Genomic DNA, 57,671 nt, shown 5'->3' with positions numbered 1-57,671 from the left:
CGCGCGCTGGTTTGTTAACGGGGCGCGCGCAAGCCAGATTTGGCATGGAAAATAATGTTTCCTATATGCCAGATGACCCTTATATGGGCTTGCCGTTAACCGAGATCACATTTGCCAAACGGCTAAAAAACGTTGGTTATCAAACGGCAATCATCGGGAAGTGGCATTTAGGTGGCGCACCAAAGTATCAACCCATGCAGCGCGGTTTTGACTATTTTTACGGCTTTCTAGATGGTGGACATTACTACATGCCGGGCGAAGTTGAAATCGGTGGCGAAGGTTATTCACTGCCCATAATGCGTAACTCAGGTGTGGCAGAATTTGATGAATATTTAACGACCGCACTAAGTAATGACGCGGCTAATTATATCAAGCAAAGTGGTGAAAGCCCTTTTTTGTTATATCTAGCCTATAACGCCCCGCACGCACCATTACAAGCTCCGCAAAAATATATTGATAAATATGCGCATATTAAAGACAAAAATCGTCGCATATATGCTGCCATGGTTGATGCGATGGATGAGGGCATTGGCCGGGTTATTACTGCCTTAAAAAAACAAAATAAACTGGATAATACCTTAATATTCTTTTTATCTGATAACGGCGGTGTTTATCCTGAATCTTGGTTGCCAACCTTTGACTGGGCTGACAATACACCGTTTCGACGCGGTAAAGTTGCCTTGTTAGAAGGTGGCATTCATGTACCTTTTATTGCCCATTGGCCGAAGAAAATTGACGCTGGCATTAAGTTTGATGGATTGGTGTCATCACTCGATATTGCGGCTACTGCAGTTGCTTTGGCAAACGCCGACAGCTCGGACGGCAAATTAGAAGGGGTAAATTTATTACCTTTTATTCAAAATGAAAAAAGCGGCAGTCCACATTCCGCCTTATTTTGGCGCTTAGAAGAAGCCGACAACCTTTGGGCGGTGCGAACGCCAAAATATAAGTATATGCAGCAATCGTTACCTAATGTAGGCAGAAGCTTTTTTGATATGACAAAAGATCCTTACGAAGCGACCAATTTAGTTGATAAACATCCTGAAAAACAAGCTGAGTTAGCTAAGTTATGGAACCTGTGGAATCAAAAAAATATCAATAGTATTCATTTGCAAAAACATGACTATGATGCAGCGAAAAACAAGTTTTTTGATGACTTATATCAGCAGCAGTTAAAAAAAGCACAAGAGCGAGGCAGTTATGAAATTAAATAGTCTACTTATTTTACTCTTTGTTGCTTTACCTTTTTCAAGCATAGGTAAAGAACAGCAACCCAACATTATATTGTTGTTTTCAGATGACGCCGGTTATGGCGATTTTAGTTTTCAACGTAGCATTAAGAATAAACAAGTTAACTTTAACACCCCAAATTTAGACCGACTAGCAAGCCAAGGTGCCAAGTTTGAACAAGCGTATGTTTCAGCTGCTGTTTGTGGGCCTTCTCGAGCGGGTTTGATCACCGGAAAATATCAGCAAAAATTTGGTTTTGAAGAAAATAACGTGCCCGGGTACATGAGTAAATCGGGATTAGATTATGAAGAAATGGGCTTGCCACTTGATCAAGTCACCATGGCCGAACGCTTGAAAAATCTCGGTTATAAAACCGCTATTTTTGGTAAATGGCATTTAGGCGAGGCAGATAGATTTCACCCGTTAAAACGTGGCTTTGATGAATTTGTCGGTTTTCGTAACGGAGCACGTAGCTATTTTGAGTACGACAAAAAGGAATTAAAGGCTATTGATAGAGGCCGAAAACTGGAATATGGTTTTGGTCATTATCAAGAAACACCTAAATACATGACCGACTTTTTAGCAGCTCAAGCGAACGATTTTATTGCAAGAAACCAAGATCGTCCGTTTTTTGCTTTTGTGTCGTTTAACGCAGTGCATACCCCTATGGAAGCGCATCCAGACGATTTACTTAAAGTTAAGGGGTTGTCTGGGAAACGTCGTACCCTAGCAGCGATGACATTATCGCTTGATAGAGCTGTTGGCAAGATCATCGATAACTTAGAGAAGCTTGGTCTTGATGATAATACCTTAATTGTATTTACCAACGATAATGGCGGTCCTTCAGATTCCAACTTATCAGATAATTTTCCGTTAAGTGGTACTAAAGCGAATCATTTAGAAGGCGGTATTCGTGTACCATTTATTGCCCGCTGGCCGGGAAAAATTAAAGCCAATAGCCGCTATGAAAAACCGATCAGTACCCTAGATTTGCTACCTACATTTGTTTATGCCGCAGGTGGAACACTAACACCAACAGATGGTGTAGATGGCGTGAATTTAATGCCATTTTTAACCGGAGAAGAATCAGGAGCTCCGCATGAATACTTATTTTGGAAAAAAGAAGTACGCGCAGCAATTAGAGCAGGAGATTGGAAGTTATTACGTTACCCAGATAGACCCGCTGAGTTATATAACATTGCCAATGACCAACAAGAATTACATAATTTAGCCTATCAATACCCAGGCAAAGTGCGCAAACTTTACAAAAAGATTTTTGAATGGGAACTAACATTAGAAAGACCGCTTTGGCAGTTAAAACGTGAATATGAAGGTAAAGCTATGGTGCGCATGGACACATATCGCCCACCAGTTACTCATAAACATTAAAATGCTATTTTGCGCTTGAATTGTTATAGACTTATTGAAGTGATTTTGTTGTTATAGAGCTTTAATAAATCGAGATGTTTTAATGACTTATTTGTTAGTCATTAAAACATCTTCATGATAATGCGTTCAAGGTTTAAGCAAATGCGGCATGATGAAAACTTCAATTAGTGCGTTAACTGCATCGCCAACAAAACAACTCAATACCTTAAAATACACCCGTCAAGGCACGTATTGTGCTGTTCAAGACACAGTCATTGTTGAAGAGCCTTTGCTTGTTAGCATGACGTTTTTTGATAATGCTTCAAAGCAATGGTTAACACGCGACCTTACTGTGATGATGCGCACCCCAGGTGATGATCAACTATTGGTGATGGGCTTATTGTTTAGTGAAAATATTATCACTAGCCAACATCATGTATGTTCGATTCGCTACTACGACCAAGACTCTTCTCACCAAAATAATCAAAATAAGCCACATAACTCGTATAACCAAAGTAGCCCAAACACCAATAATCATATTGAAATAAAGCTTATTGCCGATGTTGATGTTAACTGGCAGGCAATACAGCGCACATTTGCCAGCCAATCAAGTTGTGGTATTTGCGGCAAAAGCTCGCTGCAAGCCCTTGCACTAGCCTCTAATCGTGCTATTGATGAAAGTAATGCATGGTTATCGTGTCTTGATATTATTGAATTTTCCAAACAGTTAAGTGCGCGTCAGCAGCTGTTTAACCTCACCGGTAGTGTGCACGGTGCTGGCTTAATTGCTAATAAAAAATGGCAGGGCGTTTTTGAAGATGTTGGGCGTCATAATGCCGTAGATAAAGTGATTGGCAAGCTAATGCAAACAGACAGTTTTGCCAAACAGTCTATTCTTGTATTAAGCGGACGGGTCAGCTTTGAGCTCATGCAAAAAGCCATCATGGCGGGCATTGCTGTTGTTATTGCCATCGGCGCTCCGTCGAGTTTAGCGATTACTGCAGCGCGTCAGTTTAATGTTACTTTGGTCGGCTTTACTAAAGCTGAGCAGTTTAATGTTTATAGCGCGCATCAACGTATTTGTCATAAGACGTAAAAGAGAAAATAAAAGAGAAAGAAAAAGAGAGAGTTAAGTAGCAAGCAGGCTTAACAATCGAGCAAAACAAATATAAAACAAGCATAAAACAAATACAGAACAAGCCAAGAGCAAACTAGGTAGCTTATGTCAGTAAAAAAATATCAGGGTCACGCAGGTGGGTGGGGCGCACTTAAAAGCACTGCTAGCCATTTAATTAAAAGCAAAAATATTGCTAAAAATATTAAAAATTTACTGAAAACTAACCAAGAACATGGCTTTGATTGCCCGGGCTGTGCTTGGGGTGAAAAAGACGAACCCGGTCGTTTTAGGTTTTGTGAAAATGGTGCCAAAGCCGTCAACTGGGAAGCAACGTCTTTACGAGTTGGAGCAGATTTTTTTGCCAGACATACCGTAAGTGCTTTACGCAAACAAACGGGTTATTTTCTTGAATCACAAGGGCGATTGGCCGAACCTTTGGTTTATGACCGAGCAAGCGATCGCTACCGAGCCATTACTTGGCAAGATGCCTTTGAGCTAATTGCCAAGCAATTAAATCGTTTAGAAAACCCCAATCAAGCGGAATTTTATACCTCGGGTCGTGCCAGCAACGAGGCGGCATTTTTATATCAGCTTTTTGTGCGAAAGTTCGGCACCAATAATTTTCCTGATTGTTCCAATATGTGTCATGAAGCCAGCGGCATTGCCTTAAAGCAAGCAATTGGCATTGGTAAAGGCACCGTTAAAATTGATGACTTTGAACATGCAGATGCAATATTTGTCTTTGGTCAAAACCCCGGCACTAATCACCCGAGAATGCTTGACTCACTTAGCCATGCCGCTCGGCGAGGTGCCAGCATTGTCACTTTTAATACCTTGAAAGAGCGTGGTCTGGAGCGTTTTGCTGATCCTCAATCTGCTAAAGATATGCTGACCGGCAGTGCGACTAAGATCACTCAGCAGTATTTTACCCCCAATTTAGGTGGTGATATGGCGTGTGTGCGCGGCATGGTTAAAGTGTTACTTGCGCGTCATCAACAAGCGGTGAAAGAAAACAGTGCCGTATTTGATCTTGATTTTATTGAACAACATACCCAAGGTTTAGACACATATTTGGCAAAGGTTGACGCCACATCTTGGCAGCAAATTGAGCAGCAATCAGGTTTGTCAAAAGCCCAAATTAGCCAAGCAGCAAGTCTTTACCAGCAAGCAAAAAAGGTGATTGTAACTTGGGCAATGGGCATTACTCAGCATAAACATTCGGTTGCCACTATTGAAGAAATCACAAATCTGCAATTGTTATTTGGTCAAATTGGCAAAAAAGGGGCGGGGTTGTGCCCAGTGCGCGGTCACTCAAATGTTCAAGGTGATCGAACCATGGGCATTAATGAGAAACCTAGCGCTGAATTTCTTGATGCGTTAGCTCATACTTTTTCATTCGAGCCACCAAGGGCACATGGTCATAATACCGTCGAAGCGATTGAAGCCATGCTTGCCGGAAAAAGTCAGGTATTTATTGCCTTAGGCGGTAATTTTGTCTCAGCAACGCCAGATACACATATCACTAAACAAGCACTTTCACGGTGTAAATTAACGGTAAATATTGCCACTAAATTAAATATGAGCCACCTTTATCCGGGTGAGCAATCATTAATTTTGCCTTGTTTAGGGCGCACTGATATTGATATGCAAGCGTCTAAAGCGCAATTTGTCACCGTGGAAGACTCTTTTTCTATGGTGCATAAATCACAAGGTGTGGTTGACTCTAATACCGACAATATGCGCTCAGAGCCTGCTATTATTGCAGGCATGGCGCAGGCGACATTAGGTAAATCGCCCGTTGATTGGTTAGCCTTGTCGAGCAATTACAACTTAATTCGAGAATATATCGCTAAAACCTTGCCTGAATTTTCTAACATGAACGAGCGGGTAAATCAGCGCGGTGGTTTTTATTTGGGTAACAGTGCGGCAAATTATCAATGGCACACCACAACTGAGAAGGCCAATTTCTCTCGCCACGATCTTCCACAAGATATCGTGCCAGCATCGATTAGAGCCTTGTCTGATAATCGTATTTTTGTCATGCAAACGTTGCGATCTCATGATCAATACAATACCACCGTCTATGGTTATGAAGACAGGTATCGCGGCATAAGTGGTGAGCGCGATATTATTTTGATGAACGCGCAAGATATTAAAGATTTAGGTTTTTTCGCGCAGCAGCGGGTAGATGTTACTAGTTTATGGCCAGATAAGGTCGAACGTAAAATTGTGGGTTTTAAATTAGTACCTTATGACATTCCTCAAGGCAATGTCGCTGCTTATTTTCCCGAAGCAAATCCGCTAGTGGCATTAACCAATAAAGGCGATTTAAGTGATACGCCAGCGTCTAAATCAATCGCGGTTGTTATTAGTGCGCAACAACAAGCGCAGCGAATTATTTAACGTTTTAACTGACTAAGCTTAATCGATTGCCCCAATGCCCTTGATGTTGGTTTAAACATTGCTCTTCAGTGTCGTATAAAATATGTGCCTTGATATTGCTGAGCTTAATATCAAGGCATTTAAATTGAGCGTTAATCGCAGATTGAATTGTCTCTTTAGCAGACGAGTGCAGATAATTTTTAAGGCTTTCATCACTATCAAACACACAAACAATTTTTAAGCTTTTTGGAAAGTTATTGTAATTAACAAGGTGAGTTAACCAGTTAAAACCGTTGATGTCTTTTAAAGCGCTTTCACACACTTGGGTTAATGCTTTTGTCAGTTGATTATCTAATTTTTTATCTGATTTTCGCATAATTCTCACTTGATAAGGTTGTTACTGTTGGGCTTTATAACCTGAACTTGGCAAAAAAACTACCCAAACCCTCGATAAAATGGCGATGAAGAGACAAGTGACGATAATGATAAATCCTAATAATGCTCTTAAAAAGTCACTGCCTTCGTTGTGATGAGATTCATTGTCGGCATGATAGGCATCAAGGCAATGATTTGGACCATCAAACGGACTAAAGGCAAAGTTAATGATGCGCTCCATTAGTTGCCACCACATTCTTATCGACGTATCACCGACATTGGCAAAATAGCCTGTGCGGGCTGAAATGGTAACATCGGGGTTTCCACCACATAGCGCATTGCCGAGCTGGTCTATTGCAACCAAAACATTTTTTAAATAACTCATCGTTTTTTACTACTGTATTTATCCAATATCGCCAATATTACATCATTTACAACAACTTAATAGAGTGGTTGTAAATGATTTTTATTAACTACCTAGTTAATGGATTTAGGCAAGAACTAAGGTGAAACTGCTTAGCCAGGCTAATTGAAACCCATAGGAAACTCGCTGATGAATGCCTGGGTTGCTTTGCTGTTTTACTGCTTTAGCCATCGCATATAAATAGTAAATGGCAGCGACAATACAAATGAATGAGAAGAGGCGAAAATGCAAAGGAATGGTTGCTGACGCTGAAGTAAATACAATTAAAGTAGGCGCAACAATGAGCGAAAGTAACATAATAAACCCTGCCCACGAGTGCACTTTACAATCGAAAGTTGGCTTCTTGGTGTAGGGATCTAAGTCCATAGGGAAATAACCTGCAACCCAAGTACCTATGCCATGAATAATGATAAAATAGCCAGACAGATTAACAAGCATTGATGTGTTTGTTAATTGAGCCACATACCAACCAAAACAGCAAAATAAAAAACCTAACGGGTAATTATTGATAACTGGCGACAGTTTTTCGGTGGGACTACCTTTAGCGCCAAGTTCGCTGCAAAATTGTTTGCTATGACTGTAGCCAGTGTAAAATATACTGGCGATATAAACACCAACAACAATCCATATTGATGCAAGTAAGCCAGTATAAACAGCCAAACCTTCAAACATCGTTTTTGTCCTTCATTTAATTCACTACGAATTTGAATAATCTACAGCAAAGTACTTTTATTTCAAGTGATTAGGGGATGTTAAAACTCAAGGCGAGTTGATTATGATAACAATAACAACACGCTAATCAGTTGCCGAGCAATATCTGTGAGACTCGGTGAACAATCAACGTATTGTCAAAGCAAAGTGTGACTTCTGTGTGACTACTTTTTGCTAGCTTTTTCTTCTATCGCATTTTCTATCGCATTTTCTATCGTATTAAAGAACAGCAATGTTTTTGATAGGTTGTTGTGCCAATACGGCCACTCGTGACCGCCACTTAAGGCTTCAAATTGAAAGTCGATGTCAATTGCCGTCATTTCATTACATAAGGCAAGATTACTCTGATAAAGCGAGTCGCTTTCTCCGCAATCTAACCTTAACGGTGGTAGGGCATCTTTATGTTTTGCTAACCAATAGATAATATTGCTTTCGTTTGCATCTTCACAGCAGTAATCGCTGATCGGATTCTCAATAAATTGTTGTAAGTCAGCTAATGAGGTTACTGATGAATGAGCGGATATGCCGCAAAAGCGTTCCGGATATTTTGCGCCTAAACGCAACGCGCCATAGCCGCCCATCGATAAACCTGTTAGGTAAATATTGCTTTGCGTACTGACACATTCAATGTTTTCAACCACGGTGTTAATAACATCCTCAACTATCCATTTTTCATAGTCGCCATGTTCTAACAAGGGTAAATAACCAGATCCGTCCCACAAGCCACCATCAGAAGGCATTACTAATACAAATTCGTTTAAGCCTTGTTGGCGCAACTTTTCATAAACCAGATGCGCGCCGCCTAACTCCATCCAGACATTATTTGAACCATATACACCATGCAATAACACAATGATCGGCAACTCTTGAGCAGTTGTTGCTTGATGATAAATGCTAACATCTTGTCGACCGCCAATATGACTGCTGTGCAAGGTTAGGGTGGTGGTATTTTCTCGGCTGTAATTTGGCGCTGACTTTTCAACACGTAAAATTGTCATATCAGTTACTCGGTTTCATCAATGATCACCACACCTTTGGCGATCCGCCCGTTCAGCATATCGTCAAAGCCTTGTTGTAACGTCGCTAAGGTATAGGTTTTAGTGACTAATTCTTCTAGTTTCATTTGGTTATTGTTATAAAGGCTGAGAATTTTATTGAAATCGCGTTCAGGGTTACACATGCCATATAGCGGGTTAATGTAAATTTTGTCCCATTCAAATAATTCACAGTCAAAGTCAATACGCTGCTCAATGCCGCTCACTTGCACCGCTGTGCCGGCATTTCTAATTAAGGCCAAAGGCGCTGAGCCAAGGGCTGGAATTGCGGTACATTCAAAGGCGTAGTCGGCGCCGCGACCTTGAGTTAAGGCTTTTACTTCATTGGCAACGTTTTTAAAATCACTATCGGCTTTTGTGGCAATTACGCCGTGAGTTGCGCCAAAACTTTTAGCTTGCGCTAAACGTTGTTCGTTTATATCAATTGCAATAATTTTTGCCGCACCTGACTGTTTCGCGGCTTGAATTGCATTTAAGCCAACACCGCCACAACCAATAATACAAACGCTACTGCCAACATCAACTTTAGCGGCATTAACCACAGAGCCCCATCCGGTCATTACCCCGCAACCAACAATTGCTGCGGCAGCAAATGAAATGTCGCTGTTAATTTTCACCACGGCTTGGCTTTTGACCACAGCATATTCAGACATGGTACCTAAATGAAAAGAACGCTCAATAGGTGTGTGGTTATGTTGGCTACTTTCAATATGGGCATGGCCCTCTAATTCACAGCCACATACGGGCGAATTTTTTTCGCAAATGTGTAAATTACCTTCATTGCATTGAAAGCACTCACCGCAAGGAATGGCCCAATTAAAAATAACTTTATCGCCAATGGCTAGGTGGCTAACATTTTCGCCTATAGCGTCGATAATACCGGCACCTTCATGACCGACAATGAAGTCTTTATTCCAGTGTTGAATAGAATCCCAATCGGTATGGCATATACCTGCTGCTTTTATTTTTACCCGTACTTCGTTTGCTTGAGGCTCACCAACGTCGATAGTGGTTAAATAAAATTCACCCTTGCCATTTGAAATGACCGCATTTGTTTTTTTCATAAGTTGCTCAATAGAGATTTAGTTAGCTTAATTCAATCATGAGCTTGAGCATACTTCCATCATAATTAAATGATTAAATGTTAAATATATGCTTATTTTTGCTTTCCTACTAGACATTGTTGCTTATTAATATCATTATCGTGACGTGTAACAAAGTGTAGGTTAGTTATGAGAGATGTATATTGTGAGCCTTTTCGTATTGAAAGAGGCTATCAGTTTGAGATCCACCAAGTCAGTTATCAGAAAAATGAACCCTATAGTTGCTTTATGCATTTTCATGAAGTGCACGAGTTTATTATTTTTGATGAAATTGACGGCAATTATTTTTATAACTTAGGGCAAACACAGCTGCAAAGTAACGATATTGTCTTTACGCCAGCGTTAGAAGCGCATGATTTTGAATTAAGCACTAAAGCAAAGTCGTGGCATATTGTGCAAATATTACCGGAATTTTTTGAATCGGTCGGGCTGGTTTGCTGCGAGAATTTTTTCAAACAAGGCATGCATTTACGTATTCCGCCTGAAGAAAAAGAAAATATTAATCAGCTGGTTAAATGGTTGCTAGCCAGTTACGAGCAAAACCCGAATAGCCAAAAGAGTTTAACGCTGTTAAAGCTGTTGGTCTTGTGGATTTCAGAACATAGCAAACCCGTGCAAAAAGCTGAGGTTAGCGGTGTTAATCACGCGGCTGGTTACGATAAACTGTTGCCGGTAATTAACTATTTTCGCCAAAATGAAGAAGTGGATCTGTCGATGATTGATGCGGCAAGTCTGTGTCATATGTCGCCATCGCATTTTTCTCGCCAGTTTAAGCGTGTTTTTCGGGTTAGTTTTTCAGAATACTTGTTAAGGCATAAACTTTATCAAGCGGCGCGCTTATTAAGCCGAGGCAAAGTCTCGATCACCGATATTAGCTATAATTTAAATTTTTCTAGCCCGTCGCATTTTATCTCTCAGTTTAAAAAGCAATTTGACAGCACACCTTTGCAATATCAAAAGGCACTTTTTAATAAAACAGACACGGTAGCTTAGTAGGTAACTCTTTTATAGTAAAAAGGGCAACGATACGTTTAATTATCATTGCCCTTTTTTACTGCAATATTTTGGTAAAGCGCTTATTTGTTAGCTGTTAATTACCCTATCTAGACTTAAGGCAATATCACTATTTGCCAATGCACTTTTATCAATTTTACTGCGTTGCTTTAATAGCTTAGTGGCGAGCACGTAGGCTTTTGCATGGTTAACGGTATCAACTGATAACAGCTGTTCGCCATTAAAATACCAAGCCGAAAACTTCATAGCATCGTCGTTTTCTTTACGTATGATAACCTGATCAAATCCGGTATTTAAGCCGACCATTTGCAATTTAACGTTGAATTGATCTGACCAAAACCAAGGTATCGCATCGTAACTAACTTCTTTTTCACAAATACTTGCGGCAGCAACTTTTGCCTGATCAACAGCATTTTGTACCGACTCTAAACGCAGCCAACGATTGTAATATTGGTTATGATGAAAAGCACAATCACCAATGGCGTAAATATTATCGATGCTGGTTTGGCATTGATGATTCACTTCAATGCCATTTTGTAGTGTTAATCCTGCTTGTTCAGCCAGCGCTTGATTTACTTTGACGCCAACACCAACGATGACAATATCTGCTGTGTATTGGCTATTATCGTCACAATCCACAATAATTTCGTTATTGGCTGAGCGCATTGCACAAACCGATTGCCCCGTTTTAACGAGGATGCCGTTGTTGGTGTGTAATTGCTGAAAAAACTCAGACATATCGGCAGATGTTACTCGAGCGAGCAAACGTTGTTCTCGCTCTAATACTGTTACCTGACCGCCTAGCTTTTTAATCGACGCTGCCGTTTCTAAGCCAATGTAGCCACCACCAATAATGACAACCCGTTTTTTCTCGGTTTGATGAAAGGCTGCTTTAATCAAATCAATATCTTTGCTGGTACGCAAGGTAAATACCTTGCTAGTGTCTTCAATGCCTGATATTGGTGGTATAAAAGCACTGGCACCTGTGGCTAAAATTAGCTTGTGGTACTGCAACAACACATTATTTTCCAGTTGAATGGTTTGTGCTTTTTGGTCGAGTTTGGTCACTTTAGTGCCAAGCAATAGCCTAATATTGGCTTTCTCATAACTTGCTTGCGGTTTAAGAATGGCAAGCTTACCGTCGTTAGCCTCGGTTAAATAAGCTTTCGACAGTGGCGGTCTGTGGTAGGGCAGAGCAGGGTCGGCATCAATTAAAATAATGTCACCTTGCCAACCTTCTTTTCTTAGTGAAAACGCAGCATTTACCCCACCATGACTGGCACCAACAATAATGCAGGTTGGTGTCTCTTGTATCGCATTTTGTATCGAGTTGAGTTCCAAGCTTTGTTCTGACACTTTTTCTGATCCTGTTTTAGCGTTAGTTGCCGACATATCGCAAAAATACCTTAACTACTAACAACGTGTAGTGTAATGCCATCTAATTGTTCAGAAATATCGATTTGACAACATAAGCGACTGTATTCATTTGCATTATCGTCTAATTCCAACATGTCTTTTTCGATTTCGCTAGCGGCGCCAACTTGTGCCATTTGCTCAGGTTTTACTTGTACATGACAAGTGGCGCATGAACATACACCGCCGCAATCGCCGTCAATGCCACTAATGCTATTTTCAACGGCAAGTTCCATTACTGAACCTGAATCAGCCTCTAAGGTAACTTGCTCTTCATCTGCGGTGATAAAAGTAATTTTAGCCATAATGATTCCTTGTTATATCGTTATTATTTGCACGTTGAGTGAAAGCTTACGTTTAATTTGTGGTAGCCGACTTTACGTTGAAATTGTTGTAAGTCTTCAATGTTTTCTTCGCTATCGTTAATCGTAATCGATTGTACTTTTTGGGCTAATTGCGTCACTAAGCAATTGAGCAATTGTCTGGCATGCGTTGCACCTAAACAATTATGGTGACTGAAGCCAAAACCTACGTGAGGATTTACTTTTCTATCAAGTACCACTTCATCGGGTTTGTCAAAAACCTTAGCGTCACGATTAGCTGATGCCCAACACAGTGATACTTTACTGTCAGCTTTTATCGCATGCTCGCACACTGAACTGTCTTCGGTACTAATACGTCCCATATGCGTTAGCGGTGAAAAGTAACGGACAAACTCTTCAACCGCTTTGCCGCTGATCTCAGGTTCAGCTTTTAAACGAGCTAAGGCCTCTGGGTGCTCAGATAAGTAAGCTAATGTATTAGTAACGGCATTAATTATCGTATCTCGACCGCCCGCAAAAGTAAGGATCATTACCCCTTTTACTTCTTCTTTGGTGAGTTTTTTACCGTTGACTTCAGATGCTAGCAATACTGAGTACAAATCATCGCTTGGTGTAGCAATGGCGCGTTCAATTTGCTCATCGATATAGTGGTATAAAATATTGGCTTTATCTGCATCTAATGCGGTTTCTTCACTTCTAAAAACATGTGTGCCCCAATTAATCCACGTTTGCGCTTCTTCATAAGGGGTATTTAACAGCAAGGTGAGTGCTCGTGATTGCAGTTTTAAGGCAAACTCTTCAACTACTTCAATGCTTTGTAAGCTAAGTGCTTCATCGATAAGTTCGGCAATTATGTGATTAAGCTTTGCTTGATAGTCACTTTCTAATGGGCGTTTAAACCAAGGTTCAACTACAGCGCGATAATCTTTATGTTCAGGCGGGTCGAGTTCAAACGGAATTTGCCTTGTAGTGCGAATATTTACCTCAGACGGAATAACGATGCGCCCCGGGGTTGCACCCGATTGATAGGTTTTCCAATTATGTGCGCATTTTCTTACATCTTTTAAACCAAGCACCATGGTTACAGCTTCGTCTTGATCATTTATTTTCGCGATGCCGCTATCTTCTCTTGCGTTTTTAAATGGGTCGTCAAACTTGCATTTATCCATAATTTGCTACTTATTATTTTTAATCAATAACAGCATTTTATTGCACATATTTGGATTTGAATACGAATATATAAGAATAAAATATCAAATATATGCCTTAATCTTTTTGTCGGATATTTGAGTAGCACAGCTAAAATGACCTTTTTTAGTTATGCGTTTTTTGCTCTTAACTCAGTAGATATAAGGGGTGATTGTCAACAATAAACAGTTAAATGTGTTGATCATTTAATCATTATGTGTAATCTATAGTAAATAATGTGTAATTTGGAAAAGTAAAAAATGCAGCAATCGTGTGCACAAATATTAACCTTTACTTCGTCTTTGTCGGTAAACGCGAGCGACAGTGTTTATCACCAAATATTGTCAGATATTGCTAAAGGCCGTTTAAAAAGTGGTGATCGTTTGGTAACCACTGAATTGGCAAAGCGCTTTAATACCAGCATTAACCCTGTACGTGAAGCGTTGAAACAATTAGCTGGCGAGGGGTTTGTATCATTTCAAAAAAACAGTGGCGCCAGTGTCGCGACCTTCGAATATGCGGCGATGCGTAATACCTTTGAGTTACTGGCTTTGTTAGAGCCTTATTTTATCAACGAGTTTATTGAAACTGTCAGCGATGAAAAAATTGCACAATTGCAAGATGTACTCGAGCAAATGCAAGCGTTAGCGAGTAACGAGTACGCTAAATATCGCGAGTTAGATACGCTTTTTCACGGCATCATGTATCAAGATCATTACAATCAAGAAGCGCTTAGTGTTTGGCGGAAAAACAAGTTATTGCTACAAGCTTTTCATGCGGCCTTACCTATCTCACCTTCGCGTATTAAAGAAGCGGGTGTTGAACATCAAGCCTTATTAAGCGCCTTAGCAAAGGGCGAGGTTGAACAAGCTAAGTCATTACTGCGAGATCATATTAACCACAGTGAAAACGAGTGGGCGATGCAGTTGCTTAAAAGTAGTAATAGAAGTGCGGGTCGCCTGTGAAAATCACTAATATAAAAACCTACGCGTTTTGGCTGGGGTTTCGCAATGTGTGTTTGGTGAAAGTAGAAACTGACCAAGGCATTTGTGGGTGGGGCGAGTCAGGGCTTTCTGGGCGTGAACGTGCGGTTGTTGGCGCAATTGATCACTTTCGAGAGTTTCTACTTGGTCAGTCTGCGTTAAACCCTAATGCTTTATGGCAAGAAATGTATCGCAGTCAGTATTTTGAAGGAGGCAGGGTACTTGCCGCAGCAATTGCCGCTATTGATATTGCTTTGCACGATGTGATTGGCAAGTATTTCAACCTGCCGGTTTATCAATTATTGGGTGGTAAACAGCGCGATAAAATTCCAGTGTTCGCCACGTCAACATTGCCTTATTCGCAGGAATTAATAGACCACCTCGTTACATTGAAAGCGCAAGGCTGGCAGGCGATTCGTACCACGACCGGCGAGCATGGTAATGCAGAAACTGCCACGGAATTTTGTCCACGAAAATCAATTGCACAAGCGGCGCATTGGCTAACCAAAGCGCGAGAAGCCCTAGGTGAAGAGATCGTTTTGGGAGTTGACTATCACCATAGATTAACGCCTGCAGAAACGGTGTCTTTTTGTCAAAAAATGCCTAGTAATACCTTAGATTTTTTGGAAGAGCCGATTCGCGCTGAATCACCTGCGAGTTATCAACAGTTACAAGCGATGATAAATACACCATTAGCGATAGGTGAAGAATTTACCAGCAAGTGGGACTTTGCGCCTTTTGTTGAACAAAGCATTACGCAATTTGCCCGAGTTGATATTTGCAACGCAGGCGGTTTTACCGAGTCGATGAAAATTGCTGCCATGTGTGAAAGCAAATACATCGACATGATGCCGCATAACCCGTTAAGCCCAATTTGCACCGCCGCTTCTATTCATTATTGCGCAGCGATCAGCAACCTTGCCTGGTTAGAGTGGCCGCCCTATGACGGCGATTTTGAACAAGTGGATGAAGTATTTAGTCATCGCCCCAAGCTTAATGGCGCTTATCTTGATGTCGCTAACCGTGCGGGTTTAGGTATTGAAGTGAACGAGCAAGCAGTGCAAAAGCTCAGCTTCGATTTTTGGGAGCCACCACGTTTGGTGCGCGCTGACGGCAGCTATCAAAATTGGTAAAAATGATGAATAAAACTAAAAAACAAAAATTTTCGGTGCTCGGATTAATCTTTATTTCGGTAGTGATTAATTATATGGACCGCACCAATATCTCGGTTGCCGCAGCAGCAATGTCTGATGATTTATCCCTTTCTTCCGTGCAAATGGGGCTGATATTTTCAGCGTTTGCTTGGACATATTCCGCCATGCAAATACCCGGCGGAATATTAGTTGATAACGTTAGAGTGCGTATTTTATACCCTATTATTTTAGTTGCTTGGTCGCTCGCCACCATAGTGCAGGGCTTAGTGAGTAGTATTGCCGCGCTCATTGGTTGTCGTATGGCGATTGGTTTTTTTGAAGCGCCGTCTTATCCGGCCAACAATAAAATTGTGACGCAATGGTTTGACGAAAAAGAGCGCGCCAGTGCTATTGCGGTCTATACCTCAGGGCAGTTTATTGGTTTAGCGTTTTTAATGCCGGTATTAGCGGTGATCCAAGAATGGTTTGGCTGGCGCGGGTTATTTATTGTTTCTGGCTTAATTGGCATTGTTTGGGCAGGTATTTGGTATGCCTTTTATCGCGATCCAGATACGAACACTGAAGAAGAAGTAGCACAGCAAGTGGAAAAAGCCCAACTAGTGGAAAAAACCAGGGTGCAAGCAACTAAAAGCACGTCGCAAACCGTTAGCTGGCAAAAGCTTAAACTTGCCTTTAGTCATAAAAAGTTATGGGGCATTTACATTGGTCAATTTTGCCTTGGTGGCACGATGATCTTTTTCTTAACCTGGTTTCCTACCTACCTTGCCAAACATCGCGGTTTAAGTGAGCTAACCACAGGGTTTGTTGCCTCTATTCCGTTTTTATCAGCATTTTTTGGCGTATTACTGTCGGGCTTTATTTCTGACTGGTTGGTACGCAAAGGCTATTCCAATGAGTTTTCACGCAAAGCACCGATTATGGTCGGCTTGTTTTTATCAAGTGCCATTATTGGCGCGAACTATGTAGAAAGCACCGCTATGGTGACGTTATTTTTATCAATAACCTTTTTTGGTAACGGCTTAGCGTCGATTAACTGGGTCTTTGTTTCCTTAATTGCACCCAAAGAAATGGTTGGTTTAGTGGGTGGTTGTTTCAATTTTATTGGCGGCTTAGCGGCGGTGTCTGTGCCGTTAGCGATAGGTTTTCTCGCACAAGATGGCGACTTTAGCGCTGCGCTAACCATGATTGCGGCATTAGCGGTAATAGGGCTGATGTCATATATCTTTTTAGTGGGCAAGGTCGAGCAAATAAAAATGCCAAGCTCTGCGCCACTTATTGAAAATTTATCAAGGTAAACCTTATGAAAACACAACGTTTAACGCGTTTATTAGCTGAAAAGCTAATTGTCATTATTCGAGTTGAAAACCCCGAAGATATTCTTGCCATCGTGCAGTGTTTGCATGATGCCGGCGTTAATGCCGTAGAAGTTACCAGTAATACGCCTAACTACGATGTTTATTTACCAAAAATAAAACAGGTGTTTCCACAGATGATGATAGGCGCAGGCACTATTACTCATGGGCATTTGGCACAACAAGCCATTGCTGCTGGCGCTGAGTTTTTAGTTACGCCCAATGCCAAGGCTGACGTGGTGAAGGTTGCTCATCAACATGATGTGCCAGTAGTAATGGGCGCGTATACACCGACCGATATTGTTGATGCCGTCGATTATGGCGCTGATATTGTCAAACTTTTCCCTGCCCAACCCATTGGCCCTGAGTACTTAGCCGCGCTAGCAAAAGGGCCTTTTTTAGACGTGCCCTTTTTTCCAGTAGGTGGCATCGATGAAGACAATGCCTTGGCTTATTTTCATGCAGGCGCAAAAGGCATAGGTGTTGGCGGCAGTTTAGCGCAACCGGTTTATAGCGATGAACAAAAGCAAGCATTAACTCAACGCGTTGCTTGTTTGGTTAAGCAAATTGCAAAGATAAACACGCATTAGAGAAAAACTTTTAAACAGTAAACAAGGGGATAAAGTGAAAATACGGTATCAAGCGTTAAGCGTTATTACATTAACAACGGGCTTGATGGCTTGTGGTAATGGCGAACAATTAACGCAAGCGCATCAAGTAACCAATACAGTTTTGTACTCGTTCGAGCATAGCTCTGGGCTAAGTTCTGGGAAAAGTAGCGAGTTAATCAATCAACAAAGCATTCAAGAAAACCCTCAGCCAAATAAGCTAGTGCTAAATAATGCGCGCAGTGAATTTGTGCAGCACAACAATAGTCGCGCTCTAAAAATACACTTTGATAGTGGCAAACATCATAACGCCAGTGTTGAATTTCAAGCAGATACATACTGGGATTGGAGCGACCACGGCGACTTTGGTGTTGCCCTTGATATTGCCAACCCACTTAATTCATCTGCTCATGTTTATGTCTCGGTTAAAGATCAACATGGCGCCGCTCATAATCGCAGTTTTGCCATAGCCAAAAACTCAGCTGATGCTTATGTTATTGAATTAAAAGGGCAGGATTTAACCACTGAAACAGGTATTCGAAGCAATCCACCTAGCTGGCAAGATGACTACATTCCTGTGATTTGGCGTTATGGCGTAAAAAATATCGACTTATCAAAAGTTAAAAGCATTGCATTTAAAATAACCGGTGTTGGTGAAGATAAAGCACTAACCTTTGACAATATCCGTTTAGTTCAACCTAAAAAAGTGAATCAAGACTATCTGGTTGGCTTGGTTGATAAATTTGGTCAAAGCACAAGCATAGACTTCGTTAATAAAGTATCAAACAACGCTGAGCTGATTGCTATTTCAAACAAAGAGCAAGCGCAATTAAGCGAGCAAGTTTTGGCGGGGCGCAGTAAATTTAATGGCTGGGCAGATGGTCCACAGCTTAAAGCGACTGGCTATTACCGCGTTGAAAAGTACCAAGGAAAATGGAGCTTGGTCGATCCGCAGGGGTATTTGTTTTTCTCAAATGGCATTGCCAATGTTCGCATGGCAAATACATCAACTATTACCGGTTATGATTTTGACCCAAGCACGATAGTGCAGCGCCAACCGGGTGATTTAACACCTGAAGATTCAGTTGGACTTAACCAAGCGCCTGAAAAAGCATGGCCAACACGTTTCGAAAGTTCAGATTTAAGAGCCAATATGTTCACTTGGTTGCCAAAATACGGTGAAGCGATGGCTGAGCATTTTGGCTATCGACGTGAAATTCACACCGGCGTGATCCCTCGCGGTGAAACCTACAGTTTTTATCAAGCCAATTTGGCACGTAAATATCAAACCAATGACCTTGAGGAAATTAATCAACAATGGCGCGATACCACCATAAAACGTATGCAATCTTGGGGTTTTACTTCATTTGGTAACTGGATTGACCCGAGTTATTATCAACTTGATAAATATCCTTATTTCGCCAACGGTTGGATCATTGGTAACTTCAAAACGGTGAGCAGTGGCAATGATTATTGGTCGCCACTACCAGATCCGTTTGATCCTGAATTTGCGCTACGTGCAGACGCTACCGTGCAACAAATCGCCTTAGAGGTAAATAAGAGTCCGTGGTGTATTGGCGTATTTATCGACAATGAAAAAAGCTGGGGTCAAATGGGCAGCGTAGAAACACAATATGGTGTTGTACTAAGTGCCTTAGCACTTAACGCAAAAACAAGCCCAACCAAAGCGCATTTTAGTCAATTATTAAAAGCTAAATATGCTGATATAGCAGCGCTTAATCGTGCGTGGCAAAGCCAGTATGCGTCATGGCAAGTGGTTGACGAAGGCATTAAATTAACTGAATTTAACCAAGCGATGGTGAGTGATTTTTCCACTTTTTTGTATGAATTTGGTCGCCAGTATTTCTCCGTGGTTAAAAATTCAATGCGTGAATATATGCCTAATCATTTGTATATGGGCGTGCGTTTTGCGGACTGGGGCATGACGCCAGAATTAAGGCAAGCTGCAGCAGAAACTGCTGATGTGGTTAGTTATAACTATTACAAAGAAGTGATTAACGATGATTTTTGGCAGTTTTTAGCCGATCTTGATCGCCCAAGCATCATTGGTGAATTTCATAACGGAGCACTTGACTCAGGCTTACTGAATCCCGGATTAATTCACGCAGCAAGCCAAGAAGATCGTGGTAAAAAATATGCAGAATACGTTAATAGCGCTATCGATAACCCGTATTTTGTTGGCACTCACTGGTTTCAATACATCGACTCGCCGCTAACTGGTCGCGCTCTTGACGGTGAAAACTACAATGTTGGCTTTGTTTCGGTAACCGATATTCCGTATCAGCCGTTAGTCGATGCCGCAACAAAAGTGAATAAAAACATTTATCAACGCAGGTACGGCAAACATGACTAAGCTATACACGGCCAAGCTATGGAACCTAATATGCATTTTACCTCTGTTAATTGGTTTTGCCGCTAATGCCAAACCTCAGCAGCAATGGCCAATTAACGAGGGAATTTTTACTGTTTATCACCCTAAAGCGTATAGCTTAGTTAATGTAAACGCTAAGCTTGAGGTGCTAGCGACTGGCTTTGAATGGCTAGAAGGACCCGTTTGGGTTGAGCCGGGGCAATATCTGTTGTTTTCTGATATCCCCAATGACAAGGTTTATCGTTGGCAACAAAGCTCAGGCGTTCAGCCTTACCTAACAACTAGCGGCTTTTCCAACGGCTTAAAAGTGCAAAAGCAGCAATTGTTGTTAATGCAATCGCGTCGTCGTGTGGTTGCTAAAATGGTGAGCTCGCTTGATAAACCAAAAGCTGAATTTGAAATTTTAGCTAGCCATTATCAAGGGAAAAAACTTAACAGCCCAAACGATGCTGCATTGCATTCAACCGCGGGTTTATTTTTTACCGATCCGCCTTACGGCTTGCCTAAGCAAATGCAAGACCCCGAAAAAGAATTAGCTTTTCAAGGGGTTTATCAATTATTACCAACAGGTGAGTTGCGATTAATTGATAAAAGCTTGAATTTTCCTAATGGTATTGCCTTATCGCCAGATGAAAAGTGGCTTTATGTTGCCGTATCTGATCACGCAAAACCTGCGTGGTATCGATATCAGCTCGATGAAAGCGGTAAAGTTATTGATAAAAGCTTGTTTTATCAGCCGCCCGTTACTGCTGCAAAAATTGGCGTACCCGATGGTTTGAAAGTGCACAGCTCAGGGGCAGTATTTGCCACAGGAGCGGGTGGAGTGTGGATTTTCGATCAAGATAAAACCTTATTAGCCAAAATAAATATGCCGGGGTTTACCGCAAATTTAGCCTTTGATGGCAATGAAAATACTTTGTTTTTTACCGCAGACAATGAACTAAGAAAGCTGAATTTATCTCATTAGTTCATAGGTTTAGTCGCAATGTATTTTAAAACCATAGATTTTTAAACCAAACAAAAACAGTAATTGATGAGAAAAGGGGAGGTATCACGTAAAGTTTTTTTACAAAATAAATTGTTAACAATTAATTGTTTTCGTGCAACTATGGTTATTATGGTGCTTTAACGTACGATTTAAGTACCTAGGTTTTAATATTGTAGGCTGTATTCAATATTAACGAGCCAACGTTGAACAGAAAATAAAACGTAGAAATAAAGGGTAACAACATGAACCAAAGCAAGTTCAAAAAAAATTCTCTGTATGCAGCAATACTATTAGCAACAAGTGCAGGGGCTCAGGCTCAACAAGAAGCAAGTCAAGCAGGAAATAACGCTGACAATGTTGAAGTGATCGAAGTAAGGGGCATTCGAAGCGCGTTAACGAAATCTGCGCAAACTAAACGATTATCAGATGGTGTTGTTGACGCAATCACAGCTGAAGACATTGGTAAATTGCCAGATACTAATTTAGCGGAATCGCTACAACGTATTACTGGTGTGTCAATCGATCGTGCCAACAATGAAGGTAATAAAGTTACTGTACGTGGTTTTGGCCCCGACTTTAACTTAGTGACCTTAAATGGTCGTCAAATGCCAAATTCGTCAGGTTTGCAATCTGAAGGTGTTTCTCGCAGTTTCAACTTTAGAGAAATTGCTGCAGAAAGTGTCTCGGGCGTAAATGTTTATAAAACAGGGCGTGCGAATGTCACCTCTGGCGGTATTGGCGCAACGATTGATATTCAAACCGCTAAGCCATTTGATTATGACGGCTTTAAAGCATTTGCCTCAGCTAAGGGTATTTACGACTCGAGCGTTGAGAAAGGCGACAGCATTACGCCTGAAGTTTCAGGCATGATCAGCAATACCTTTTTAGACGGTACATTAGGGGTGCTAGTGTCAGCGTCGCATTCAAAACGCGACAGTCACCGCGATGTTGTTGGTACAGATGGTTGGGTAAGAAACCGTAATGCCGACAATGTTGATAAAAGCGCCATTGATACCACAAAAAATCCAACACAAGCTATTTGGGCACCGTGGACTGCCCGTGTAGAACATTACGACACCGAGCGTGAACGTCAAAATGCGATGGCTGTTATTCAATTTCAACCGATTGAGTCGGTAACTGCGACCTTAGATTACACCATGTCGCGTCTTGAAGAAGTCAGTCAAACCAACCGCTCAGCATTTTGGTTTGATAGTCCAGAAGGTGATGCAGACGTAAATGGTACCTTGTGGAACCCGCGTAATCCAAATGATGAATTAAATTTTTGGGCGTGGGAATACTACGAAGAAAAAGAAAATGACTCAATTGGCTTAAATGTTGAGTGGCAAGCAACTGATGCGTTGTCATTTGAATTTGACGTGCACAGCTCATCGTCTCATTCAAACCCAAATGGCACCACCGCTGAAACGCTTGCCAACCTTAAAAATCCATCAGGCTCAGTAGCACTTATTGGTGCCGACTTTGTTGGTGACATTCCATCTATCATTGTTGACGACAGTTCACTGCCAGGTGGCGGGTACGTGAAAGAAAATATTGTGTCTGACTTATACCAACAACGTGGTTATGAGATGGAAAATGATATTAAGCAATATCATATTTCCGGTAGCTGGGAAAACATGGGCAGCGATACCACGCTTAGTCGTATTAATTTTGGTGTGATGCGCACCGAATATCAAATTGATACTTATTTGAGTGAAGTCTTCTCGTTTGTCGATGTGCCGCTTGATGACCTCGACCTTACATTTATCCCATTAGGGGATACCGCGGACGAATTTTCGGGGGCAAATCTATTATTCCCAGAAATACCGCAATATAGCGTGCATCAGTTTATCGATATTGTAGAGGCTAACGGTGTTTATACTGAACCGTCAATTAAAACCAATGGTATTGAAGAAGATACAACCTCACTTTATTTATCGTTTGACTTTGATACTGAGTTTAACGACATGCCAGTTCGCGTAAATGCTGGTGTGCGGTATGAATCAACTGACGTACGTGCCTATTCGGTACAACAAGGCGTACTTGCAATGAATTATCGTCATTCGCAAGAGCTTAGAGCCGTTGAAGACGGTGTTTTTGCTGAGCAAGACTTAACCGGTGAATATTCACGCGTATTGCCGAATTTTGACTTTAGCATGAATGTGACTGATGAAGTTGTTACCCGTTTTTCATATAGCCGTACGTTGTCGCGCGCGAGTATTAGCGCAATGTTCCCTTCAACCACATTAAATGCGCGCCCTGGTGGTCCATTTAATGCGACACAAGGTAATCCAAACTTATTACCAATCACCTCAGATAACTTTGATTTTTCACTTGAGTGGTATTTGGAAGATGGTAGTTATGCGTCAGTGGGGTACTTTAAAAAGTTTGTTGAAAACTTTATTGGTGCAGGTACTGAAAACCGTGAAATTAACGACGTAAATGGTTTACCGCTGCGTGACCCAAGTGTTGACCCGCGTCCAGGTTGTCCTGATTCCTCAGATGTACCTAATCCTGCTTGTTTAAGTCAACCGGGTGATCCTATTATTACTTGGGAAGTTGCTACACCAGATAACCTGCAAAATCGTGAAGTTGATGGTTGGGAACTAAACTTACAGTACATGTTTGGTGATACTGGTTTCGGCACTATCGTCAACTATACCTTAGTTGACAGTGATGAGTCGTTTGACCCATATAACTTTGATCAAACCATTGCGTTAACGGGGTTAAGTGACTCAGGTAACTTAGTTGGTTTTTATGAGCAAGACGAGTTACAAGTGCGTTTAGCGTATAACTGGCGCGATGAGTTTTTACTGAGTTTAGGTAATGAACCTACATTTACCGAAGCTTATGGTCAACTTGATATGAGCGTAAGTTACGACTTAAGTGATGCGTTAACGGTAACCTTTGATGGTTTAAATTTAACCAATGAAACCGCTCGCCGTTTTGGTCGTTTTGAAGAGCAATTACTTTCTGCAGAGCAATATGGACCACGTTATAACATTGGTGTGAGTTATCAATTCTAACTTAACCTAATGTTTAAAAAAGTAAGGCTGCCGTAACGGCAGCCTTTTGTAGTTTATATCAAGATAGTCAATTCTTGCCTAATAACTGCAGGTCTATTAAATGCGAGGAGAAGCAAATGCAAAACGCGATTAAAGATATTGTTATTGTTGGTGGTGGCTCAGCAGGGTGGATTAGCGCAGCAACTATTGCCGCAAAGCTCAAGAAAACGCATCAGCACGGATTTAAAGTGACATTGGTCGAATCAGCCAATGTACCGACCATAGGTGTAGGCGAAGGCACTTGGCCGACAATGCGCCGCACCTTAAAAAATATTGGCGTAAGTGAAACCGACTTTATTAAAGCGTGCCATGTCTCATTTAAACAAGGGGCAAAATTTGCCAAATGGACCACTGGCGAAGAAAATGACAGTTATTACCACCCACTTGTTTTACCCGAAGATTTTGACAATACCAACTTAGCGCCGCACTGGTTGGCCTTACAAAAGTTACATCAAGATATTCCCGATTTTGCCAACAGTGTTTGTCCACAAGCGAGTTTGTGTGACCAAGGACTTGCCCCTAAAAAGATCACCACGCCTGAATACAGTAGCGATGCCAATTACGCTTACCATTTAGATGCCGGAAAATTTGCCGAATTTTTAAAACAACATTGCCTAAACAAGTTAAATGTTAACCATATTGTTGCCGATGTAGAAGCGATACAAAGTGCAGAAAATAACGATATAAGTGCCTTGACGACTCAATGTGGACAAACCATCACCGGTGATTTTTTTATCGATTGCACCGGCAGCAAAAGCTTACTTATTGGTGAGCATTACCAAATTCCGTTTGTTTCTTGTAAAGAGGTTTTGTTTGTTGATAGAGCGCTGGCGGTACAAGTGCCATATGCCGATGAAAACAGCCCAATTGCCTCTCATACAATTTCTACCGCGCAATCAGCGGGTTGGATTTGGGACATTGGCTTGTCGTCTAGACGTGGTGTTGGCCATGTTTATGCCAGTAACTATATTAGTGATGAACAAGCCAAACAAGAGCTACTTAATTACTTAGCGCCAAGCGTCGAAAACCTTGATGCACTGACATTTCGAACCATCAATATTAACCCCGGTCATCGTGAAAAATTTTGGCAAAATAACTGTGTCGCTATTGGCATGGCAGCGGGGTTTTTAGAGCCACTTGAAGCGTCAGCGTTACTGTTAATTGAAATCGCCGCTTCGTTTATTGCCGAGCAATTACCTGCCGATCGCGGTGCGATGGATGTTATTGCCGCACGTTATAATCAAACATTTTTATATCGCTGGCAGAGCATTATCGACTTTTTGAAACTGCACTACATGTTAACTAAGCGTGAAGACAGTGCCTTTTGGCGTGACAATAAAGACCCAAGCACCATACCGAGTAGTTTAAAAGCGCAACTTGAATTGTGGCAATACCAAACGCCATGGCATGGTGACTTTAGTTACGCACAGGAAGTATTTCCTGCGGCAAGTTTCCAATATGTGCTTTATGGTATGGGCTTTAAAACCAAGGCTCATCCTTTAGGGTTATCTGAACTTAGTCAACAACATGCACTAGCGTTAATGAAAAATAACGCTATTAAAACTCAGCAATTGTCGGCACAACTGCCAAGTAACCGCAGTTTAATCAATGCCATTAAAGCCCAAGGCCTTCATAAAATATAAATCTTAGGAGCTGTTCGTGAACACGATTATTTTAGATAAAAAAAAGCATTCGCACCTTAACGTTATTGCCGAGCACGGTAAAGATCCAAGTGAATATGTCAATAGCGTGCCGGTGATCGCCGATGAACTTGCCTCGCTGGCGATAGAGTTTCCGGTATGCTTAATCAAAAATGAGACCAACTCAAATTTTGCTATGCACGCATTGCTCGGGTTTGAAAAGGCTGAGAACTTATTTATTGCTAACGAGCAATGGCGCTCGCGTTACATTCCTGTGCATTTTAGGCGCCAACCTTTTATGGTTGGCTTAACAAAAACCAATGAACAAGACGCTAGCTCAGAAACTCCTAACTCAGAAACACCTCGCCCTGAAAATGCAGTACTTACCCTTGATATTGATAGTCCTCGCGTCAGTGAAACGCACGGCGAGCCTCTATTTGAAGCCGATGGTTCAATGACGCCTTATTTAAAATCAATGAGCCAATTAGTGTTTTCATTAGTGCCTGCGATGCAAAGAAATGAAGCCTTTATACAAGCACTAATTGATGCTGAACTTATTGAAGCCGTAAGCATTAATGTGAATCTAGGCAACGAGAAGCAGCAAAAAATTGAAGGTATCTATACTGTTAATAAAGAAAAATTAGCAGCGCTTTCGGGACAGCTATTAGAAGATTTTCACCAAAAAGGCTACTTACAAGCCTGCTATTTATTGCAAGCTTCGATGGGGAATATTCAAAAACTTATTCACTATAAGCAGACAAATAGTCTCTGAAAATTATCGTGTTAGCGATTTTAACACCCGTGCTGTATTGTACTTTTTAAGCACACCGATATTGCGCTTGTGTGGCAGGAAAATATTATGACAAAAAAAGTGATCGTAATTACCGGTGCTGCTGGCGGTGTGGGTAGCATGTTAGCCTTAGGTTTAGCAAAAAAAAGTTATCACATTGTTTGTTTAGGGCGCTCGGCTAGGGCGTTAGCTGAGCTTGTTGATAACATTAATTCCACGATAAAAGCTTGCCGAACTTCGTATTATGTTGTTGATATGATGGACACTGGTGCCGTCGAGAATGTTTGCCAAGCTATTAACGAAACATATCCAAAAGTGGATGTTTGGATAAACAATGTTGGCGTCAATAATCATAATGCTATCGGTCCAACATGGGAGCTCGACGCTAAAAACTGGTGGAATGAAGTCTCATTAAATTTATTTACGTGTTATCAAGGCACTGCTGCGGCAATTAGATTAATGAAACAAAACAATAGTGGTTACGTGCTTAATTTAGGCGGTGGTGGCGTTCACCAGCCTAAGCCGTTCGCCTCTGCATACGGCTCGGCAAAAACAGCAATTGTTAAGTTTACGGAAACTGTAAATGCCGAATTGGTTCAAGAGCAACTCAACATTAAGGCTTTTTCGTTCAATCCCGGATTTATCAAAAACTCTCGTACAGAGAAGCTTGTTGAATCAGATGTTGCTCGCCAGTATATGGCATATTTAGAAAAAATATTAAAGCATGGCAAAATGTCAGATGTGCAAGATTCTGTTGAGCTAATTGACACGTTAATTTGTGGTAAAGCCGATGCATTGGCAGGCAAATATTTTTTCTCGGATGATAAAAATATTCATCAAGCGATACAACAAAGTGATGATTATGTTCAGCAGCACCGTAGCTTATTGAGAGTTAAGAGTTAAGAGTTAAGAGTTAAGAGTTAAGAGTTAAATAAGCGGCTAATTTAACTTCCCATTAAGCAATTTTTTAGAACGAAATTGAGTGAACTTGTGACTACTGGTTTTGTTAAACTTTAATTGTTATTAAAAAATCAACCTGAGTGATCAGTTTAATATTTTTGCATTTTTGTACATTAAAATGCGGCAAGTTAGTTTCATCGTAACATTTGGTAATCTATCGTAAAGTTCGTGCAAATTTGTGTGTGTTATTCTACTCTAATGATAATTATTATCATTTAAAAAGAAGTTGAAATGACAATGCGCTTAATAACAATAACTTGCCTTATATTTTCCTTATTTGTTAACAGCTTATCCGCCAATGAAGTGAAGAGTAAATTCACAACTGTAGATGTTTATCATGCAGAGGTTAGTGATACTAAGCAAATCTTATCACTAACGGGAACAGTCGAAGCCAAGCAACATGCCGATTTAGCGGTATTGCAACAAGGGCTAGTTGCCCAGTATTTTGTAGAAGCAGGCGATACTGTCAGCCAAGGCCAAAAGCTCTTAACGTTAGATACTAAGCTTGCCGAGCTGAGTTTAGCGCAAGTTAAAGCGCAAAAAGCAGCAGCAGAAGCTGAAAAAGCAGAAGCGCAGCGTTTGTATAGTGAAGTTATCACCTTATCAAAAAAACAACTAGTTGCCGAAACCTTACTGGGTGAGCGATTATCCGCGCTGGCAATTGCCGATGCAGAGCTTGGCCGAGTTAATGCAGAACTTGCCGAGAAAAAAGAAATGCTGGCGCGTCATACCTTATACGCCCCTTTTGCTGGAGTTATCGCACAGCGTCATATTGATTTAGGTGAATGGGTTACTCAACAAACCCCGGTGTTTACCTTAGTTGAACAACAAAATATGCGATTAAACATTGCCATTCCGCAAGAGTATTTTGCTCAGCTTAATGGTCAACAAAACGTAACAGTAAAAGTGACCCCCGACTTTGCTGGTGCAACGGCAATCGAGGCGAGATTAAATCGTTTAGTAGGCGTTGCCAATAACAGTAGTCGCACAATTATCGGGCTAGTTGAGCTGCCAGAAAATGCCCCGTTAGTCTCGGGTATGTCTGCCCGTGCCGATTTACGTTTACCTGCATCGAGTCAACCTTTATTGTGGCTGCCAAAATCTGCCTTAAAGCAACACCCCGACGGCGGTACGAGCGTTTTTATTGTTGAAAATAATCAAGCGAAACGAAAATTAGTGAAGGTGGTAAACCGACAAGGTAATCTCGTTTCAGTTTCAGGCGCTGATGCCAACAAGCCATTTGTTATTTCAGGTATTGAGCTTTTACAACATGGTGATGCTGTTAAAGTGAACTTGGTGAAAGGGCAACTTAAATGATCACAGCAGCTGTAAAAAGAGGGACTTTAGTTGCGGTTGTGGTACTTATTACCACGATTTTAGGCTTAGTCGCCGCACTAAATATTCCAGTACAAATGATCCCCGACCTTGAAGTACGTACCATTACCGTGCAAACCGGTTGGCCGGGCGCAACGCCACAAGATGTTGAAAAAGAAATATTAATCGAACAAGAACGTTACCTTAGAAGCTTACCTAATTTGCAGCGTATGGTCTCGTATGCGCGTATGGGCTCGGCAAGTATTGAGTTAGAGTTTCCTTTTGGTGTCGATCCAAACGATGCCTTAATTCGTGTTAATAACGCGTTAAGTCAAGTACCTGCTTATCCAGAAAATGTCGATCAACCGCGTCTATTTTCGAGCTCTTTTTCCGGCAATGCGTTTATGTATTTTGTGCTTAAACCACAAAAAGGCAATCCGTTAGATCTTGATGTCGATTTGCTTAGAGACTTTGCGGATGACTTTATTCGCCCGCGTATGGAAAGTGTGCCAGGTGTGTCTGAAGTTGGGATCCGCGGCGGGGCAGAGCGCCAAATTCAAATTAAAGTTGACGCAGCGCGCTTAGCCCAGCGTGGTATTAGTTTGCCGCAATTAAGAACGGCTATTCGAAATCGCAATAAAGATACCTCAGCCGGCGATATTGAAAGTGGTAAAAGTCGGTATTTACTGCGTGTTGTTGGCCGCTTTGAACAAATTAACGAGCTAGAAAATTTAATCGTTAGCCGTAAAAATAACGCTAATATTTTGCTAAAAGACGTTGCTAAGGTGAGCTTAGATCATTTCGAAACCCGTGCTTTATCGTTTAACAGCGGCGAACGAACCATCAGTTTATCAGTGCGCCGTGAAAGTGGTTCAAATGTCTTAGCGATAAAAGAGCAAATGCTACCCGTTGTGGAAGACATTAATAAGCAGCTATTAGTGCAAAATGGCTTAGAGCTGAAACTGACCAGTGATGACGTTAAATATGTCGCCAGCTCGTTGAAAAATGTTTGGACCAATTTAGGTTTAGGTGCCTTGCTGGCAACCTTAGTGATGTATTTTTTCTTACGCTCAGGCAAAGCGACCTTAGTGGGTGTATTAGGCATTCCACTTTGTACCATTGCGGCCTTTTTAGCGTTAATGATTTTTGGCCGCACTATTAATGTGATTTCATTAGCGGGCGTTGCTTTTGCTATAGGTATGACAGTTGATAACACTATTGTCGTGCTTGAAGCTATTGTGCAAGCCAAACGCCAAGGTGTGAGCAAAGTTCAAGCGGCGATAAAAGGCGTTAAGGAAGTTTGGCCTGCTGTGTTGGCATCAACCGCTACTACCGTATTGGTATTTGCACCAATTTTATTTGTTCAACAAGAAGCAGGACAGCTTTATTCTGATATCGCAATTGCAATTTCAGGCGCCATTATTGCCTCGATGTTAGTGGCAATATTTGTTGTGCCAGTTGCCCTATCTCACATCGGAAAAAAAGAAGACTTACAACAAGGTAAACGTTTTGTCTTATCAGATAAATGGTTAAATTTGGCGAAATTTTTTACGCGCTCAGTTGCACGTGCCCGTATTGCTGTCGCTAGTTTTGTTGTGGTGATTTTATCTGCTGCTTATGTGTTAATGCCAGCGGCAGAATATTTACCTGAAGGGGAAGAGCCGAAAGCCTTTTCAATGATGATTGCACCGCCAAGTTATAACTTGTCTGAAATGAAAAAAATTGGCGTGGAATTACGGACCTATTTTGATGAGTTTGTGTTGGCCGACAGTCAAGCCTTTGAGCAAGGTGAAACGAATATGCCGCCGTTAGAATATTATTCGATGACGGTATCTGTCGGTCGTATTTGGTTTTTAAGTGCACCAGTTGATCCTGAAAATATTAACCAAATGATGACGGCAATTACAGAAAAGTTTAGAAGCTATGAAAACATGCGCGCATTTTCGTCACGTGGCTCTATTATTTCTAGCAATGACGGTGGTACGCGTGCTGTTGCGGTTGATATTGCCGGTAGCGATATTATCGAACTTTACCAAGCGGCTAACGCGGTTTATCAACAGGCAGAAAAGGTGTTTGATAACCCGCAAATAAACTCTGAACCTAGTTCATTAACACTTGACCAGCCATTGGTTGAAATTAAACCGCGCTGGCAGCGTTTAGCTGAGCTTGGCATTAATAACAATGACTTTGGTTATGCTATCGCGGCAATGAGTGATGGTGCATATGTCGACGAGTTTATTCTAAACGACGATAAAATTGATATTTTCATGTTTAGCGGCGCAGGCAATGAACAAAATTTAGATGAATTAGCGGTTACCCCAATGGTGACGCCACAGGGTAATATTTTACCGTTAAATGCCCTTGCTGATTTAGTGGCCAGTCAAAACAGTAATGCGGTGCGTCGTGTTGATGGCAATCGAACAGTAACTGTTTATATTATTCCGCCACGCGAAGTTGCGTTAGAAACAGCTGAACAATTAGTTCGAGAAGAACTGCTACCCTCGCTTTGGCGGGAAGGTAAAATTGCACAGGGCATAAAAGTGAGTACCAGTGGCGCAGCCGATCAACTTGAAGCGACACAAGCCTCATTATCGGATAACTTTATTATTGCCCTAGTGCTAAGTTACTTATTGCTTGTTGCCATTTTTACCCATTGGCGTTATCCGCTATTTATTTTAGCAACAGTGCCGTTAGGTATGGCGGGTGGTTTACTTGGCCTTATTGGTGTAAATGCTGTTAATAGTGGCTTAACAGCGCTAGGTTTTTCAGCTTACCATCAACCGTTTGACATGATCACTATGCTCGGCTTTTTGATTTTATTAGGTACTGTGGTTAACAATCCAATTTTAATCGTTGATCAAACGCGCCGATTTGTTATCGAGCAAGGACTAAAAGTACAAGATGCGGTTATACAAGCGGTTGCCAAACGATTAAAACCTATTTTAATGTCGACAGCGACTACCGTTTTTGGTTTAGCGCCATTAGTACTTATTCCGGGGGAAGGCACTGAACTTTATCGCGGCGTTGGCGTAATTGTTTTATCAGGAATTATCGTGTCAACCTTGTTATCGTTAACCTTTTTACCTGCGTTACTTGTTGCGGTGATCAAAGATAAAGAATAGCAGCAAGCGATAAGCTAGAAGCTAAAAGCGGCAAGACAAAAGCTGGAAATTGAAAGATAGAAAGCTTTTTACTTGCCGCTTGAAACTTGAAACTTGAAACTTGAAACTTGAAACTTGAAACTTGAAACTTCTAGCTTTTAAAAACTGTCTGCTTGAATGAAGCGAGGTGGTGCAATTTCGTTGTAGGTGCTCGGTTTATCGATTTGAGTTGCGGTTAAGTTTTGTCTTATCGCAGGATTTAGTAAGGCATCAAATTGCGCTACATTTTGTTCATTGGGGTTAAGCCAAGCATCTAAACACGCATGATTTTGCGGTAACATTAGTGGGCTCGCTTTACTGTGCATTTGCGCCAGTTTTTCATGGGCAGGTAAAGTAATAATGCTGCAACCTGTGGTTATTTCACCTGTATGTGGGCACTGATAGTTTTTATATAAACCGCCAAAAGAAAGTGCGCCATCAGTCGCGCTAAAGTCAAAATAGTGTTTAGCTACTTTTTTGCTACCTTGATAACCAAATTCAGTCTCACCAAAGCCTTTGGCGACAATAATACAACGTGACTGTCGATAGGGCACATAACCGGCTGTTCTTGGCACATTGAGCTTGTCATAGCGGGTATTAAAGCTAGTGTACCTTGAGGGTTTAAAACCATTGCCGCTTGGCTCAAGCAATAACCACCATAGGGCTTCTTTCATGTAACGTTGCCCGTGGCTTTCATAAATAATTTGCACAGGACTTGCTGCGCGCACAAACCTGTTCGGCTTTATTGGCGTAATATTGAGGTCAACGCCTAGTTCGTTAACTAAGTTAACAACAAATTTATCGTCGGTTACATTAAGTCTGCCACACATGCTTATGCCTTTTAATATTTATTAACGTTACAAACTAACAATAAGTCGAGCGCTTAGTTACTTAGCATTATTGCCTGTTATTTTAACGGTGTAAATAATTCAGCTATGGATTGGGCGGAGGTGTTTCGCGTAACTGTGCTGGAAATGCATCTGGGCTTAAATGCTGTTTGGTTAGAAAATAAATAGCTGTTAATTTATGGCATTAAATTAACAGCATTAAAAGATAAAAGCCGCTCTATGCTTATTATGCATCAGCGGCTAAAAATGGTCGTGCAAGCTAATATGGTTAGTTGTTGATTAATTGAATGGCGGCATGTGCCAAACGCTTGCCAAATATTTGGTAGCCTGCAACGCTATAATGTAAGTCATTTTTAATCGGCTTACCTTTGTGATTAACACCGTCATTTAAATCATCGGTATTAACCCATGCAGCACTAGCAAGATTGTTGGCAAGATTTTGCTGAACCTGACGCATCTTAGTCCAATGCTTATATTTTACATTTTGCATATCAAAGTCGCTTAATCGACCAATGACCACATGAATGTCGTCAACATTTAGGTCTTGCTTTAATTGTTTGAGCACACCTTTAAAACTGTCTGCGTAAATATTGGCGTTTTGCTCGCGAGCATCTCGCTCACCTTGTACCCAAATAAAACTCACGCTAGCGATGTTCTCTTTTTCAATTGCCGCATTTACCTTTGTCATTAATCGATTGTATAAGTCGCCATTTTGTTCTGCTTGATAATGCTTAGGTACGTTATTGGCTTGAGGTTGCCAATTTTTATACCAACGCCTGATCGGTTGTGCGCCTTTTGCGTCTTTAACAACAATGGTTTTATCAGCGCCGAAGTGCTTATTGACTATCGGGGTAAAATATTGATTAACATTAAGGCCAACCATATTAGATTGACCTGAAAGAATAAATAAATGTTTACCTTGCTCAGCATTTTTCTTAGCTAAGGTGTCGCTAGAATAACTTGTAAAAAGCAGGCTAGCGACGATAAGTAAAAATAAATTTTTCATTGTTAAGTCAAACTAAGGTTGTGCTGAAATTTCAATGGCGCCCATATCTGGCTTGCCAATGATCTTATTACCTAAAATGTCATGAGTAACCTTCAGGCCAACGTTTAAGCCGACTTTATCTTTAGGTAATGTCTTAATTTCGACACCCTTATCTTCGACAAGCGCTTTATTTTGAGGCGTATAATCGGCAAGTTTTACACCACCTGGGTTTACAAAATCAGCATTACCAAATAGTGGGGCACTGTCTTGTACTTTTATTGTTGCCGGCCAATTGCTTTCTTTTAAAAATAAGTTGTTTTCAAACACCATATTTTTAACTTTACTCTTACCTTTTTTCGCTGGGTTGTATTGGTCGCCTAATACTTCTTTGCTGTCGCCCATTATATGGAAAATATTATTAGTGATCAGCGCACCTTTGGTCATTCTATCAATAGCCACTTTCGCGACAATCTCGCTACTTACATACATAGTGTTATTGTAAAAATAGCTATTAAAAGGGCCTTTTCTTGGTTTTTTATCGCCTTGATAACCACTTAGCCAGAATAACTTGCCTTCTTGAAAGGCATTGTTTTCACCTTTAACGCGATAGCCGTCATTAATACTAATATTGTAGCGATAGGCGTTATTGTAATTATTACCTAATATTTCACAAAATCCGCCGGCATTATTAGCACTTAAGTTATATTGCACAACAATATTGTCGCAGTTGTAGTCAATGTGAAAGCCGGCTGAATCACCCGGACCGTTAGCATTGGTAAACTGGTTATGTTCAATTAAAATATTTGAACTGCTCCATGTCCACATGCCACTGCCGCGTCCCCATTTTCTCGAATCGTCGTTGCTACCCGAGCTGTCAACTTTGTTGTTACTAAATAGGCCATTGCTCATATTGCTCACTTGTATACCTGGGCCGCCAACGTTAAATACGATATTTTTGTTTACGTAAACGTTTTGTGTTTTACCGGTAAATTTAATCCCTGTGTGTGAAACATCGGTAATTTGTGAATTTGTCACTGATAGATTAGCCAATTGACTTTTATTTCTGCTGATAAAGCGAATGCCCCAACCATAGCTTTGTGTACCATTGGCAGACTTGACTTCTTTTTTAGAGCGACTTACGCCGGCTTTATTGTAATAGACATCTTTAATAAGCAGGTTGTTTAAATGAATATCGCTGTAGGTTTCATTGCCGCGGCTTTCTACATAAACACCAATGCGCATTGGTGAAAACTTTTTCTTTCCTTTCCACTTTTGTGATTTTTTGACTTCTTCTTTTACCCAGTCAGGTATGCCGCCAGCGTTAGCTGAAATACTCAAATTTTTAACATTGACAAAGCTGCTGTCGAGTAAGTGAATACCATAAAGCTGACCGGCTGCATTTATGTGTGCACGTTTAGTGTTACTTGCGTTATCAGGTGCATAACTTGTGATTGTTATTGGTTTATCTTTTGTGCCTTTAAGCTTTTTATAGTTTAACGAACCCAAAAATGTTTGTCCTTGAGCGAGCAACAAATTATCACCCGCAACCAATTTTTGTTTTTTCGCTTTTGCTAAGCTTTTCCAAGGTTTATTCATTGACAGACCGTCGTTATCGTCGCTGCCTAATGTTGGATGAACGTAATAATCTGCAGAAAACACTGCGCTTGATGTCAACGCTAGCGCAAGAGCTAGGCTGGTTTTTGTTGCAGTAAAAATGGGTTTAGATAAAAAAGTAGTAATCATTGTAATACTCGATCTGAGGTTATTATTGACTATTCAGGTTCAGGATAGTTTTCAAGTCATTTAAGCTTAGTTGTCTATTATAAAACGGCGATTAATTTATAATCGTATTTATAAGATAATAAATATCGCTTACCGCTTAAGCTAAGTCAAGCGCTTTACTTTTCTTTACTTGCACAAAGGTTTAAAGGTGCCATTTAACTAAAAAGTTGGCATTATTTTCGGTAATACCGTCGATACCAAACTTGTTGTGCCAATAGGTGTATTCAATACCTAAGTAAAGTGTACTTTTACTGATATTGAAATGTTGGCCAATATCGTATTTTAATTGCGAAGTGATGTTGTATTGTGAATCGCGTTCGCTGTTACTGTCGACGATATCTGTAAAACCATCATAAACGATATTATTTGTTAGCTGAAAAGCCCAAACAATGGTGACTTGGTTATTGTCGTCAATTAAGTCGTTATTTCTGCGGTAAAGCGTAACATTCACATATTTAGCTTTAGGCACATTCAAACGTACGCCAACACCGTACAAAACATTGTTAAAATTATTGAAAGGATTTGAGCCAAACTCTAACTGCGGTGAGACATAGAATTTATTTACCCAACTATTTTCAAACTCAGCTAGGTCAATATTCGCTGAAATTTCACCATAGGTTTCATTACCACCTAAATTATGATCATGTAAGCGGTCAACAAAAGTAAAAGTGCTGCCCCAGGTATGGCCGCTAGCATGCTCTAGTGTCATTACTGATTTTTCATCATCACCCACTTCGTAGTTACTGCCATATAAATAACTAATACTGGCATCACTCCATAATTGCTTGGCAAGCGCATTGTTACAAAATAGCCAAAAAGTGATTGTGATAAGTGTAAGTCTAACCATCTTAGTTTCCTTATTTGTTTACTAATGGTTGAGTAAGTAAACACGTTTTTTTATTTGATAACGATACAGTTTCTGATGAATCTACTACGCTTAAATGGCTAAGCCACCTAGTCAAAATATAGAAGTAAATAATTGAAAGGTAAAATTTATTCATTGTTAATGAAATAACAAATGCTGATGTAAACCGTTACAGATTAAACAATTATTCATTGGGCTAAGCTCCCATAGTTAGCACCATTAGCGCAGTGTTTTTAATGAGATGTTTTATAGCGATTATTATTTTAGTGACTAAATAAAATTTGCATCTCGTGGTCTGACCAGTTAATCTGTGGTGACTATAAAAAAATTAACTACACTCATTTGTAGATACAAATTATACGGAGTTCACTTATGCTAAGTTATAAAGCGCCTTTGATGGATATTAAGTTTTTATTTGAAGATGTATTTGATTATTACGGACATTATCAAAAAAATCCTGACTTTGAAGAAGCGACCCCAGACTTAGTCGATGCTATTTTTCAAGAATGCGCCAAATTCAGTGAAAATGAGCTTTTACCACTTAACCAAAGTGGCGACCAAGAAGGCTGTACTTTTGACAATGGCAAAGTAACCACACCTAAAGGCTTTAAAGAAGCGTATGATCAATATGTTGCTGGTGGTTGGCAAAGTTTATCGCATCCTGTTGATTATGGCGGGCAGGGCTTACCACCGTCGATGGGCATGGCAAAACAAGAAATGATGGCAACAGCTAACTGGTCTTGGGCGATGTACCCTGGTCTTAGCCATGGTGCGATGAACACTGTGCATACTCATGGCAGTAAAGAACAAAAAGAATTGTATTTAACTCGTCTAACCGAAGGTACATGGACAGGCACCATGTGTTTAACCGAGCCTCAGTGCGGTACAGATTTAGGGCAGGTGAAAACTAAAGCGGTGCCAAATGGTGACGGCACTTATAATGTTACTGGTACAAAAATATTTATTTCTGCAGGTGAGCACGATCTTACCGAAAACATTATTCACATTGTATTAGCTCGCTTGCCCGACGCACCTGCGGGGACTCGTGGTATTTCGTTGTTTATCGTGCCTAAAGTTCAAGTTGACCAACAAGGTAACTTAGGTGAAAGCAATAATGTGACGTGTGGTTCCATTGAACATAAAATGGGCATTAAAGCGTCGGCAACGGCGGTTCTTAATTTTGATAATTCAAAAGGTGTATTAATAGGGCCAGAAAATAAAGGCCTAGAATGTATGTTTACCTTTATGAATACCGCGCGCGTTGGTACCGCATTACAAGGTTTGTGTGCCTCTGAGTTGGCTTACCAAAACTCACTTGCCTATGCTAAAGAGCGCTTATCTATGCGTTCTTTAACGGGTAAGAAAAATCCAGAGTTAGTGGCAGATCCAATTATTGTTCATCCTGATGTTCGCAAAATGCTAATGACTCAAAAAGCCATTGCCGAAGGCGGGCGCGCGATGATTTATTATACCTCGCAACTTGTCGATATTGTCGAACAAGGCCAAACCGAAGAAGAGCGTAAAATTGCCGATGACCGTTTAGGTTTTATCACGCCAATTTTAAAAGCCTTTATGACTGAGCTGGGCTGTGAAAGTGCAAGCCATGGTATGCAAATTTTTGGTGGTCATGGTTATATTCAAGAATGGGGCATGGAACAAATTGTTCGTGATGTTCGTATTTCTACTTTGTATGAAGGCACGACAGGTATTCAGGCGTTAGATTTATTAGGTCGTAAGATTTTACTAAATCGCGGCAAGTCTTTGAAAAACTTTGCTAAAGAAATTTTAGTTTTCTGTAAAGACAAAAGTATGGTCTCGAGCAATCCACATAAACGCGGCATGAATAAATTTATTTGGCCGTTAAGCAAAGCGGTTGCAAACTGGCAGCAATACTCATTGCGTATTGCACTGAAAGCGAAGAAAAATCGTGATGTTGTCGGGTCTGCCTCGGTCGATTACCTAATGTATTCCGGATACGTTGTTATGGCTTACTTCTGGGCACAAATGGCACAAGCGGCTTATGAAAAACTCGCAACAGACGTTGAAAACAGAGATTTTTATCGAGCTAAAATTAAAACCGCTGAGTTTTATTTTGAAATGATGTTACCACGCACTAAGTCATTGGCAGCAACGATGATGGCGGATCCAAAAAGCTTAATGCAACTTGATCAGGAATTACTTTCGTTTTAGTTGATTGATATAAATAGGTTCATGCTTTTATGAACCTATTTATTTAGAATGTATAAAAAGATGAAAAGCGCCTTAATTTAATTGGCGCTTTTTTTGTGCTTATATTTTAGGGCTTTAAACGCATTAACATGGCAAACATTCGATGGGTAATAGTGCGAATGTGTTCAAGGCTTAATTCTTCAGGTGTTAGTGATAAATTTCTATATTCGAGCTGGCTAAATACAGTCAACATAATATCTGCATCGACCTCAGCAGATTTCTTATTGAAATAACGACAGAACTTAAGACATGGCTTTAACAGTTCTTGTCGGTGATGTTCAATAACCGGTAACAATTTAGGATTAAAATTAGCTTCGGCAAACATTAATTGTTCAGCAGAAAGCTCAATCGGGTCTGCAATAATTTTATTATATAAATACTCTGCAGCTAAGTCGGTTAGCTTGTTACATAAGTCTTGTTTAACAGTCATTTTGCGCAGAGAAGTTTTGTCATGGCTTTCAATTTCTTCAAATAATCGATCCCATGTTGGCGTAATGTTCTCAACCGCTTTTTTACTGCTAAGTAAAAACGCTTCATAAACAAGTTCTTGAATATCTTTGAAATAATAAGTAGTTAGCGATAATTGAATATTTGCATGGGCGGCAACAGCGCGATGGGTAGTACCTTTGACTCCGTTATGAGCAAGTACTTCAATAGCAGACTTTAAGATTAAAGCGCGAGTTTTTTCGCCTTTAGATCTGCGTTTAACAGTAGTAGATTCGGTTGCTTCTGACATAGGTAAAATTAACTTATTAACGGTAATGCTAAATTAACCTTTTTTTAATATAAGTACAAATCTTTGTTACAATTGCTCTATAACTTATTGATATAAAATAAAATAACTGGTTTTTAATTGTAAAAGACATTTTTTGATGTGATTTACTTTAGGTTATCTACAATAAATAATTATACGTTAAGCACAAAAAAACCTATGAATTTTCGTAAGTTAAGTCATAGGTTTAGTTAAGTTGTTAATGTTTTTTTGTGCGCTTAATCAGCGTTTATGGCCAGTTCTTTATTGTCAAAATCATCAACATCGATTACTGCTTTTCGTGCTTTTTCTGTTTGAATAAGCAAGTCAGCCTCTTCTTGATTGATTGCATTTGCCGCTAATCCCTTTTCAGCAACTAAATCGAGTCGATAAAATGGTAGCTTTTCACCGACCGCTTGGCACACTTTTTCAAATAGTGGTTCACAACGCAGAATATCAGTTAAGGTCTTTTCCAAGTCACCCATCAAATTGCCAGGCTCTTGAGTAAGGTATTGTCCTTCACCTAATCGATCTCTGGTTGCACCTGGCGTTTGCAGTATTTTAGCAACTTTGTGATCGGTGATATCAGAAGGTTTAGTCAACCAAGTGCCAAATGGGAAGATAATAGCTCTAAGTGCAAATGCTACGGCTTTATTTGGGAAATTAGATAATAACTCATCAATAGCCTGTTGCGTTTTAAATAATGAATCTTCCAATGCCCATTGCACCAGCGGAAAGTCTTCAATTTGTCGACCTTCATCTTGGTAACGTTTAAGTGTTGCCGAAGATAAATAAAGGTAACTTAAAATATCGCCTAGACGGGCTGAAATTCGCTCGCGGCGTTTAAGATCGCCACCAAGTACCAACATGGCAATATCAGACAGCATGGCAAGGTTGGTACTAAAACGGGTCATCAGTTGATAGTAACGACGTGTTTTATCATTAAATGGTGTGCTTAATACTCGAGCACCTGACACTGAAAACCATGCGCTACGTAAAATATTACTAATGGCAAAACCGACATGACCAAATAGGGCGTGGTCAAAGTCTTCTAATGCTTGTTGATCATTTTCTTGTTTTGCAGCTTCTAGCTCAGCTAAAACATACGGGTGACAGCGAATTGCACCTTGCCCGTATATAATCATGCTACGCGTTAAAATATTGGCACCTTCAACCGTTATGGCAATTGGAGCACCTTGGTAACCGCGACCAAGGTAATTGTTTGGCCCTAAACAGACGCCTTTACCACCGTGAACATCCATAGCATCGCTAACACATGCACGAAGTTTTTCAGTTAAATGGTATTTACAAATTGCAGAAATAACTGAAGGTTTCTCACCTAAATCAATTGCACCCGTCGACATCGTGGTAACCGCATCCATCAGGTAAGCATTACCACCAATTCGTGCAAGGGCTTCTTCAACGCCTTCCATTTTACCAATAGGTAGTTTGAACTGACGGCGAATTCGGCTATAGGCACCTGTTGCTAAGGCGATAGATTTTACCCCACCAGCACTGTTAGACGGTAAAGTAATTGCACGACCCACGGATAAACATTCAACGAGCATGCGCCAACCTTGACCGGCCATTTCTGCACCGCCAATAATGTAATCTATCGGCACAAAGACTTCATTACCTTGGGTAGGACCATTTTGGAAGGTGACGTTTAATGGAAAGTGACGGCGACCAATAATAACGCCGTCAATATCGGTAGGAATTAACGCACATGTGATGCCCAAGTCTACGGTATCACCTAATAATTTATCTGGATCTTGTAGTTTAAATGCCAATCCTAATACAGTGGCAACTGGTGCTAGTGTGATATAACGTTTATCCCACGTGAGTTTCATGCCCAGCACTTCTTTGCCTTCAAACTCGCCTTTACAGACGATGCCAAAATCAGGGATCGCGCCGGCATCAGATCCTGCCTCTGGGCTAGTCAATGCAAAACAGGGAATTTCTTCTCCACGGGCTAAACGTGGTAAGTAATAATCTTGTTGCTCTTTAGTGCCGTAATGCTGCAGTAACTCACCTGGCCCTAAAGAATTTGGTACGCCAACAGTACTGGAGAGCACAGAAGAAACACTGCTGAGCTTTTGCAATACTTGCGATTGTGCGTAGGCACAAAATTCTAAACCACCGTATTGCTTTTTAATGATCATGGCAAAAAATTTATTGTCTTTTAAGTACTGCCATACTTCAGGCGATAGATCGGCGCGCTCATGACAAGTTTCCCAGTCATCAACCATGTTGCAAACTTTTTCAACAGGACCGTTTAAAAAGGCAATTTCTTCAGCACTTAAGCGGGGTTGTGGGTAGTTATGTAATTTGTTCCAATCAGGATTACCGCGAAATAAGTCCGCTTCAAACCAGGTCGTGCCCGCGTCAAGTGCCTCTTGTTCGGTACGCGACATTTCAGGCATGATCGAACGAAACATTTTTAACAGCGGCAAGCTGATGTATTGTTTGCGTACACTTGAAATGTTCAGCGGAATGATAATGACCGCAAAAATTACCCAACTGCCAAATGACAATAGATCTAAGACTGTGCCTAAAAGCATTAAGGCAGTAAAAGATATAGTAAAAGTTACCAACGAACTGCGGTTGTACGCCATAAACCAACATAGCGCGATTGCAGTGATAAGCCAAAGACAATAGTCCACAATAAATCCTCATGGTTATATAGTTATATAAACAATTACTTGATTGTTTATATGTGAATTACATTAGTTTTCTGATTATTCAATTAAGGTCTGACCAGATATAGTAAAGATTAAGGCTAAATCATTATTTTGGCAAATAAATATCGATGATATCGCTATGCCAATGGTATTATATTTGTCAGACATATTGATGAAGTTTTGGAGTTTAAATGTGTGAGCTGCTGGCGATGAGCGCCAACGTACCAACCGATATTTGTTTTAGTTTTAGCGGCTTAATGCAGCGCGGCGGCAACACTGGCCCACATAAAGATGGCTGGGGGATTACGTTTTATGAAGGCAAAGGGTGTCGAAGCTTTAAAGATCCGCTGCCAAGCGCTAAGTCACCAATCGCTCATTTGGTGACTGAGTACCCAATTAAAAGTGAAGCGGTTGTTTGTCATATTCGCCAAGCAAATTCTGGTGAAGTTAATTTAGAAAACACCCATCCATTTATCCGACAAATTTGGGGCAGGCATTGGACGTATGCGCATAATGGTCAACTTGCCAATTTTAAAGAAGCGTTGCCAGTTAAATATCATATCCCCGTTGGACAAACTGACAGTGAACATGCGTTTTGTTGGTTAATGGACCAAATTCATGTACGTTTTTCTACGACAGAGCCAGATGCTAAAACACTGTTTACGTTCATTGCTGGTTTGTGTGACGAAATTAGAAAGCTTGGTGTTTTTAATTTAATTTTAACCAATGGCGAATGTGTGTTTGCTTATTGCAGTAATAACTTGCATTGGATCACACGCCGTGCGCCTTTTGGTCAAGCGAGTTTGATTGACGCTGAAATGGTGGTGAATTTTCAAGAAGAAACAACAACAAACGATGTGGTAACCGTTATTGCAACTAGGCCACTAACTGACAATGAAACGTGGCATAAAATGGAAACAGGGCAGTGGCATTTGTTTCAGCTAGGTGAGTCTATCGCCTCAGGCGAGCAGGTCGATAAAGGCTAATTTTTTGCATTCGTTTTTGGAATTAGTTTTCGGAATTAACTTTCGGAGCTAATTTATGGAACTTATTTTCTGAACTTGCTTTAGAAATTAGTTTTCTTCGAGCTTGGCAAGCTGCGCTTCAAGTTGTTCAACACCTGATTTCATTTGGTAGAGTTTAACTAATAAATAGTTAAGCTCTGGCGCAAACCACGCATAGGTGATTCGTTTTTTCTCAGTTACTTCACGTTTAAACCGTATTGTTTTTACCAAACCATACGGTAGCATCAACTCTTCTTCTCCATCGTATTGATAAGTGTAGTCTTTAATTTTTCCTGACGTACTGATCACCGGATAAGTAAAAGTTTTTTGTGTAGGGGTGGCAATTAAGGACAATCGATGCTGTAAGTGATAGCTAAGTTTATCTTGAATGTCGCTTGGAAATTCTATGTCACGTTTTTTATTTCGGCCAAGATCCTCAGCGCTATTATTCGCTACATCAAATGTCCAGTGATAGTGTTTATCTCGCCCGGTACCTTCTCGTGCATATTTATATTCAACTGGCGTTACACTTGAATTTACAAGATTAACGCGAGATGTTTCTTGTCGTTGATCTGAAAATATCAGCCATTTGATATCGCTATGGTAGCTATATTCTGCTTGGTTGTCGGCTAAGTATTTAAGTTGTCGAACCCCAGTACCAACAGGATCTGACTTGTGAATAATGGTGTAGGTTGCAGTAAATGGTTTAATATGCGGGCTGCTTTGTTGAGCATTAGCGTAATTTGCATAACTAATAGTCGCTAGGGTTAGTGGTATTAGTTTAAACAGCTTTAAATTACGTAATGTTTTGATCATAAATAGCCCTTGTGTACTTAGGTTTTATTTTTATTCTTCGCTAGCATAACCACTTACAGGTAATACTTTGTTATCCATTAAAGCGTGCTCGTTGGTCATTATCAAGCGTTTTTGACAAAACCATTTCACCACAAGCGGATAAATTCGATGTTCTTGTTCATGAACACGTTGTGCTAAATCGTCAGCAACATCACCATCAAAGATTGGTACTTTAGCTTGTAAAATTACCGGCCCGCCGTCGAGTTCTTCAGTAACAAAGTGCACGCTTACACCATGTTCGCTATCTTTAGCGTCGATGGCACGCTGATGCGTATTCATACCTTGATATTTAGGCAGTAGAGAAGGGTGAATGTTTAATAAACGACCTTGATAATGCTGAACAAATTGCGGCGTTAAAATGCGCATAAAGCCAGCTAAAACGACAAGTTCTGGTTGGTATTTATCTATGGTTGCAATTAATGCTTGGTCATACAATTCACGGCTATCAAACGCTTTATGTGACAATGACTCGTTGGCTATGTCTTCAAGCTTTGCGCGTTCTAGGCCGTATGCATCTGCTTTGTTGGAAATTACCGCGACAACTTCACCGGGGTAATCTTCCAATTTGCAGGCATCAATAATTGCCTGCAAATTAGTACCGCTACCCGAAATTAATACCACTATAGGGCTGCGTTTCATCATGATTATCCTTGCGACATAACCACTTGTTCTTCACCTTCAGGTAAGTCTGCAATAGCACCAATGTGCCACGCGTTTTCACCTTGTGCGTTCAGAATTTCTAAGCTTTTTGCTAGTTGGTCAGCAGGAACAGCAATTACCATACCGACACCACAGTTGAATGTGCGGTACATTTCGTGGCTGCTAATGTTGCCATTTGCTTGTAACCAGTTGAAAATTTCAGGCCATTGCCAGCTTTTTTCACCAATAATAGCTTGTGCACTTTCAGGTAATACACGTGGAATATTTTCCCAGAAACCGCCACCTGTGATGTGAGATAGAGCGTGAACCTCAACTTCTTTTAATAGCGCCAATACAGATTTTACATAAATCTTAGTCGGTTCAAGTAAATGCTCAGCTAACGGCTTGTCATTTAATAACTCGCTAGTATCCGTGTTGTTAACTTCTAACACTTTACGAATAAGTGAGTAACCATTTGAATGAGGACCTGAAGAGCCTAATGCAATAAGTTGGTCGCCAGCGGCAACTTTACTACCGTCAAGTAAACGAGATTTTTCGGCAACACCAACACAAAAACCAGCGATATCGTAATCGCCTTTGTGGTACATACCTGGCATTTCAGCAGTTTCACCGCCTACTAAAGCACAACCCGAACGTACACAACCTTCTGCAATACCTTCAACAACCGCTGAAGCAACGGCAACGTCTAATTTAGCTGTTGCGTAATAGTCTAGGAAAAATAAAGGCTCAGCACCTTGAACGATTAAATCGTTTACACACATAGCAACTAAATCAATACCAACGGTATCATGCTTAGCAAGATCAATTGCTAAACGTAATTTAGTACCAACACCGTCAGTACCTGCAACTAATACAGGTTCTTTGTAACCGGTTGGAAGTTGGCAAACAGAACCAAATCCTCCTAAGCCCCCCATAACCTCAGGGCGAGTTGTACGTTTAACTGCCCCCTTAATGTTATCTACCAACGCATTGCCTGCATCTATGTCAACACCAGCATCTTTATAGCTTAGGGACTGTTTTTGTTCGCTCACGGGAAACCTCAATTAATTACCGATAGTATCTAAAGGCGCATATTCTATCAGCGCAAGCCACTAGAGAGAAATTATTTTTGATATGTGATTAAAATAATTCTCATTATGGTAAGATCTATCTCATGAAATTAATTGTTCCCATTATTATGTTTAGATTTTTCCTTGTTTTTTATGTGTTTGTTTTTTCATCAGTTACTTATTCTGTTGAAGTGACTGACTTATATACCGCAAAAATTGCGGTGAATTCTCAGGGCAGCAATGAGCGAAACCAAGCGCTGAAAAAGGCCATGGCTGCAGTGCTAGTGAAAGTTGGTGGCCAGCAAGACGTATTACAGTCTAACGAAATTAAGCCAGCGCTTAGCCAATTCAATTCATACATTTCTCAATATCGTTATTCGCGAGAGCAAAACACCACCAAGCTTATTGCGCAATTTGATGAAGATAAAATTAATCAGCTTTTTATCAATGCCAATCTACCCTTATGGGGCAGTTTACGCCCGCAAGTTTTATTGTGGTTAATTGAAGAGCAAGGTCTAGAACGGACTATCATGTCGGCAAGTGCGTCATCAGATATTCCACAAATTATTAATGATTTTTCACAAACCCGTGGCTTGCCGGTATTACTGCCGTTAATGGATTTAACTGAAATCACTACTATTAATGTTACTGATTTTTGGGGACGATTTATTACGCCAATAGAACAAGCGTCAGCGCGATACATTGCTGATATGGCTGTTGTGGTTCGCGTGTCTAACCAAAAGGTTGATGAAGATATAGTTGGTCAGCAGCAGGAAAACAGCAATTGTCAGCCACTTTGTGAAAAACAGCCTTTTGTTATTGATTGGAGTTTAATCTCTGATGGTAAATTATTAAGCTCTAAGTCAATGTCATATCTATATCAAGGGTTAGATAAAAAAGCATTACTTGAACAAGCAATGGCTGATATTACGCAAGTTATTTATCAGCGTTATGCGTTATCTACAAAATCAGAACAGCAATATGTTATTGATGTTGCTAATATTGAAGATATGGCCACTTATGTTGATTTAGTTGAATTTTTGCAAGATTTGTCATCCGTTAAAAACGTACAGCTGCAAGCAGTGAAGGGTAATAACCGCCGATTTTCGCTTGAGTTAATTGGTTCAAAACAAGCATTTCTTGCGGCGTTAAAACTTAATAAACAACTTGCTCAATTTGTTGACCCATTAGCTGCTAAAGATCCAGAGGCGGTTCCGGTGTTTTTATGGGAGCAGCGATGAAAAATACTGCCCAACTGGCGCTTGCCGTACAATTACCCGACGATGAAACCTTTGATAGCTTCTTTGGTGAAACCAACAGTGTTGTTGTAGAACAGTTACAGCAATTTATATTTTCATTGCAAGAGCAAGAAAACTTGCCGATTGGTTTCTATTTATTTGGTCAAACGGGGTCTGGTAAGTCGCATTTGCTGCACGCCTGCTGTGCTTATGCCGAGCAACAAGGCTTTTCTTCGCTTTGTTTATCTTTTTCAGAGCTAACTCAGCTTTCTGTTGACGTGCTTGAAGGGCTTGAGCATATTGATTTAGTTTGTTTAGACGGCATTCAATACATCGCAGATGATGCTCAGTGGCAACAAGCGGTATTTGATTTATATAATCGTGTCATTGAACAAAACAAACGTTTGATTATTACAGCCGATCTGCCTGCAAAAGATTTGGGAATTGCGCTGCCTGATTTAGTTTCTCGTTTAAATTGGGGCTATATTGAACAAATTAAGCCGCTAACTGATGAAGAGAAATTGGCAACGATACAATATCGTGCTAAACAACGCGGCGTGGTATTGTCAGATGAAGTGGCAAAGTATTTACTCAATCACTTTAGCCGACAAATGCAAGATTTGATCAGCTCGTTAGATGTACTTGATAAAGCATCGATAAGGGAGCAGCGAAAAATTACTATTCCCTTTATCAAAGAAGTGCTGTCGAACTAGCACCTTTTATATTTAAAATTTTATTGATGCCCTTGAGGGAAAGCTTGATGGTGAGGTCTTAACCATTGAACAGGGCGTTGTTGACTCTCATCACTATTTTCAGCAGTAGCATTTTTCGTATTAGTTCGGCTTTTTGCTTGAACGCTTGGGCTAATCGACAAGTTTTCAATCCAATTTTCACCTTCATTCATGGCAATAACCGCCGGTAAGGTTTCAAGTGCTGATGCCGCATCAAACTCTGGTAACACGCGATTTGCGGTGAACAATACTCTCGGTTTTACACTTGCTGTGGCAATACGGCCACGCTCACCCCATGAGACAATATAGTCTTGGGCGAATACGTTATCACCAGTCGGTCTGTTGGTAATGGCAACATCGCGTGATACGCCATAGCGGTTTTGCATCATCAATTCTTCAAATAACATCGCATAATCTTCGCGTAATGATGAGTAGCTATAATAATCGCTAGCACTGTCGAGGCTAAAAAATTGTCGAATATCTGTGGGTAAATACCCTTTTTGTGTATCGCTGGCATCATTTCCCTGAAAGCTGACTTGAGCTAAGTTGCGCATTTCTTCACTGGTTAATGGGTAGGCGATTGCTAGCTGGTCTGACTCAAAATTTGTTGCTAAGGCGGCATCTAATACTCGTGTATTGCTTGAATGAGCATGCCACTCGGTGCTTGGGAAAAAGTCATTCGCGTGTGCAAGCTCGTGGTACAACAATCGAGAGAGATCATATAAGTAATCGTCTTGACTGCGGCTTACGCGCGCATCAGCAGAAATATAATCGCTTGCGTAATCGTTATTTTTGACATACCGCCATGGCATAACAAATTGAAGTTCATTGCCAAAAGATGAACGATAGTCGAGTGCTTCGTTGAGGGTATCGCGTTCATCGGGTGTTAACCAAAAGTTTTTGCCGTCAAGGTAAATCGCGCCGGTACTTGCCCAATAAAAAGAAGGGCGAATATCATAAGAAATGACCACCGCAGTGGTTGCACGCAGTAAATTTTTAAAATCGTTGTTGCTGTCGTAATTATTCAAAAAATCACGAAAACGATCCGCCATCCATGGATGTGAAACAAGTACTCGATCCATTATATCTTCAGTTGTTGGGCTAGAAGTATCATGAGCGATAAGCGGCAAGCTGGCAAAGGTACACGAGCTTGTCAGGCTATTTGAATAAACACAATTTGCTAATGTATCGGCATAAGGGGAGTCGCTATTGGCGGGGAATACTCTTGCAAGTGGGTCTTGAGAATAAGCATTGGCGGCAATATCTGGCGCATCTTCAACTAAAACACTCACACTGTCGACATGATCAATGCCATTTTGACTTAAGCGTAGCTCAAATGTTAACAGCGTATCTTGTTCAACTTCAGGGGCATTAAAGTAAATAACACTTTCGCCATCGTTATTCACCGCGCCATTTGATGAATTATCTGCAGATAAAAACGTTACACTTGGCCCAGCTGTTTGCATCCAACGGATATTGTTTTGACTTAAGCTTGTATCGATATGACTGCGTAGTGAAACCTTATTGCCTTCAATTACCGCATGGCCTAGGCGCGCGTTAACTCGGCTTTGTTCGCTATTCACGTTAAGGGTATATTCTTTACTTTGTCTGGCTTGACCTTGGACATCGTAACTTACGCTAAATTGGTATTGACCCGCGCTTGGTGTTGTAAACGCAATAACTTTACTATTGCTTGCTAAAAAATTGGTCTGCGGACCTGATAGCTGCTGCCAGCTTATATTGGAAATGGTTTGCTCGGGTAGATGAAGCACAAGATCAACGGCTTCATTGGTGCCTATAACACCGTCGTCTGTCGGTGGAACAACAATATTGGGGTTATTTGGTGAAGAGCCACCGCCGCCGCACGCAGAGATAATAATGACCAAGGCAGGTATTGCCATTTTCTTTGAAAAACCCGTTATCGCCATTATTATTCTCCTTAATTTTTTATTCTGTTTAACTATTTTTTCTTACGAATACTAAGACCGAGTTCTTGGCCTTTATATTTCGCATAATAGGTTCCTGCTAAAAAAGCATTGGTTGTTAAAATAAATTCAATCACCGCCCAGAGACGATCTTCAGGCAATACCCACAACGTAGTTAGACTGTGCAAATAATAAATCATCAAAATAAACGCAGACCACGCAAAGGTATATGGATTACCTTGCAATAAACCTTTAAGAGGAAATAGTAGCGGCACGGTGAACATGGTTACCGCCAATAATGGTGATAAACCTTCAGAAGGGCTTAATACGGTTAGCCACAGCGGCATAAAAATAAGCAAAGCTAAGTAGTTAACTAAGGCAATATTTTTTAGTGTTGGGGTTGAAAACATGCGTTTAGCAGCGTTAGGCGCTGCAGCTTCTTCGTGTTCAGCCATGATTAGTTTTGCTCTAATAACGCTAAAACATTCTCAGGCGGACGACCAATTACCGCTTGATTACCGTTTTCTACAATAGGGCGTTCTATTAGTTTTGGCGTAGCTACCATGGCGGCAATAAGCGCATCATCACTGGCGCCTTTAAGCTGTTGCTCTTTAAATTCTGCTTCTTTGGTGCGCATCATGGCAATTGGTTCAATGTTTAATAACTGAAGTAATTGTTTGATTTTCGCTTCGCTTAGCGGTGTTTTTAAATATTCCACTACCGTTACATCAGCATTTGCTTCTTCGATAAGGGCTAATGTTTGACGGCTTTTTGAACAACGTGGATTGTGATAAATAGTTAACATGGATATCTCTTGTTTTAAACGTGATTAATTGGGGCGCTATTACAGGCGCTTAATTTTTTCTTCTTGTGCTTGAAATTGCAATATTCTAGCGCGAATACGTTTTTTTACTAGTGGTTTGTCATCGGCATAAGTATAGGCAGTTTGCAGCTCGTCAACAGCTTTTGAGTAACCGCCTAATAGTGCGATTACTTCAGCTTGGTAAACATGCATTAATGCCATTTTCTTTTGTTTTTTATAGATGGTGGTTAGCAAATCATAAGCGATGAAGTTGTTCTTTTTCACTAATAAAAAATCCAGCAATATTTGCTCGGCAAGCTCATTTTTGCCAGCTTCGTGCAAGACATTGGCATAATTTAAAGCCACGACTTGGTTGTTCGGCATTAAGTTATTTAAACGCGCTAACATGGTAATGGCTTTGTCAAATTGCTTGGTTTGAATGTATAAATCAGACATGACATCAACATAAAATAAGTTATTTTTATCTTGTTGATATAAAGGCAACAATATTTCTTCTGTTTTCTGGTAATCTTTATTTTCAAAGTGGGCAAGGGCTAAACCATATTGAGCAGCTTCTTTTAATGCATAGGTTTTTTTCGCCAGTTTACGCTGAAATTGGTCAATATTATATTCAGGATTATTTTGATACCGCGCCGTAATGCGTGCTTTTGATAATTCGAACTCTAAGCTTGGTGGTTGCTTAATCATCGGCAGGCTATGTGCTCGAAGACGCGCGTCAGTAATACGTGCTTCAGAAATTGGGTGAGTCAGTAACATCGGCGGTGGCATGCTAACATAGCGATATTGTTCAGCCATTTTGCTGAAAAAGTTTGCCGCGCCTTGTGGATCGAAACCACTATTGGCAAGCAATTCTATCCCGACACGGTCAGCTTCTTTTTCGTTACCACGGGTGTAGTTAATGCTCGCTTGTTGAGAAGCTGCCATAGACGTTGATAACGCTGCCATACCAACCGCTGGGTTAACCAATGCCAATAATAAACCAGACACCATTCCTGCCATGGTTAATGACTGAGTGCGACTTTGTTCTTCCATTTTTCGGGCTAAATGGCGTTGGGTAACGTGTGATATTTCGTGAGCAATAACAGATGCTAGCTCACTTTCCGTATCTGCGGTGGTGATCAAACCACTGTGTACACCAATATGACCACCAAAAAATGCAAAGGCGTTTAATTGATTATTGTTAATCAGGAAAAATTTAAAGCTATAGTTTACATCTTGCGCATACTTAACCATTGAATTACCTAAATGGTTAATATATTCAACTAACACCGGATCGTGCATCACCGATTGGCTAGCGCGCACTTGGCGCATCATAATATCGCCTATTTGACGCTCTTTCTCGATAGACAGCACGCTAACCCCAGCGGCACCAATTTCTGGAAGTTTATTTCTATCACTTTGACTGGCGGCGATTTGCGGGCTAGTGAGCAATGAAGATATTACTGCGGCTACGACAAGTTTTTGTATTTTTAACAAATTTACTATTCCGATTAAACTGGTGACGTTATGTTTGGGTTCAAATGTCCACATACAATATTTATATAAATTTACTTATATAAAACAGTGCAAGGCTAAAGCCTTAGATAGGCAAAAAGGCAAAAAATTCACTTTTAATTACAACCATGTTCTAAAAAGTGAAATTCTTAAAGGTTATTTATCTTATTACCACATTTATAGGTAGACTTAAGTTTAAATATCCGCACTTGCTATTGTAAATGATTGTCTCAAATAAGATAATCAAACAAAAGCACTGATTACAAAAATTCTAATGTTATACGAGTATGACGCGACCAACGAAGTTTGCCCGTTACCTTTAGTGAAAATGCGCGTGATGTTAAAAAAACTGCAATCTGGTGATGTTTATATATTACGCGTGGCAGATACAGGTTCAAAAACGGATATTCCCAAGTTACTTAGTCAACAAGGCTATCATTTTTATCAACAAGATCTTGCTCAAGGTATTGTGGAAATAAAAATTGTATTAGCTTAGTCGCGCAAGTAAGTGTCAACTTTTTTGCTTTAACGGCATTTTGTTTCGAATAAACAGGTAGTTTTATGGTTAACTTTTTTGCTCAATGGTACAAACGAAAATTCTCAGATCCACATGCGGTCACTTTGATGGTTATCTTAGTCGCCAGTTTTTTCTTTGTTTACTTTTTTAGTCAGTTATTAATGCCTGTGTTTGTCGCTATTGGTGTTGCCTTTTTATTAGATTTACCGGTCAACCGATTAGTCAATGCTGGCTTTTCTCATACCAGCGCTGTGGTGACTATCGTTATTACCTTTATCGGTGTGCTTATGATTGCCTTGTTAGGGCTTATGCCGATTATTTGGCAACAAAGCAGTAACTTGCTTCAAGAAGTGCCGAATATGATCAGCCAAGGTCAAACCTACTTGTTAACGCTTCCTGAAAAATACCCTGAATTGGTACAAGTTGAACAAATTAATAGTGTGATCGCGCAAACCAAAGAAAAGTTTATTGAATGGGGCGAAGTGGCAATTAAAGCGTCTTTTAGCTCGATTTCTAATATTGTTGCATTGCTTATTTATTTGATTTTAGTGCCGATCATGGTGTTTTTCTTTCTAAAAGATAAAAAAGAGCTGTTAACTAGCTTTAAAGGATTTTTGCCTAAAGAGCGTCGTATGGCGTCACAAGTGGGTAATGAAATGAATCAGCAAATCATGAATTATGTGCGTGGTAAGGTGATTGAAATTATTATTATTGGTGGTGTTTCAGCTGTTACCTTTATTTTCTTAGGTTTAAATTATGCCGTATTGCTTGGTGTGTTAGTGGGCTTGTCGGTTTTAGTGCCTTATGTTGGCGCAACAATTGTCACCTTACCTGTGATGTTAGTGGCACTTTTTCAATTTGGCACCAATGCAGAATTTGGTTACGTGATGTTAGCTTACGCTATTATACAAGCCTTAGACGGTAATTTATTAGTGCCGTTATTGTTCTCAGAAGCAGTCAACCTTCACCCAGTGGTGATTATAATTGCAGTGATATTTTTTGGTGGCTTGTGGGGTTTTTGGGGGGTATTTTTTGCAATTCCTTTAGCAACCTTAGTCAAAGCGGTCATCAACGCTTGGCCAGCAGGACAGCAGGATATAGCCGCTGAATAAAGTAATACTAGAGCGTGTTGATCTTTGTGGTATGAATTTTGTCCAATTTAAACGCTTTCTGATCGCGGCACTAACTTGAAGGCATAGTGGCTCTACGTCTAAAGTTAGTAACAAAGAGCAGGAAGCGTTTAAATGGAACCTTCGGACAGCGTTTGTTTGCCATTTCTACTGCGTTATCACTCATTTATGTAGAATAACTACACGACAATCGCTCTGCCTTGTATAAATGGTAAACAATTCGCTGCAAAAACATACACCAAAGGTCAACACGCTCTAGCAATATGAAAACAAAAAAAAACGCCTAATGGCGTTTTTTTTGTTTAACAAGGCATGGTTTAAAAAGGCTTAGCTTATTGTTGTGCTAGTACATCCAATACCACTTCATGATGGGTTTTGGTTTTAAACTTATTAAATACGTGGCTAATTTTACCGTCTTGGCCAATTAAAAAGCTTAAACGGTGGTGTTTTACACCCCTTAAATCATGCATAGTTAGTTACTTTGTAAGGGCTATCAATTATTTTATTACTGTGCAATATTTTTTTTGCACAGTTAGGAATAAATAATAATATCGCTATTAGTAAATCTATCTTAATTTTATACTTTTCCCTTGGAGGCATTAGCTCATTAAATTCACAATTTAATGCGTTTGTAAGTCTGTATAAGGTTTCTAATTTAATATTGACGTTACCCCTTTCCATTTTTCCATAGTTACCTCTTTCAATACCGACATAAGTCGCGAAGCCTTCTTGAGAGTAGCCAGCAGCTTTACGCTTAAAGCGCAGCATTTCACCAAATTCTTTAATTAAATCACTCACCGATTTGTCCCTTAAGGAAAAATGATTAGACTTTCATGTTGAGTGATAAAGAACCACGCCTTATAACACCTATTTATTGCTTGTATTTAATTGAGGGTTACTTTGAAATTAGATCCTTTGGTGGCTCAAATTGTTGCCCCGAAAAAATTTGACCACTTTTCAACCAGCGATGTGCGAACAGCTTATTTAGTATTGAAAAGTGACATTTCTTTGGATTCATCTGCTCTTCGACGAAAGATATATGGTGATCTTTTAAAACTAGTCAAAAGAGGCTGGCTTAATAAGGTTGTAGCCAAAAATAAAGGGTTAACCCGTTTTAGTAAAACAGCGTCTTTTGACGTTAATACAATAATATTGCAAGCAAAACTTGGATCAACAAGCTTGTTTAAAAGTAATGGTGGCAAGCAAGCTCAATTGCTTGGTAAGTTGAATCACTATAAATCTGAACTCCTATTGAATATAGGAGAGTCTGAAGCATACAAAGAGCTTTATTCTGAGTTCCCAGAGTTAGTTGATGAAATACAGCCGCAATACAATAAAGCAAGAGATAATAATACGAAAATATTAGGGAAAATTAGAGCCATTGAAGGTTTACTTAAGCACGATAAAACATCTGGTAAAATATGAAATTAAGAAATTGGCAAGCTAGCTGTATTAGCAAGGCTTTAAAACATTACTTGAATGGTAATAGCCACTTTTTAGCGTTAGCAACACCAGGGTCCGGTAAAACCTTGATGGCATCTCAGTTAGCTGATCAGTTATTAAAGAATGATTTGATTGATTTAATCATTTGCTTTTCACCATCTACGATTGTTTCGCAGGATTTCAGTCAAAGCTTACAGTTGATAATTAATGAACGATTTGATGGTTTATTGGGGGCTAAAGGACATTCACTTACCTACCAAAGCTTACAGTATCTCGATAGGGATTTTTGGCTTTTATTCGATAGGTATCGAGTATTTGTAATATTTGAAGAGATTCACCATTGTGCTGGTTCGACAATTGATAATGCGAACGCATGGGGAGAACAAATAATATTAAATATTCAAAACAAAGCGAAGTATACATTAGCGTTAACTGGAACACCTTGGCGTTCAGATAATACGCCTATTGTTCTTTCAAACTATATGCCTAGCAATAAAATATCATGTGATTACGTTTATGGGCTTTCTGAGGCTATTCAGGACGATGTCTGTCGTGTACCGCAGATATTCGCTGTAGATAATAATAACATTACCGTTGCTGACGGTATTGAAATAAAAACATTTAGCAGCTTTAAATGCCTTTTATCGGAGTCAATTGTTCAGTATCAGGAAATTATTGAAAATGAGAAGGTTGTTAAATATGTAATTTCTTCTGCACATAAAAAGCTAAACTTAATTAGAGTTAAAAATTCCGACGCCGCAGGGTTAATTGTTACGTCATCTGTTGAGCATGCAAGGCAGGTTTCAGAGTTAATGAAGGACTGTTTTAACGAAGATGCTGCTGTTGTAACTTACAGAGAAAATGAGCCAACTAGCATTATTCAACAATTTAGGCATGCAAATACTAAATGGATCATTTCCGTTGGTATGATTAGTGAGGGAACTAATATCCCAAGATTGCAGGTTTGTTGTCACCTGACCAATATAAAAACTGAAATGCATTTTAGACAGGTATTAGGTCGGATACTTAGAGTGACTATTTCAAAAAATCAAGAGGCCGTTATGTATATGCCTGCTGAGCCTAAGCTGTTGGAATATGCTCATCGAGTTAAGCAAGATATACCTTTTGAAGCTGATGTAGTTAAATTTGAAAATATGATTAAACCTGTGAAAGCCAATGATGATGAGCTCGGTAAGGCTATTACGTTTAATAAAGTAAAAGGAGTGAGTTCTAATAAAGGGTTAGAACTTAATGGAGCAAACATTGGTTACACAGCTACGTCGGTAAGCAATAGTACAGAAGAAGACTTTTTGACTAGCTCTTATGAAAAAGTTGTAAATATATTTGGGAAATTTGAACAAGAGTCTTTAGCTTTAGGGGTAAGTGAACTAAGTGCCCCGAGGCTGTAATGCTGATTCATGGCTTTTCTAAATATACTATACTGACACTTTTATAGTAGTTATGCCGTTAACGTTTTGATAATAATTCTATAAGCCTCGCCACATTAGAATTTTAAGCTGTTTTAATTGGCTGCGATTACCCAGTATTTAAATTTTTATATTAAAAATACCACCGAAGTAATTAGTTTGTTTGAAATAGCTTATTAGTTACTCTAAACAAGCTCAAGGTTTTTTATAAACTAAAACTTCAGTGAAATTTAATAATTGTTAACTTTTTATTACTAACATTTAAACAAGGTATTTAACGATCTTATCTTGAAAATACTGTTGCAGCAGGCAAACATTTATTTGGGGTAAATGTATTGATTGCTTCTGTTAATATATTTCCTGTACTACCACTTGGCATTTTTGTTCCGATAATCGCAGCTAATGTCGTTGAAATATCAAGAGTGGATACATTTTTAGTTACTTGCTTACTTTCAATACACTTTCCTGAAAAAATGATCGGTACATGTGTGTCATATCGCCATGGAGAACCATGATGAGCTGCAACTTTTAAACCGTCCATGTCGTTAATAAAATAATTGGGTTTAAAAACAAGGTGAATATCACCAGAGCGTTTTTCATTATAGTTATTTGCAATTGAACGATATATCGAGTTGTTTGGGTGTATTCCATTTTTTATTTTGTAGCTAGGTATGGCGACTTCGATAGATTCGTTTTTACTTAGTATATCAGCTAGCTCTTGTTGTACATCTTTAAGGTCTAGGCTCAGTTGCTTAATTTTTTTATGATCTAAATAAACATAAGGGTGGCTATAACTTAGTAAGACAGATGAAGGGTCTTTAACTTTGTTTTTTAATGATGAGTTGGCTAATAAGCTTTTCCAGTCAGGTAATGTCACATGTTTTGCTGTAAGGCCATTACTTTGATTCGCTGCTACAGTATCAGCCCCGCCATGATCAGCTGATAACACGATGAGCGTATTCTCTAAACCGACTTTCTCATGAACATAATTTAATAAGTTTGCTAATGATTTATCTAAACGAATTAAGTTGTCTTCCATTTCTAAACTGGAAGGCCCAAAAACATGACCTACATAATCAGTCGACGATAAACTTACTGATAAGTAATCAGTAATATCATCAGCGCCAAGGTTTTCTTCTTCGATAATT

At 40.1% G+C, this 57,671-nt stretch carries 48 protein-coding genes and 1 pseudogene (2 of these 49 only partly in view); 25 read left to right on the top strand and 24 right to left on the bottom strand.

Going from position 1 to position 57,671, the window contains the following annotated elements:
• From ACRRSQ_RS11930 to ACRRSQ_RS11915, 4 genes are all read left to right on the top strand, one after another.
• Window positions 1–1,214, top strand: the 3' portion of a protein-coding gene (locus ACRRSQ_RS11930; protein ID WP_440875969.1) for a sulfatase family protein. It extends 232 nt beyond the left edge of the window; only the last 1,214 of its 1,446 coding nucleotides appear in the window; the start codon falls outside the window, past its left edge; its stop codon occupies window positions 1,212–1,214.
• Entirely contained in the window at window positions 1,201–2,619 is a 1,419-nt protein-coding gene (locus ACRRSQ_RS11925; RefSeq protein WP_440875968.1) for a sulfatase-like hydrolase/transferase, read from the top strand. The genes ACRRSQ_RS11930 and ACRRSQ_RS11925 overlap by 14 nt, the downstream gene beginning before the upstream one ends.
• 148 nt (window positions 2,620–2,767) lie before the next feature.
• Window positions 2,768–3,694 carry a formate dehydrogenase accessory sulfurtransferase FdhD gene (locus ACRRSQ_RS11920; protein ID WP_440875967.1) on the top strand — a complete coding sequence of 309 codons (927 nt, stop codon included), beginning with the start codon at window positions 2,768–2,770 and terminating at the stop codon, window positions 3,692–3,694.
• 126 nt (window positions 3,695–3,820) lie between these two features.
• Window positions 3,821–6,118 (top strand): FdhF/YdeP family oxidoreductase, encoded by a 2,298-nt coding sequence (locus ACRRSQ_RS11915; RefSeq protein WP_440875966.1) that lies wholly within the window; start codon window positions 3,821–3,823, stop codon window positions 6,116–6,118.
• A gap of 4 nt (window positions 6,119–6,122) precedes the next feature.
• Here the strand turns inward: ACRRSQ_RS11915 and ACRRSQ_RS11910 are convergent, their stop codons facing one another.
• From ACRRSQ_RS11910 to ACRRSQ_RS11890, 5 genes are all read right to left on the bottom strand, one after another.
• Entirely contained in the window at window positions 6,123–6,473 is a 351-nt protein-coding gene (locus ACRRSQ_RS11910; RefSeq protein WP_440875965.1) for a Fis family transcriptional regulator, read from the bottom strand.
• Between the two features lie 21 nt (window positions 6,474–6,494).
• Window positions 6,495–6,857 carry a hypothetical protein gene (locus tag ACRRSQ_RS11905; RefSeq protein ID WP_440875964.1) on the bottom strand — a complete coding sequence of 121 codons (363 nt, stop codon included), beginning with the start codon at window positions 6,855–6,857 and terminating at the stop codon, window positions 6,495–6,497.
• Window positions 6,858–6,962: 105 nt separating this feature from the next.
• Window positions 6,963–7,568, bottom strand: coding sequence for a DUF998 domain-containing protein (locus tag ACRRSQ_RS11900; RefSeq protein ID WP_440875963.1), 606 nt, complete (start codon window positions 7,566–7,568; stop codon window positions 6,963–6,965).
• A 203-nt stretch (window positions 7,569–7,771) separates the two neighbouring features.
• Window positions 7,772–8,605: an alpha/beta hydrolase gene (locus ACRRSQ_RS11895; protein ID WP_440875962.1), complete on the bottom strand. Its 834-nt coding sequence runs from the start codon at window positions 8,603–8,605 to the stop codon at window positions 7,772–7,774.
• Between the two features lie 5 nt (window positions 8,606–8,610).
• On the bottom strand, window positions 8,611–9,726 hold the full coding sequence (locus ACRRSQ_RS11890) for a Zn-dependent alcohol dehydrogenase (RefSeq protein WP_440875961.1): 1,116 nt from the start codon (window positions 9,724–9,726) through the stop codon (window positions 8,611–8,613).
• A 168-nt stretch (window positions 9,727–9,894) separates the two neighbouring features.
• Between ACRRSQ_RS11890 and ACRRSQ_RS11885 the strand changes: the two genes are divergently transcribed.
• Window positions 9,895–10,758: a helix-turn-helix transcriptional regulator gene (locus tag ACRRSQ_RS11885; protein WP_440875960.1), complete on the top strand. Its 864-nt coding sequence runs from the start codon at window positions 9,895–9,897 to the stop codon at window positions 10,756–10,758.
• A 90-nt stretch (window positions 10,759–10,848) separates the two neighbouring features.
• Here the strand turns inward: ACRRSQ_RS11885 and ACRRSQ_RS11880 are convergent, their stop codons facing one another.
• From ACRRSQ_RS11880 to ACRRSQ_RS11870, 3 genes are read right to left on the bottom strand one after another with little or no spacing between them, the layout of a single operon-like run.
• Entirely contained in the window at window positions 10,849–12,171 is a 1,323-nt protein-coding gene (locus tag ACRRSQ_RS11880; protein ID WP_440875959.1) for an NAD(P)/FAD-dependent oxidoreductase, read from the bottom strand.
• A 14-nt stretch (window positions 12,172–12,185) separates the two neighbouring features.
• Window positions 12,186–12,497 carry a 2Fe-2S iron-sulfur cluster-binding protein gene (locus ACRRSQ_RS11875; protein WP_440875958.1) on the bottom strand — a complete coding sequence of 104 codons (312 nt, stop codon included), beginning with the start codon at window positions 12,495–12,497 and terminating at the stop codon, window positions 12,186–12,188.
• Between the two features lie 23 nt (window positions 12,498–12,520).
• The gene (locus ACRRSQ_RS11870; protein ID WP_440875957.1) at window positions 12,521–13,684 is read right to left on the bottom strand and encodes a cytochrome P450; all 1,164 of its coding nucleotides are present in this window, start codon (window positions 13,682–13,684) and stop codon (window positions 12,521–12,523) included.
• 279 nt (window positions 13,685–13,963) lie between these two features.
• Here ACRRSQ_RS11870 and ACRRSQ_RS11865 point away from each other — a divergent pair, with 279 nt between their 5' ends.
• The 12 genes from ACRRSQ_RS11865 to ACRRSQ_RS11810 all read left to right on the top strand — a co-directional run bounded on the left by ACRRSQ_RS11865 (window position 13,964) and on the right by ACRRSQ_RS11810 (window position 32,068).
• Window positions 13,964–14,668, top strand: coding sequence for a GntR family transcriptional regulator (locus ACRRSQ_RS11865; RefSeq protein WP_440875956.1), 705 nt, complete (start codon window positions 13,964–13,966; stop codon window positions 14,666–14,668).
• A 56-nt stretch (window positions 14,669–14,724) separates the two neighbouring features.
• Window positions 14,725–15,819, top strand: a complete 1,095-nt coding sequence (locus tag ACRRSQ_RS11860) for a mandelate racemase/muconate lactonizing enzyme family protein (RefSeq protein WP_440875955.1) — start codon at window positions 14,725–14,727, stop codon at window positions 15,817–15,819.
• A gap of 5 nt (window positions 15,820–15,824) precedes the next feature.
• Window positions 15,825–17,135, top strand: a complete 1,311-nt coding sequence (locus ACRRSQ_RS11855; protein ID WP_440875954.1) for an MFS transporter — start codon at window positions 15,825–15,827, stop codon at window positions 17,133–17,135.
• Between the two features lie 5 nt (window positions 17,136–17,140).
• Entirely contained in the window at window positions 17,141–17,782 is a 642-nt protein-coding gene (locus ACRRSQ_RS11850) for a bifunctional 4-hydroxy-2-oxoglutarate aldolase/2-dehydro-3-deoxy-phosphogluconate aldolase (RefSeq protein ID WP_440875953.1), read from the top strand.
• Window positions 17,783–17,867: 85 nt separating this feature from the next.
• Window positions 17,868–20,174, top strand: a complete 2,307-nt coding sequence (locus ACRRSQ_RS11845) for a beta-galactosidase (protein WP_440876104.1) — start codon at window positions 17,868–17,870, stop codon at window positions 20,172–20,174.
• A complete protein-coding gene (locus ACRRSQ_RS11840; RefSeq protein WP_440875952.1) occupies window positions 20,167–21,159 on the top strand; it encodes an SMP-30/gluconolactonase/LRE family protein in 993 nt (330 codons plus the stop codon). Before ACRRSQ_RS11845 ends, ACRRSQ_RS11840 begins: the two co-directional genes overlap by 8 nt.
• 263 nt (window positions 21,160–21,422) lie before the next feature.
• Window positions 21,423–24,203 (top strand): TonB-dependent receptor, encoded by a 2,781-nt coding sequence (locus ACRRSQ_RS11835; RefSeq protein ID WP_440875951.1) that lies wholly within the window; start codon window positions 21,423–21,425, stop codon window positions 24,201–24,203.
• Window positions 24,204–24,319: 116 nt separating this feature from the next.
• Window positions 24,320–25,885, top strand: a complete 1,566-nt coding sequence (locus tag ACRRSQ_RS11830; RefSeq protein ID WP_440875950.1) for a tryptophan halogenase family protein — start codon at window positions 24,320–24,322, stop codon at window positions 25,883–25,885.
• 16 nt (window positions 25,886–25,901) lie between these two features.
• Window positions 25,902–26,654: a SapC family protein gene (locus ACRRSQ_RS11825; RefSeq protein ID WP_440875949.1), complete on the top strand. Its 753-nt coding sequence runs from the start codon at window positions 25,902–25,904 to the stop codon at window positions 26,652–26,654.
• Between the two features lie 87 nt (window positions 26,655–26,741).
• Window positions 26,742–27,575, top strand: coding sequence for an SDR family NAD(P)-dependent oxidoreductase (locus tag ACRRSQ_RS11820; RefSeq protein WP_440875948.1), 834 nt, complete (start codon window positions 26,742–26,744; stop codon window positions 27,573–27,575).
• 288 nt (window positions 27,576–27,863) lie between these two features.
• Window positions 27,864–28,949 carry an efflux RND transporter periplasmic adaptor subunit gene (locus ACRRSQ_RS11815; protein ID WP_440875947.1) on the top strand — a complete coding sequence of 362 codons (1,086 nt, stop codon included), beginning with the start codon at window positions 27,864–27,866 and terminating at the stop codon, window positions 28,947–28,949.
• Window positions 28,946–32,068 carry an efflux RND transporter permease subunit gene (locus ACRRSQ_RS11810; RefSeq protein WP_440875946.1) on the top strand — a complete coding sequence of 1,041 codons (3,123 nt, stop codon included), beginning with the start codon at window positions 28,946–28,948 and terminating at the stop codon, window positions 32,066–32,068. The genes ACRRSQ_RS11815 and ACRRSQ_RS11810 overlap by 4 nt, the downstream gene beginning before the upstream one ends.
• 137 nt (window positions 32,069–32,205) lie before the next feature.
• Here ACRRSQ_RS11810 and ACRRSQ_RS11805 read toward each other — a convergent pair whose 3' ends face one another.
• The 4 genes from ACRRSQ_RS11805 to ACRRSQ_RS11790 form a co-directional block, all read right to left on the bottom strand.
• The gene (locus ACRRSQ_RS11805; RefSeq protein ID WP_440875945.1) at window positions 32,206–32,916 is read right to left on the bottom strand and encodes an SOS response-associated peptidase family protein; all 711 of its coding nucleotides are present in this window, start codon (window positions 32,914–32,916) and stop codon (window positions 32,206–32,208) included.
• Between the two features lie 286 nt (window positions 32,917–33,202).
• Window positions 33,203–33,940, bottom strand: coding sequence for a sialate O-acetylesterase (locus ACRRSQ_RS11800; protein WP_440875944.1), 738 nt, complete (start codon window positions 33,938–33,940; stop codon window positions 33,203–33,205).
• Window positions 33,941–33,952: 12 nt separating this feature from the next.
• Window positions 33,953–35,662, bottom strand: a complete 1,710-nt coding sequence (locus ACRRSQ_RS11795) for a right-handed parallel beta-helix repeat-containing protein (RefSeq protein ID WP_440875943.1) — start codon at window positions 35,660–35,662, stop codon at window positions 33,953–33,955.
• A 181-nt stretch (window positions 35,663–35,843) separates the two neighbouring features.
• Complete coding sequence (locus tag ACRRSQ_RS11790) at window positions 35,844–36,548, bottom strand: nucleoside-binding protein (protein WP_440875942.1); 705 nt, start codon at window positions 36,546–36,548, stop codon at window positions 35,844–35,846.
• Window positions 36,549–36,938: 390 nt separating this feature from the next.
• On the opposite strand from ACRRSQ_RS11790, the gene ACRRSQ_RS11785 reads away from it, so the two are divergent.
• Window positions 36,939–38,756: an acyl-CoA dehydrogenase C-terminal domain-containing protein gene (locus tag ACRRSQ_RS11785; RefSeq protein WP_440875941.1), complete on the top strand. Its 1,818-nt coding sequence runs from the start codon at window positions 36,939–36,941 to the stop codon at window positions 38,754–38,756.
• Between the two features lie 106 nt (window positions 38,757–38,862).
• Here the strand turns inward: ACRRSQ_RS11785 and ACRRSQ_RS11780 are convergent, their stop codons facing one another.
• Complete coding sequence (locus ACRRSQ_RS11780; protein WP_440875940.1) at window positions 38,863–39,531, bottom strand: TetR/AcrR family transcriptional regulator; 669 nt, start codon at window positions 39,529–39,531, stop codon at window positions 38,863–38,865.
• A 254-nt stretch (window positions 39,532–39,785) separates the two neighbouring features.
• Window positions 39,786–42,209 carry an acyl-CoA dehydrogenase FadE gene (gene fadE, locus ACRRSQ_RS11775; RefSeq protein WP_440875939.1) on the bottom strand — a complete coding sequence of 808 codons (2,424 nt, stop codon included), beginning with the start codon at window positions 42,207–42,209 and terminating at the stop codon, window positions 39,786–39,788.
• A gap of 209 nt (window positions 42,210–42,418) precedes the next feature.
• On the opposite strand from fadE, the gene ACRRSQ_RS11770 reads away from it, so the two are divergent.
• Window positions 42,419–43,213 (top strand): class II glutamine amidotransferase, encoded by a 795-nt coding sequence (locus ACRRSQ_RS11770; protein ID WP_440875938.1) that lies wholly within the window; start codon window positions 42,419–42,421, stop codon window positions 43,211–43,213.
• 87 nt (window positions 43,214–43,300) lie between these two features.
• Here the strand turns inward: ACRRSQ_RS11770 and ACRRSQ_RS11765 are convergent, their stop codons facing one another.
• The 3 genes from ACRRSQ_RS11765 to purM are packed head-to-tail and all read right to left on the bottom strand — an operon-like array spanning window position 43,301 to window position 45,777.
• A complete protein-coding gene (locus tag ACRRSQ_RS11765; protein ID WP_440875937.1) occupies window positions 43,301–44,047 on the bottom strand; it encodes a DUF3108 domain-containing protein in 747 nt (248 codons plus the stop codon).
• Between the two features lie 30 nt (window positions 44,048–44,077).
• The gene (purN, locus tag ACRRSQ_RS11760; protein WP_440876103.1) at window positions 44,078–44,725 is read right to left on the bottom strand and encodes a phosphoribosylglycinamide formyltransferase; all 648 of its coding nucleotides are present in this window, start codon (window positions 44,723–44,725) and stop codon (window positions 44,078–44,080) included.
• Window positions 44,726–44,730: 5 nt separating this feature from the next.
• Window positions 44,731–45,777 (bottom strand): phosphoribosylformylglycinamidine cyclo-ligase, encoded by a 1,047-nt coding sequence (gene purM, locus ACRRSQ_RS11755; protein WP_440875936.1) that lies wholly within the window; start codon window positions 45,775–45,777, stop codon window positions 44,731–44,733.
• A gap of 122 nt (window positions 45,778–45,899) precedes the next feature.
• Between purM and ACRRSQ_RS11750 the strand changes: the two genes are divergently transcribed.
• Window positions 45,900–47,036, top strand: coding sequence for a DUF2066 domain-containing protein (locus tag ACRRSQ_RS11750; RefSeq protein ID WP_440875935.1), 1,137 nt, complete (start codon window positions 45,900–45,902; stop codon window positions 47,034–47,036).
• Window positions 47,033–47,746 (top strand): DnaA regulatory inactivator Hda, encoded by a 714-nt coding sequence (gene hda / locus ACRRSQ_RS11745; protein WP_440875934.1) that lies wholly within the window; start codon window positions 47,033–47,035, stop codon window positions 47,744–47,746. Before ACRRSQ_RS11750 ends, hda begins: the two co-directional genes overlap by 4 nt.
• Before the next feature lie 20 nt (window positions 47,747–47,766).
• Here hda and ACRRSQ_RS11740 read toward each other — a convergent pair whose 3' ends face one another.
• The 4 genes from ACRRSQ_RS11740 to ACRRSQ_RS11725 are packed head-to-tail and all read right to left on the bottom strand — an operon-like array spanning window position 47,767 to window position 51,988.
• Complete coding sequence (locus ACRRSQ_RS11740; RefSeq protein ID WP_440875933.1) at window positions 47,767–49,692, bottom strand: hypothetical protein; 1,926 nt, start codon at window positions 49,690–49,692, stop codon at window positions 47,767–47,769.
• Window positions 49,693–49,724: 32 nt separating this feature from the next.
• A complete protein-coding gene (locus ACRRSQ_RS11735; protein ID WP_440875932.1) occupies window positions 49,725–50,144 on the bottom strand; it encodes a DUF2069 domain-containing protein in 420 nt (139 codons plus the stop codon).
• 2 nt (window positions 50,145–50,146) lie between these two features.
• Window positions 50,147–50,500, bottom strand: a complete 354-nt coding sequence (gene arsC, locus ACRRSQ_RS11730) for an arsenate reductase (glutaredoxin) (RefSeq protein ID WP_440876102.1) — start codon at window positions 50,498–50,500, stop codon at window positions 50,147–50,149.
• Window positions 50,501–50,533: 33 nt separating this feature from the next.
• Complete coding sequence (locus ACRRSQ_RS11725) at window positions 50,534–51,988, bottom strand: M48 family metalloprotease (RefSeq protein WP_440875931.1); 1,455 nt, start codon at window positions 51,986–51,988, stop codon at window positions 50,534–50,536.
• Between the two features lie 292 nt (window positions 51,989–52,280).
• Here ACRRSQ_RS11725 and ACRRSQ_RS11720 point away from each other — a divergent pair, with 292 nt between their 5' ends.
• Window positions 52,281–52,502, top strand: a complete 222-nt coding sequence (locus ACRRSQ_RS11720; RefSeq protein WP_440875930.1) for a sulfurtransferase TusA family protein — start codon at window positions 52,281–52,283, stop codon at window positions 52,500–52,502.
• Between the two features lie 65 nt (window positions 52,503–52,567).
• On the top strand, window positions 52,568–53,635 hold the full coding sequence (locus ACRRSQ_RS11715) for an AI-2E family transporter (RefSeq protein WP_440875929.1): 1,068 nt from the start codon (window positions 52,568–52,570) through the stop codon (window positions 53,633–53,635).
• Between the two features lie 350 nt (window positions 53,636–53,985).
• Here ACRRSQ_RS11715 and ACRRSQ_RS11710 read toward each other — a convergent pair.
• Both ACRRSQ_RS11710 and ACRRSQ_RS11705 read right to left on the bottom strand, forming a co-directional pair.
• A pseudogene (locus ACRRSQ_RS11710) lies at window positions 53,986–54,096 on the bottom strand (thioredoxin-dependent thiol peroxidase); the annotation flags it as partial.
• A gap of 19 nt (window positions 54,097–54,115) precedes the next feature.
• Entirely contained in the window at window positions 54,116–54,451 is a 336-nt protein-coding gene (locus ACRRSQ_RS11705; protein WP_440875928.1) for a helix-turn-helix domain-containing protein, read from the bottom strand.
• Between the two features lie 102 nt (window positions 54,452–54,553).
• On the opposite strand from ACRRSQ_RS11705, the gene ACRRSQ_RS11700 reads away from it, so the two are divergent.
• Window positions 54,554–55,078, top strand: a complete 525-nt coding sequence (locus ACRRSQ_RS11700) for a hypothetical protein (RefSeq protein ID WP_440875927.1) — start codon at window positions 54,554–54,556, stop codon at window positions 55,076–55,078.
• A complete protein-coding gene (locus ACRRSQ_RS11695; RefSeq protein ID WP_440875926.1) occupies window positions 55,075–56,505 on the top strand; it encodes a DEAD/DEAH box helicase in 1,431 nt (476 codons plus the stop codon). Before ACRRSQ_RS11700 ends, ACRRSQ_RS11695 begins: the two co-directional genes overlap by 4 nt.
• A 301-nt stretch (window positions 56,506–56,806) precedes the next feature.
• Here ACRRSQ_RS11695 and ACRRSQ_RS11690 read toward each other — a convergent pair whose 3' ends face one another.
• Window positions 56,807–57,671: the 3' portion of an alkaline phosphatase family protein gene (locus ACRRSQ_RS11690; RefSeq protein ID WP_440875925.1), read on the bottom strand. 839 nt of this gene lie beyond the right edge of the window; the window shows 865 of its 1,704 coding nt (coding positions 840–1,704); its start codon lies beyond the right edge, outside the window; it ends in the stop codon at window positions 56,807–56,809.

It is taken from the genome of Thalassotalea sp. PLHSN55 (assembly GCF_052030545.1).
Classification (GTDB): Bacteria; Pseudomonadota; Gammaproteobacteria; order Enterobacterales; family Alteromonadaceae; genus CANMXU01.
The sequence above is the reverse complement of the archived record's forward strand: the minus strand, read 5'-3'. Positions and strand labels throughout refer to the sequence as shown.

Excerpts from the sequence above, each read along its gene's own strand:
- ACRRSQ_RS11795 (WP_440875943.1), bottom strand. The coding sequence starts at position 35,662 with ATGATTACTACTTTTTTATCTAAACCCATTTTTACTGCAACAAAAACC.
- ACRRSQ_RS11810 (WP_440875946.1), top strand. The coding sequence starts at position 28,946 with ATGATCACAGCAGCTGTAAAAAGAGGGACTTTAGTTGCGGTTGTGGTA.
- ACRRSQ_RS11770 (WP_440875938.1), top strand. The coding sequence starts at position 42,419 with ATGTGTGAGCTGCTGGCGATGAGCGCCAACGTACCAACCGATATTTGT.
- ACRRSQ_RS11890 (WP_440875961.1), bottom strand. The coding sequence starts at position 9,726 with ATGAAAAAAACAAATGCGGTCATTTCAAATGGCAAGGGTGAATTTTAT.
- ACRRSQ_RS11820 (WP_440875948.1), top strand. The coding sequence starts at position 26,742 with ATGACAAAAAAAGTGATCGTAATTACCGGTGCTGCTGGCGGTGTGGGT.
- ACRRSQ_RS11850 (WP_440875953.1), top strand. The coding sequence starts at position 17,141 with ATGAAAACACAACGTTTAACGCGTTTATTAGCTGAAAAGCTAATTGTC.
- ACRRSQ_RS11855 (WP_440875954.1), top strand. The coding sequence starts at position 15,825 with ATGAATAAAACTAAAAAACAAAAATTTTCGGTGCTCGGATTAATCTTT.
- ACRRSQ_RS11845 (WP_440876104.1), top strand. The coding sequence starts at position 17,868 with ATGGCTTGTGGTAATGGCGAACAATTAACGCAAGCGCATCAAGTAACC.
- ACRRSQ_RS11885 (WP_440875960.1), top strand. The coding sequence starts at position 9,895 with ATGAGAGATGTATATTGTGAGCCTTTTCGTATTGAAAGAGGCTATCAG.
- ACRRSQ_RS11815 (WP_440875947.1), top strand. The coding sequence starts at position 27,864 with ATGACAATGCGCTTAATAACAATAACTTGCCTTATATTTTCCTTATTT.
- ACRRSQ_RS11790 (WP_440875942.1), bottom strand. The coding sequence starts at position 36,548 with ATGGTTAGACTTACACTTATCACAATCACTTTTTGGCTATTTTGTAAC.
- ACRRSQ_RS11805 (WP_440875945.1), bottom strand. The coding sequence starts at position 32,916 with ATGTGTGGCAGACTTAATGTAACCGACGATAAATTTGTTGTTAACTTA.
- ACRRSQ_RS11905 (WP_440875964.1), bottom strand. The coding sequence starts at position 6,857 with ATGAGTTATTTAAAAAATGTTTTGGTTGCAATAGACCAGCTCGGCAAT.
- ACRRSQ_RS11835 (WP_440875951.1), top strand. The coding sequence starts at position 21,423 with ATGAACCAAAGCAAGTTCAAAAAAAATTCTCTGTATGCAGCAATACTA.
- ACRRSQ_RS11870 (WP_440875957.1), bottom strand. The coding sequence starts at position 13,684 with ATGGATAAATGCAAGTTTGACGACCCATTTAAAAACGCAAGAGAAGAT.
- ACRRSQ_RS11785 (WP_440875941.1), top strand. The coding sequence starts at position 36,939 with ATGCTAAGTTATAAAGCGCCTTTGATGGATATTAAGTTTTTATTTGAA.
- ACRRSQ_RS11740 (WP_440875933.1), bottom strand. The coding sequence starts at position 49,692 with ATGGCGATAACGGGTTTTTCAAAGAAAATGGCAATACCTGCCTTGGTC.
- ACRRSQ_RS11830 (WP_440875950.1), top strand. The coding sequence starts at position 24,320 with ATGCAAAACGCGATTAAAGATATTGTTATTGTTGGTGGTGGCTCAGCA.
- ACRRSQ_RS11900 (WP_440875963.1), bottom strand. The coding sequence starts at position 7,568 with ATGTTTGAAGGTTTGGCTGTTTATACTGGCTTACTTGCATCAATATGG.
- ACRRSQ_RS11875 (WP_440875958.1), bottom strand. The coding sequence starts at position 12,497 with ATGGCTAAAATTACTTTTATCACCGCAGATGAAGAGCAAGTTACCTTA.
- ACRRSQ_RS11910 (WP_440875965.1), bottom strand. The coding sequence starts at position 6,473 with ATGCGAAAATCAGATAAAAAATTAGATAATCAACTGACAAAAGCATTA.
- ACRRSQ_RS11780 (WP_440875940.1), bottom strand. The coding sequence starts at position 39,531 with ATGTCAGAAGCAACCGAATCTACTACTGTTAAACGCAGATCTAAAGGC.
- ACRRSQ_RS11895 (WP_440875962.1), bottom strand. The coding sequence starts at position 8,605 with ATGACAATTTTACGTGTTGAAAAGTCAGCGCCAAATTACAGCCGAGAA.
- ACRRSQ_RS11735 (WP_440875932.1), bottom strand. The coding sequence starts at position 50,144 with ATGGCTGAACACGAAGAAGCTGCAGCGCCTAACGCTGCTAAACGCATG.
- ACRRSQ_RS11840 (WP_440875952.1), top strand. The coding sequence starts at position 20,167 with ATGACTAAGCTATACACGGCCAAGCTATGGAACCTAATATGCATTTTA.
- ACRRSQ_RS11715 (WP_440875929.1), top strand. The coding sequence starts at position 52,568 with ATGGTTAACTTTTTTGCTCAATGGTACAAACGAAAATTCTCAGATCCA.
- hda (WP_440875934.1), top strand. The coding sequence starts at position 47,033 with ATGAAAAATACTGCCCAACTGGCGCTTGCCGTACAATTACCCGACGAT.
- ACRRSQ_RS11880 (WP_440875959.1), bottom strand. The coding sequence starts at position 12,171 with ATGTCGGCAACTAACGCTAAAACAGGATCAGAAAAAGTGTCAGAACAA.
- ACRRSQ_RS11915 (WP_440875966.1), top strand. The coding sequence starts at position 3,821 with ATGTCAGTAAAAAAATATCAGGGTCACGCAGGTGGGTGGGGCGCACTT.
- ACRRSQ_RS11765 (WP_440875937.1), bottom strand. The coding sequence starts at position 44,047 with ATGATCAAAACATTACGTAATTTAAAGCTGTTTAAACTAATACCACTA.
- ACRRSQ_RS11750 (WP_440875935.1), top strand. The coding sequence starts at position 45,900 with ATGAAATTAATTGTTCCCATTATTATGTTTAGATTTTTCCTTGTTTTT.
- ACRRSQ_RS11800 (WP_440875944.1), bottom strand. The coding sequence starts at position 33,940 with ATGAAAAATTTATTTTTACTTATCGTCGCTAGCCTGCTTTTTACAAGT.
- ACRRSQ_RS11865 (WP_440875956.1), top strand. The coding sequence starts at position 13,964 with ATGCAGCAATCGTGTGCACAAATATTAACCTTTACTTCGTCTTTGTCG.
- ACRRSQ_RS11695 (WP_440875926.1), top strand. The coding sequence starts at position 55,075 with ATGAAATTAAGAAATTGGCAAGCTAGCTGTATTAGCAAGGCTTTAAAA.
- ACRRSQ_RS11925 (WP_440875968.1), top strand. The coding sequence starts at position 1,201 with ATGAAATTAAATAGTCTACTTATTTTACTCTTTGTTGCTTTACCTTTT.
- purN (WP_440876103.1), bottom strand. The coding sequence starts at position 44,725 with ATGAAACGCAGCCCTATAGTGGTATTAATTTCGGGTAGCGGTACTAAT.
- ACRRSQ_RS11720 (WP_440875930.1), top strand. The coding sequence starts at position 52,281 with ATGTTATACGAGTATGACGCGACCAACGAAGTTTGCCCGTTACCTTTA.
- ACRRSQ_RS11920 (WP_440875967.1), top strand. The coding sequence starts at position 2,768 with ATGATGAAAACTTCAATTAGTGCGTTAACTGCATCGCCAACAAAACAA.